53 protein-coding genes, 4 tRNA genes and 1 riboswitch (2 of these 58 running past the window's edge) are annotated in these 54837 nt (G+C 72.5%); of the genes, 33 read left to right on the plus strand and 24 right to left on the minus strand.

The features are described from left to right. The 4 genes from ACH4E8_RS28990 to ACH4E8_RS29005 all read left to right on the plus strand — a co-directional run. Positions 1-614, plus strand: partial view of an ABC transporter ATP-binding protein gene (locus ACH4E8_RS28990; protein WP_398453674.1) — the 3' portion only. Its footprint begins 187 nt before the window's first position; 614 of the gene's 801 nt are visible here — the last part of the coding sequence; the start codon falls outside the window, past its left edge; its stop codon occupies positions 612-614. A gap of 96 nt (positions 615-710) precedes the next feature. Beyond that, entirely contained in the window at positions 711-815 is a 105-nt protein-coding gene (locus ACH4E8_RS28995; protein ID WP_361962225.1) for a putative leader peptide, read from the plus strand. A 140-nt stretch (positions 816-955) separates the two neighbouring features. Next, complete coding sequence (locus ACH4E8_RS29000; protein ID WP_398453676.1) at positions 956-1243, plus strand: MoaD/ThiS family protein; 288 nt, start codon at positions 956-958, stop codon at positions 1241-1243. Between the two features lie 5 nt (positions 1244-1248). Continuing rightward, entirely contained in the window at positions 1249-2199 is a 951-nt protein-coding gene (locus tag ACH4E8_RS29005) for a PLP-dependent cysteine synthase family protein (protein ID WP_398453678.1), read from the plus strand. 488 nt (positions 2200-2687) lie between these two features. Here the strand turns inward: ACH4E8_RS29005 and ACH4E8_RS29010 are convergent, their stop codons facing one another. Next, positions 2688-3146: a type II toxin-antitoxin system PemK/MazF family toxin gene (locus tag ACH4E8_RS29010; protein ID WP_398453681.1), complete on the minus strand. Its 459-nt coding sequence runs from the start codon at positions 3144-3146 to the stop codon at positions 2688-2690. A 209-nt stretch (positions 3147-3355) separates the two neighbouring features. Here ACH4E8_RS29010 and ACH4E8_RS29015 point away from each other — a divergent pair, with 209 nt between their 5' ends. Further along, the gene (locus tag ACH4E8_RS29015) at positions 3356-4108 is read left to right on the plus strand and encodes an MBL fold metallo-hydrolase (RefSeq protein WP_398453683.1); all 753 of its coding nucleotides are present in this window, start codon (positions 3356-3358) and stop codon (positions 4106-4108) included. A gap of 71 nt (positions 4109-4179) precedes the next feature. Here the strand turns inward: ACH4E8_RS29015 and ACH4E8_RS29020 are convergent, their stop codons facing one another. Together ACH4E8_RS29020 and ACH4E8_RS29025 are read right to left on the minus strand one after the other, a co-directional pair. Continuing rightward, positions 4180-5445 carry a PTS transporter subunit EIIC gene (locus tag ACH4E8_RS29020; protein WP_398453685.1) on the minus strand — a complete coding sequence of 422 codons (1266 nt, stop codon included), beginning with the start codon at positions 5443-5445 and terminating at the stop codon, positions 4180-4182. Positions 5446-5734: 289 nt separating this feature from the next. Continuing rightward, positions 5735-7039, minus strand: a complete 1305-nt coding sequence (locus tag ACH4E8_RS29025) for a PTS transporter subunit EIIC (protein ID WP_398453688.1) — start codon at positions 7037-7039, stop codon at positions 5735-5737. 204 nt (positions 7040-7243) lie between these two features. Here ACH4E8_RS29025 and ACH4E8_RS29030 point away from each other — a divergent pair, with 204 nt between their 5' ends. The 4 genes from ACH4E8_RS29030 (at position 7244) to rdgB (ending at position 9605) form a co-directional block, all read left to right on the plus strand. Next, complete coding sequence (locus ACH4E8_RS29030) at positions 7244-7510, plus strand: glucose PTS transporter subunit EIIB (RefSeq protein WP_398453952.1); 267 nt, start codon at positions 7244-7246, stop codon at positions 7508-7510. Between the two features lie 156 nt (positions 7511-7666). Continuing rightward, entirely contained in the window at positions 7667-8398 is a 732-nt protein-coding gene (gene rph / locus ACH4E8_RS29035) for a ribonuclease PH (protein WP_398453691.1), read from the plus strand. Between the two features lie 136 nt (positions 8399-8534). Further along, a complete protein-coding gene (locus ACH4E8_RS29040) occupies positions 8535-8918 on the plus strand; it encodes a hypothetical protein (protein WP_398453693.1) in 384 nt (127 codons plus the stop codon). An 84-nt stretch (positions 8919-9002) separates the two neighbouring features. Further along, positions 9003-9605, plus strand: a complete 603-nt coding sequence (rdgB, locus tag ACH4E8_RS29045; RefSeq protein WP_398453696.1) for an RdgB/HAM1 family non-canonical purine NTP pyrophosphatase — start codon at positions 9003-9005, stop codon at positions 9603-9605. 82 nt (positions 9606-9687) lie between these two features. On the opposite strand, the gene ACH4E8_RS29050 is transcribed toward rdgB, so the two are convergent. Continuing rightward, positions 9688-9762: transfer RNA gene (locus tag ACH4E8_RS29050), tRNA-Leu, on the minus strand. A 44-nt stretch (positions 9763-9806) separates the two neighbouring features. After that, the gene (gene bcp, locus ACH4E8_RS29055) at positions 9807-10274 is read right to left on the minus strand and encodes a thioredoxin-dependent thiol peroxidase (protein ID WP_398453698.1); all 468 of its coding nucleotides are present in this window, start codon (positions 10272-10274) and stop codon (positions 9807-9809) included. 134 nt (positions 10275-10408) lie between these two features. On the opposite strand from bcp, the gene ACH4E8_RS29060 reads away from it, so the two are divergent. From ACH4E8_RS29060 to ACH4E8_RS29070, 3 genes are all read left to right on the plus strand, one after another. Then, positions 10409-10729 (plus strand): DUF3618 domain-containing protein, encoded by a 321-nt coding sequence (locus tag ACH4E8_RS29060; protein ID WP_398453701.1) that lies wholly within the window; start codon positions 10409-10411, stop codon positions 10727-10729. Between the two features lie 59 nt (positions 10730-10788). After that, positions 10789-11151 (plus strand): GroES family chaperonin, encoded by a 363-nt coding sequence (locus ACH4E8_RS29065; RefSeq protein ID WP_398453703.1) that lies wholly within the window; start codon positions 10789-10791, stop codon positions 11149-11151. Between the two features lie 382 nt (positions 11152-11533). Beyond that, positions 11534-11595: riboswitch (guanidine-III (ykkC-III) riboswitch) on the plus strand. A gap of 32 nt (positions 11596-11627) precedes the next feature. After that, positions 11628-11948 (plus strand): DMT family transporter, encoded by a 321-nt coding sequence (locus tag ACH4E8_RS29070; RefSeq protein ID WP_398453705.1) that lies wholly within the window; start codon positions 11628-11630, stop codon positions 11946-11948. A 202-nt stretch (positions 11949-12150) separates the two neighbouring features. On the opposite strand, the gene ACH4E8_RS29075 is transcribed toward ACH4E8_RS29070, so the two are convergent. Next, the gene (locus tag ACH4E8_RS29075) at positions 12151-14505 is read right to left on the minus strand and encodes a transglycosylase domain-containing protein (RefSeq protein ID WP_398453707.1); all 2355 of its coding nucleotides are present in this window, start codon (positions 14503-14505) and stop codon (positions 12151-12153) included. A gap of 155 nt (positions 14506-14660) precedes the next feature. Between ACH4E8_RS29075 and ACH4E8_RS29080 the strand changes: the two genes are divergently transcribed. The 6 genes from ACH4E8_RS29080 to ACH4E8_RS29105 all read left to right on the plus strand — a co-directional run bounded on the left by ACH4E8_RS29080 (position 14661) and on the right by ACH4E8_RS29105 (position 20454). Next, a complete protein-coding gene (locus ACH4E8_RS29080) occupies positions 14661-15461 on the plus strand; it encodes an ABC transporter permease (RefSeq protein WP_398453709.1) in 801 nt (266 codons plus the stop codon). Beyond that, positions 15454-16290: an ABC transporter permease gene (locus ACH4E8_RS29085; protein WP_398453711.1), complete on the plus strand. Its 837-nt coding sequence runs from the start codon at positions 15454-15456 to the stop codon at positions 16288-16290. Before ACH4E8_RS29080 ends, ACH4E8_RS29085 begins: the two co-directional genes overlap by 8 nt. Before the next feature lie 6 nt (positions 16291-16296). Continuing rightward, on the plus strand, positions 16297-17304 hold the full coding sequence (locus ACH4E8_RS29090; protein WP_398453713.1) for an ATP-binding cassette domain-containing protein: 1008 nt from the start codon (positions 16297-16299) through the stop codon (positions 17302-17304). 91 nt (positions 17305-17395) lie between these two features. Next, on the plus strand, positions 17396-18103 hold the full coding sequence (locus ACH4E8_RS29095) for a DUF1707 domain-containing protein (RefSeq protein ID WP_398453715.1): 708 nt from the start codon (positions 17396-17398) through the stop codon (positions 18101-18103). A gap of 133 nt (positions 18104-18236) precedes the next feature. Then, on the plus strand, positions 18237-19595 hold the full coding sequence (locus ACH4E8_RS29100; protein WP_398453717.1) for a DUF445 domain-containing protein: 1359 nt from the start codon (positions 18237-18239) through the stop codon (positions 19593-19595). 340 nt (positions 19596-19935) lie between these two features. Continuing rightward, positions 19936-20454, plus strand: a complete 519-nt coding sequence (locus tag ACH4E8_RS29105) for a hypothetical protein (RefSeq protein ID WP_398453719.1) — start codon at positions 19936-19938, stop codon at positions 20452-20454. 359 nt (positions 20455-20813) lie between these two features. On the opposite strand, the gene ACH4E8_RS29110 is transcribed toward ACH4E8_RS29105, so the two are convergent. Together ACH4E8_RS29110 and ACH4E8_RS29115 are read right to left on the minus strand one after the other, a co-directional pair. Continuing rightward, positions 20814-21245 (minus strand): Ig-like domain-containing protein, encoded by a 432-nt coding sequence (locus ACH4E8_RS29110; RefSeq protein WP_398453721.1) that lies wholly within the window; start codon positions 21243-21245, stop codon positions 20814-20816. Between the two features lie 168 nt (positions 21246-21413). Further along, positions 21414-22448, minus strand: coding sequence for an SEC-C domain-containing protein (locus tag ACH4E8_RS29115; RefSeq protein ID WP_398453723.1), 1035 nt, complete (start codon positions 22446-22448; stop codon positions 21414-21416). A gap of 116 nt (positions 22449-22564) precedes the next feature. On the opposite strand from ACH4E8_RS29115, the gene ACH4E8_RS29120 reads away from it, so the two are divergent. Beyond that, the gene (locus ACH4E8_RS29120; protein ID WP_398453953.1) at positions 22565-23404 is read left to right on the plus strand and encodes a class E sortase; all 840 of its coding nucleotides are present in this window, start codon (positions 22565-22567) and stop codon (positions 23402-23404) included. Between the two features lie 223 nt (positions 23405-23627). Beyond that, the gene (locus ACH4E8_RS29125; RefSeq protein ID WP_398453725.1) at positions 23628-24488 is read left to right on the plus strand and encodes a fumarylacetoacetate hydrolase family protein; all 861 of its coding nucleotides are present in this window, start codon (positions 23628-23630) and stop codon (positions 24486-24488) included. A 20-nt stretch (positions 24489-24508) separates the two neighbouring features. Here the strand turns inward: ACH4E8_RS29125 and ACH4E8_RS29130 are convergent, their stop codons facing one another. Both ACH4E8_RS29130 and ACH4E8_RS29135 read right to left on the minus strand, forming a co-directional pair. Continuing rightward, positions 24509-25042 carry a heme-degrading domain-containing protein gene (locus ACH4E8_RS29130; RefSeq protein WP_398453727.1) on the minus strand — a complete coding sequence of 178 codons (534 nt, stop codon included), beginning with the start codon at positions 25040-25042 and terminating at the stop codon, positions 24509-24511. Continuing rightward, the gene (locus ACH4E8_RS29135) at positions 25039-26169 is read right to left on the minus strand and encodes a Gfo/Idh/MocA family oxidoreductase (RefSeq protein WP_398453729.1); all 1131 of its coding nucleotides are present in this window, start codon (positions 26167-26169) and stop codon (positions 25039-25041) included. Before ACH4E8_RS29135 ends, ACH4E8_RS29130 begins: the two co-directional genes overlap by 4 nt. A gap of 56 nt (positions 26170-26225) precedes the next feature. Here ACH4E8_RS29135 and ACH4E8_RS29140 point away from each other — a divergent pair, with 56 nt between their 5' ends. Then, positions 26226-27392 (plus strand): ROK family protein, encoded by a 1167-nt coding sequence (locus ACH4E8_RS29140; RefSeq protein WP_398453731.1) that lies wholly within the window; start codon positions 26226-26228, stop codon positions 27390-27392. 40 nt (positions 27393-27432) lie between these two features. On the opposite strand, the gene ACH4E8_RS29145 is transcribed toward ACH4E8_RS29140, so the two are convergent. Then, the gene (locus tag ACH4E8_RS29145; RefSeq protein WP_398453733.1) at positions 27433-28209 is read right to left on the minus strand and encodes an SDR family oxidoreductase; all 777 of its coding nucleotides are present in this window, start codon (positions 28207-28209) and stop codon (positions 27433-27435) included. 256 nt (positions 28210-28465) lie between these two features. On the opposite strand from ACH4E8_RS29145, the gene ACH4E8_RS29150 reads away from it, so the two are divergent. The 5 genes from ACH4E8_RS29150 (at position 28466) to ACH4E8_RS29170 (ending at position 35277) form a co-directional block, all read left to right on the plus strand. Next, the gene (locus tag ACH4E8_RS29150) at positions 28466-31696 is read left to right on the plus strand and encodes a BTAD domain-containing putative transcriptional regulator (RefSeq protein WP_398453735.1); all 3231 of its coding nucleotides are present in this window, start codon (positions 28466-28468) and stop codon (positions 31694-31696) included. A gap of 590 nt (positions 31697-32286) precedes the next feature. Beyond that, positions 32287-33048 carry a hypothetical protein gene (locus ACH4E8_RS29155; protein WP_398453737.1) on the plus strand — a complete coding sequence of 254 codons (762 nt, stop codon included), beginning with the start codon at positions 32287-32289 and terminating at the stop codon, positions 33046-33048. Between the two features lie 138 nt (positions 33049-33186). Then, positions 33187-33966, plus strand: a complete 780-nt coding sequence (locus tag ACH4E8_RS29160; RefSeq protein ID WP_398453739.1) for an HAD-IIA family hydrolase — start codon at positions 33187-33189, stop codon at positions 33964-33966. Between the two features lie 242 nt (positions 33967-34208). Further along, positions 34209-34547, plus strand: coding sequence for a hypothetical protein (locus tag ACH4E8_RS29165; protein WP_398453741.1), 339 nt, complete (start codon positions 34209-34211; stop codon positions 34545-34547). Further along, entirely contained in the window at positions 34534-35277 is a 744-nt protein-coding gene (locus ACH4E8_RS29170; RefSeq protein ID WP_398453743.1) for a sortase domain-bontaining protein, read from the plus strand. The genes ACH4E8_RS29165 and ACH4E8_RS29170 overlap by 14 nt, the downstream gene beginning before the upstream one ends. A 298-nt stretch (positions 35278-35575) precedes the next feature. On the opposite strand, the gene ACH4E8_RS29175 is transcribed toward ACH4E8_RS29170, so the two are convergent. Then, a tRNA-Lys gene (locus ACH4E8_RS29175) sits at positions 35576-35649 on the minus strand. A gap of 210 nt (positions 35650-35859) precedes the next feature. On the opposite strand from ACH4E8_RS29175, the gene ACH4E8_RS29180 reads away from it, so the two are divergent. The 3 genes from ACH4E8_RS29180 (at position 35860) to ACH4E8_RS29190 (ending at position 39396) form a co-directional block, all read left to right on the plus strand. Then, positions 35860-37182: a peptidoglycan-binding protein gene (locus tag ACH4E8_RS29180; protein ID WP_398453745.1), complete on the plus strand. Its 1323-nt coding sequence runs from the start codon at positions 35860-35862 to the stop codon at positions 37180-37182. A gap of 54 nt (positions 37183-37236) precedes the next feature. Then, positions 37237-38442, plus strand: coding sequence for an SPFH domain-containing protein (locus ACH4E8_RS29185; RefSeq protein ID WP_398453747.1), 1206 nt, complete (start codon positions 37237-37239; stop codon positions 38440-38442). A 369-nt stretch (positions 38443-38811) separates the two neighbouring features. Continuing rightward, positions 38812-39396 (plus strand): lytic polysaccharide monooxygenase, encoded by a 585-nt coding sequence (locus tag ACH4E8_RS29190; RefSeq protein ID WP_398453749.1) that lies wholly within the window; start codon positions 38812-38814, stop codon positions 39394-39396. Positions 39397-39582: 186 nt separating this feature from the next. Here ACH4E8_RS29190 and ACH4E8_RS29195 read toward each other — a convergent pair whose 3' ends face one another. The 7 genes from ACH4E8_RS29195 to ehuB form a co-directional block, all read right to left on the minus strand. Then, positions 39583-40017, minus strand: a complete 435-nt coding sequence (locus ACH4E8_RS29195) for an ester cyclase (protein WP_398453752.1) — start codon at positions 40015-40017, stop codon at positions 39583-39585. Positions 40018-40139: 122 nt separating this feature from the next. Further along, a tRNA-Lys gene (locus ACH4E8_RS29200) sits at positions 40140-40213 on the minus strand. 600 nt (positions 40214-40813) lie between these two features. After that, positions 40814-41572 (minus strand): IclR family transcriptional regulator, encoded by a 759-nt coding sequence (locus ACH4E8_RS29205; RefSeq protein ID WP_398453754.1) that lies wholly within the window; start codon positions 41570-41572, stop codon positions 40814-40816. Between the two features lie 186 nt (positions 41573-41758). Continuing rightward, on the minus strand, positions 41759-42568 hold the full coding sequence (ehuA, locus tag ACH4E8_RS29210) for an ectoine/hydroxyectoine ABC transporter ATP-binding protein EhuA (protein ID WP_398453756.1): 810 nt from the start codon (positions 42566-42568) through the stop codon (positions 41759-41761). After that, positions 42558-43208, minus strand: coding sequence for an ectoine/hydroxyectoine ABC transporter permease subunit EhuD (gene ehuD, locus ACH4E8_RS29215; protein WP_398453758.1), 651 nt, complete (start codon positions 43206-43208; stop codon positions 42558-42560). Before ehuD ends, ehuA begins: the two co-directional genes overlap by 11 nt. Further along, complete coding sequence (gene ehuC, locus ACH4E8_RS29220) at positions 43208-43936, minus strand: ectoine/hydroxyectoine ABC transporter permease subunit EhuC (RefSeq protein ID WP_398453760.1); 729 nt, start codon at positions 43934-43936, stop codon at positions 43208-43210. Before ehuC ends, ehuD begins: the two co-directional genes overlap by 1 nt. Next, on the minus strand, positions 43933-44892 hold the full coding sequence (ehuB, locus tag ACH4E8_RS29225; RefSeq protein WP_398453763.1) for an ectoine/hydroxyectoine ABC transporter substrate-binding protein EhuB: 960 nt from the start codon (positions 44890-44892) through the stop codon (positions 43933-43935). The genes ehuC and ehuB overlap by 4 nt, the downstream gene beginning before the upstream one ends. 141 nt (positions 44893-45033) lie before the next feature. Between ehuB and ACH4E8_RS29230 the strand changes: the two genes are divergently transcribed. Together ACH4E8_RS29230 and ACH4E8_RS29235 are read left to right on the plus strand one after the other, a co-directional pair. After that, positions 45034-46143, plus strand: coding sequence for an LLM class flavin-dependent oxidoreductase (locus ACH4E8_RS29230; RefSeq protein ID WP_398453765.1), 1110 nt, complete (start codon positions 45034-45036; stop codon positions 46141-46143). A gap of 323 nt (positions 46144-46466) precedes the next feature. Then, positions 46467-48149 (plus strand): glycosyl hydrolase family 18 protein, encoded by a 1683-nt coding sequence (locus tag ACH4E8_RS29235; RefSeq protein WP_398453767.1) that lies wholly within the window; start codon positions 46467-46469, stop codon positions 48147-48149. 274 nt (positions 48150-48423) lie between these two features. Here the strand turns inward: ACH4E8_RS29235 and ACH4E8_RS29240 are convergent, their stop codons facing one another. Then, positions 48424-50169 (minus strand): putative bifunctional diguanylate cyclase/phosphodiesterase, encoded by a 1746-nt coding sequence (locus tag ACH4E8_RS29240; RefSeq protein ID WP_398453769.1) that lies wholly within the window; start codon positions 50167-50169, stop codon positions 48424-48426. Positions 50170-50706: 537 nt separating this feature from the next. On the opposite strand from ACH4E8_RS29240, the gene ACH4E8_RS29245 reads away from it, so the two are divergent. Further along, positions 50707-52179 carry a M6 family metalloprotease domain-containing protein gene (locus ACH4E8_RS29245; protein ID WP_398453772.1) on the plus strand — a complete coding sequence of 491 codons (1473 nt, stop codon included), beginning with the start codon at positions 50707-50709 and terminating at the stop codon, positions 52177-52179. A gap of 86 nt (positions 52180-52265) precedes the next feature. Here the strand turns inward: ACH4E8_RS29245 and ACH4E8_RS29250 are convergent. From ACH4E8_RS29250 to ACH4E8_RS29265, 4 genes are all read right to left on the minus strand, one after another. Beyond that, a tRNA-Lys gene (locus ACH4E8_RS29250) sits at positions 52266-52339 on the minus strand. Then, positions 52330-52995: a bifunctional DNA primase/polymerase gene (locus tag ACH4E8_RS29255; protein WP_398453774.1), complete on the minus strand. Its 666-nt coding sequence runs from the start codon at positions 52993-52995 to the stop codon at positions 52330-52332. Before ACH4E8_RS29255 ends, ACH4E8_RS29250 begins: the two co-directional genes overlap by 10 nt. 278 nt (positions 52996-53273) lie before the next feature. Then, the gene (locus tag ACH4E8_RS29260; protein ID WP_361534676.1) at positions 53274-53606 is read right to left on the minus strand and encodes a hypothetical protein; all 333 of its coding nucleotides are present in this window, start codon (positions 53604-53606) and stop codon (positions 53274-53276) included. Between the two features lie 112 nt (positions 53607-53718). Then, positions 53719-54324 carry a histidine phosphatase family protein gene (locus ACH4E8_RS29265; RefSeq protein WP_398453776.1) on the minus strand — a complete coding sequence of 202 codons (606 nt, stop codon included), beginning with the start codon at positions 54322-54324 and terminating at the stop codon, positions 53719-53721. Between the two features lie 217 nt (positions 54325-54541). Between ACH4E8_RS29265 and ACH4E8_RS29270 the strand changes: the two genes are divergently transcribed. Further along, positions 54542-54837: the start of a phosphatase PAP2 family protein gene (locus ACH4E8_RS29270; protein WP_398453778.1), read on the plus strand. Its footprint extends 769 nt past the window's final position; 296 of the gene's 1065 nt are visible here — the first part of the coding sequence; the start codon lies at positions 54542-54544; the stop codon falls past the right edge of the window.

Raw genomic sequence — 54837 nt, forward strand, 5'->3', positions numbered from 1 at the left:
CGCTGCGCCCCACCGCCGGCCGGGTCCACCTCGGCACGGACGACCTGGTCGCGCTCCCGCCCAAGGCGCGCGCCCGGCGGGTGGCGACCGTGCCGCAGGAGAGCCGGCCCGAGTTCGAGTTGACGGTGCGCGAGATCGTCCTCATGGGGCGCGCCCCGCACAAGCGCTTCTGGGCGGCGGACACCGCGGAGGACGCCCGGAGCGTGGACGGGGCGCTGGCCCGGCTCGGCATCGCGGACCTCGCCCAGCGGGCCTTCCCCTCGCTCTCCGGCGGCGAGCGGCAACGGGCCCTGGTGGCCCGCGCGCTGGTGCAGCGGCCGGAACTCCTCGTACTCGACGAACCCACCAACCACCTGGACATCCGCTATCAGTTGGACATCCTCGGGCTGATCCGGGAGTTGGACACCACCAGCGTGCTGGCCCTGCACGACCTCAACCTGGCCGCCTACTACTGCGACCGCCTGTACGTGCTCAGCGCCGGCCGGGTCGTCGCCGCCGGGCCGCCCGGCGAGGTCCTGACCCCGGGTCTGCTCGCCGAGGTCTACGGCGTGAAGGCCGAAGTCGCCGTCCATCCCAGCACCGGCGCACCCGTGGTCACCTACCTCCCCGGCTGACCGTCGCCGAGGCGGTTGTCCAGTTGGTGGGCGGAACCGGTCCGGGATGCGAGATCACATTCCGGCCCTGGGGGCGGGAATCGTTACGATGACCGCATGGTTCTCCACGACATGCGCGACAAGACGCCGGGCGGCACCGTGCTGCTCGTGGCGCGGCTGCATGTCGACCTGTGTCGCCTCGCCAGCGCGATCTGTACCTGAGCGCGTCCGCACCCCGATCGTCGGGCCAGCGCCCGCCGGCCCCACGCTCCCTGGAACGCCCGCCCCACCGCGCGGAGGACGAGCCGCGTCCGACGCCCCGCGCGCCACCGCCTCAACGACTGTCGACTGGAGTCCACACCATGGCCATCGAGGTCCGCATTCCGACCATCCTCCGCACCTACACCGACGGAGCCAAGGCCGTCGAGGGCAACGGGACCACCCTCGCCGAACTCTTCGCCGACCTCGACACCCGCCACGCGGGCATCCAGGAGCGCATCGTGGACAAGGCCAACGGCGACCAGCTCCGCCGCTTCGTGAACGTCTACCTCAACGACGAGGACGTCCGCTTCCTGGACGGCATCTCCACCAAGCTCTCCGACGGCGACAGCGTGACCATCCTGCCGGCCGTCGCCGGCGGAATGCGCTGACGGCGATGCGCTACGACTCCCCGCTCGCGGCCGTCGGCAACACCCCGCTGGTGCACCTGCCGCGGCTGTCCCCGTCCGACGAGGTCCGGATATGGGCCAAGCTGGAGGACCGCAACCCGACCGGCTCGATCAAGGACCGCCCCGCGCTGCACATGATCGAGCAGGCGGAGAAGGACGGCCGCCTCACCCCGGGCTGCACGATCCTGGAGCCCACGTCCGGGAACACCGGCATCTCGTTGGCGATGGCGGCGAAGCTCAAGGGCTACCGCATCGTCTGCGTGATGCCGGAGAACACGAGCGAGGAGCGGCGCCAGCTACTGGCCATGTGGGGCGCGGAGATCGTCCCGTCCCCCGCGGCCGGCGGGTCCAACACCGCGGTCCGGGTCGCCAAGGAGCTCGCTGAGCAGAACCCGACGTGGGTGATGCTCTACCAGTACGGCAACCCCGCGAACGCCGGTGCGCACTACGCCACCACCGGACCCGAGATCCTCGCGGACCTCCCCTCGATCACGCACTTCGTGGCGGGGCTGGGGACCACCGGCACGCTGATGGGCGTCGGCCGCTACCTGCGCGAGCAGGTGCCGGACGTGAACATCGTCGCGGCGGAGCCGCGCTACGACGACCTCGTCTACGGCCTGCGGAACCTGGAGGAGGGCTTCGTCCCCGAGCTGTACGACGCGTCCGTCCTCACCACCCGCTTCTCGGTGGGCTCCGCGGACGCGGTGGCCCGCACTCGGGAGCTCCTCCAGCAGGAGGGCATCTTCGCGGGCATCTCGACGGGCGCGGCGCTGCACGCGGCGATCGGGGTGGCGAAGAAGGCGGTGAAGGCGGGGCGGAGTGCGGACGTCGTCTTCATCGTGGCCGACGGGGGTTGGAAGTACCTGTCGACGGGCGTGTACACGGCCCCGACGACGGAGGCGGCGATCGAAACCCTCCGCGGCCAGCTCTGGGCGTAGCCCGCCCCCGTTTCCGCGCGCCCGCCGCTCCCCCGGCGGGCGCGCGCCTTCTCCCCCGCGGGAACGTGGTCCCCTGCGGCCCGCCGCGGGTTGCTCGCGCAGTTCCTCCCCCTGTGCCCTGCGGGCGTGGTGGTACCCCCGGCGCCGCTGGACATGCCCGCCGTTTCCCTCGCGGGAGCATTGGTCTCCACAGGTCCGTTGTGGCTTGTCGCGCAGTTCCCCGCGCCCCTAAAAACCCCGTGCCCTGCGGGGCCCGTTGGTCTCTGCGGCCCGTCGTGGGTTGCTCGCGCAGTTCCCCGCGCCCCCAAAACCCCACGCCCTTCGGGCGCGGGTGGATGGCCTCCGTGCCCGCAGGGCACGAGGTTTTCAGGGGCGCGGGGAACTGCGCGGCCAACCCTCCACGGGCCGCAGAGACCAACGCTCCCGAGAGGGAAACGGCGGGCATGTCCAGGGCCGCAAGGGGAGGAACCGCGCGGGCGCGCCAGGCCCTACGCGTCCAGGTGGGGGACGCGCGCCCACAAGGAGCGCGGGAGGACGCCCGCGCGGCGGCGGAACGCCGAGACGCGGACCATCCGCACCTCGTCCGTCTCCAGGAAGCTCGCGCGGCCCTGCGCGTCGGACACCGTCCCCGGCGGCAGCGGGATCACGTCCGCCCGGCCGTCCCGGCGCGTCGTGATCTTCGCGACCCGCGCCGAGCCGCCCCGTACCGACAGCACCAGACACGGGCGGTCCTTCGAGCCGGGGCCGTCCTCGTAGGGGACGTCCGCCCACCAGATCTCGCCCGGCTTCGGGCGGGCGCGGCGCAGCGGCGCGGGTCGGCCCGGCGGGCGCCGCCGGCCCGCCGGCGCGCGCCCCGACGGCGTCCGCCCGCGCGCGTCCACGAGCGCCACGACGAGCGCCAGCACCACCACCAGTCCGCCCAGGAAGAACCACCACGACGAGTTCACCCCTCGACCGTACAGACGGGCCCTTCACCCCGCACGACCTGCGTGCGCCGGCCCGTGCGAGCGCGCGCCCGCCGAATCGGTGACAGGGCAGGTGAGTTCCCCCACAACGCCCCTCCCTGGAGGAGCGGGCGCCGGTTTTGCGCTTTACGCTCAACGGACCGCACGACCCAGCCACCGCCACCCTCCCCGTCCACGGAGGTCACAGCTCCATGAAGCTCACCGTCGTCGGCTGCTCGGGGTCGTTCCCGTCCGTGGAATCGGCCTGTTCGAGCTACCTCGTCGAGGCCGACGGCTTCCGGCTGCTCCTCGACATGGGCAACGGCGCCCTGGGCGAGTTGCAGCGCCACATCGGTCTGTACGACCTCGACGCGATCTTCCTCAGCCATCTGCACGCCGACCACTGCATCGACATGTGCGGCTACTTCGTGGCCCGCTACTACCGCCACGACGGCGGCCGCTGCGACCCGCTGCCCGTCTACGGGCCGGAGGGCACCGAGCACCGGCTCACCACGGCGTACGCCGACACCCCCTCCGCGTCCTCGATGAGCGAGGTCTTCGACTTCCACACGCTCAAGCCGGGCAGCTTCGACATCGGCCCGTTCTCGGTGCGCACCGAGCGGGTGGCGCACCCGGTGGAGGCGTACGGCATCCGCCTGGAGCACGGCGGCCGGACCTTGGCGTACTCCGGGGACACCGGGGTCTGCGATCCGCTGCACGAGCTTGCGGCGGGGGCCGACCTCTTCTTGTGCGAGGCGTCCTTCACGTACGGCAAGGAGGACATCCCCGGGCTGCACCTCAACGGGCGCGAGGCCGGTGAGCACGCGCGGCGCGCCGGCGCGGGGCGGCTGGTGCTGACGCACATCCCGCCGTGGACGGACGGCGAGCGCAACGCGGCGGACGCGCGCGAAGTGTACGACGGCCCGGTGGAGCTGGCGGCGACCGGTCGGACGTACACCGTCTGACACCTACGACACGAGGCCGTGGCCCCCGGGGAGAACCCGGGGGCCACGGCCTCGTGTCATGCAGTGGCGGCCTACTTGGACTCCGCCTTCTGGAGCTCGGCCAGCTCCTCGTCCGACTCCCGGCCCGGGGTCGGCAGGTTGAACTTGGTGATCGCGAACCGGAAGACGACGTAGTACACGGCCGCGAAGCAGAGGCCGACCAGCGCCAGGCCCCACGGGTTGGACGCGATGCCCAGGTTCAGCAGGAAGTCGATCGCGCCGGCGGAGAAGCCGAAGCCGTCCCGCATGCCCAGGGCCCAGGTCAGCGCCATGGAGACACCGGTGAGCACCGCGTGGACGGCGTACAGCACCGGCGCGATGAACATGAAGGTGAACTCGATGGGCTCGGTGACGCCGGTGACGAACGAGGTCAGCGCGAGCGAGAACATCATGCCGCCGACGACCTTGCGGCGCTCGGGGCGGGCGCAGTGCACGATCGCCAGACAGGCGGCGGGCAGCGCGAACATCATGATCGGGAAGAAGCCGGTCATGAACTGTCCGGCGGTCGGGTCGCCGGCCAGGAAGCGGGCGATGTCGCCGCTCTTGCCGTCGTACTCGCCGGCCTGGAGCCACGGGAAGGAGTTCAGCAGGTGGTGCATGCCGACCGGGATCAGCGCGCGGTTGGCGACGCCGAAGATGCCCGCGCCCGCCGCGCCGGAGCCCACCAGCCACTCGCCGAAGTTGTGCAGACCGGTGCCGAGGACCGGCCAGATCAGACCGAAGACGATCGCGATGAGCAGGCCGGCGAAGGCGGCGAGGATCGGGACCAGGCGGCGGCCGCCGAAGAAGCCGGCCCAGTCGGGCAGCTTGGTGCGGTAGAAGCGCTGGTAGAGCAGGGCGACCACGATGCCCATCACCACGCCGCCGAGGACCTTGGCGTCCACCGGGGCGTCCTGCATCACTATCTTGCCGTCGATGACCTTCGCGACCTGCGGCAGGTTGTCGTCGGTGAACTGCGCGAGGACGTTCTTGAAGACCAGGTAGCCCACGACGGCGGCGAGCGCGGTCGAGCCGTCCGACTTCTTCGCGAAGCCGATGGCGATGCCCACGGCGAACAGCAGCGGCATGTTGTCGAGCAGTGCGTTGCCGCCGGCCGACATGTACCCGGCGATCTTCTGCACCAGGGTGGGGAACGACTCGCGCCCCAGCATGTCGGGCTGGCCGAACCGGACCAGCAGCGCGGCGGCCGGCAGCACGGCGACCGGGAGCATCAGGCTGCGGCCGATGCGCTGCATGACAGCCATCGCACCCGCGCCCTTCTTCTTCTGGGCCGCGGGTGCGGCGCTAGCCGTGGACATGTACTTCCTCCAGGAAGGCAGGCGTCGCCCAGGGGGACGGTCTGGGGGGAGGGCGACGTCTTGGGGATCACAGAAAGGGCCGCGCGGCGCAGCGGAGCGCCGCGTGGTCTAAACCAGTCAGTGGTGTAGACCTGTTGTAGCACGCCCGAACGGGTGAGGGATAGATAAGAAACCTTCGAATTCTGTGGCGTGGAGCATAGGTAACAATTCAGACAAGAGGGCCCTCGGGGACGTCGTCCCGAGGGCCCTCTCGTCGGCCGCGAACGCGGCCTGCGCTACGTGACGTTCGCTACTTGACGTTGTCCTCTTCCAGTCGCTCCGCCAACTCCTCCGGCTCCCGGCCGGGGGTGGGCAGGTTGAACTTGGTGATCGCGAACCGGAAGACGACGTAGTACACCACCGCGAAGCAGAGCCCGATGGGGATGATCAGCCACGGTTTGGTGGCCAGGCTCCAGTTGATGACGTAGTCGATCAGGCCGGCGGAGAAGCTGAAGCCGTCGTGCACGCCGAGGGCCCAGGTCACCGCCATCGAGGCACCCGTGAGCACCGCGTGGATCACGTACAGCGCCGGTGCCACGAAGAGGAAGGAGTACTCGATCGGCTCGGTGATCCCGGTGACGAAGGAGGTCAGCGCGACGGAGAGCATCAGCCCGCCGACCTCCTTTCGGCGGTGCGGGAAGGCGGTGTGCGTGATCGCCAGCGCGGCGGCCGGCAGCGCGAACATCATGATCGGGAAGAAGCCGCTGGTGAACTGGCCGGCGGCGGGGTCCCCCGCCAGGAACATGGTGATGTCGCCGTGCACCACGGTGCCGTCCGGCCTGGTGTAGCTGCCGAGCTGGAACCAGATCGGCACGTTCAGGAACTGGTGCAGCCCGATGACCAGCAGCGCGCGGTTCGCGAGGCCGAAGATGCCCGAGCCCCAGGCCCCGAGCCCCACCAGCCAGTCACTGAAGTGTTCGAGCCCGGTGCCGATCGGCGGCCAGATCCACAGGCACAGCGCCGCGAAGGCGATGGCGACGAACGCCATGATGATCGGCACCAGCCGGCGGCCGTTGAAGAAGCCCAGCCAGTCCACCAGCTTGGTGCGGTGGTAGCGCTGCCAGAAGAAGGCGGACAGCAGGCCCATCACGATCCCGCCGAAGACCCCCGGGTTCTGGTACATGAAGAGGGAGAACGTCCCGTCCGCGGCATGGCAGCCCGCCCCCACGTTCTTCGACCCCGGCGTGCAGTCGATCGGGAACTGTCGCAGGACGCCGTGGTAGACGAGGAAGCCCGCGACCGCGGCGAGCGCCGTCGAGCCGTCCGACTTCTTCGCCATCCCGATCGCGACCCCGACGCAGAACAGCAGCGGCAGCCCCAGCTCCGGATCCAGCAGTGCGCCGCCGGCACCCGCCATCACCTTGGCGACCGCGTCCCAGCTCAAGCCGTCGGCCCCGAAGATGTCGGGCTGGCCGAGACGGTTGAGGATGCCCGCCGCGGGCAGTACGGCGATGGGGAGCTGAAGGCTGCGCCCCATCTTCTGGAGTCCTTGGTAGAGGCGGCTCCGCCATGGCTGCGCGGGCTGCGGCCGTGCTGCGGGGTTCGCGGACGCCATCGACGCTTCCTCCCTGGCTCGGCCGGACCCCCGGCCTGGGTTTGGCAGTTGTCGCAGACTGGTGTAGACCAGTTGCACCACGGTCGCGGAGCGCCGTGATCGTCATCATTGGGCACGGGGTGACCACGCGCCCGTGAAGATGGGCCAACCGTGCGTTACCGTGACGAAGCGGCCGATCGCGGGCCGAGGCAGCACCGGGAGCCCGTGCCGGGCACCGGGCAACACCAGGGAGAAGAGATGGCCACGAAGGCTGAGAAGATCGTCGCCGGGCTGGGTGGGATCGACAACATCGAAGAGGTCGAGGGCTGCATCACCCGCCTCCGCACCGAGGTCGCCGACGCCGCCCTCGTCGACGAGGCCGCGCTCAAGGCCGCCGGCGCCCACGGCGTCGTGAAGATGGGCACCGCGATCCAGGTCGTCATCGGCACCGACGCCGACCCCATCGCCGCGGAGATCGAAGACATGATGTGAGCCCCGGCCCCAACAGGGGCTCGGGCACGCACGGAAGGGCCCCGCAGCCGGTCAGGGCGGGGCCCTTCCGCACGCCTCCGCACGCGATCCCGCACGCCCCCGGCCAGGGGCGGGCGCCGGGACGGAGCCCGCCGGGAGGACGCTAGGCTCCTGACCATGTCTCGCATCGACGGCCGCACCGCCGAACAGCTCCGCCCGGTCACCATCGAGCGCGGATGGAGCAAGCACGCCGAGGGCTCCGTCCTCGTCTCCTTCGGCGACACCCGGGTCCTCTGCACCGCGTCCGTGACCGAAGGCGTGCCGCGCTGGCGCAAGGGCAGCGGCGAGGGGTGGGTCACCGCCGAGTACTCCATGCTGCCGCGCGCCACCAACACCCGCGGCGACCGGGAGTCCGTCCGCGGCAAGATCGGCGGCCGCACCCACGAGATCAGCCGGCTCATCGGCCGTTCGCTGCGCGCCGTCGTCGACACCAAGGCGCTGGGCGAGAACACCGTCGTCCTCGACTGCGACGTCCTCCAGGCCGACGGCGGCACCCGCACCGCCGCGATCACCGGTGCGTACGTCGCCCTCGCCGACGCCGTCGCCTGGGCGCAGGGCAAGAAGCTGGTCCGCGCCGGCCGCCGCCCCCTGATCGACACGGTGAGCGCCGTCTCCGTCGGCATCGTCGACGGCACCCCGCTGCTCGACCTCTGCTACGAGGAGGACGTGCGCGCCGACACCGACATGAACGTGGTCTGCACCGGCGACGGCCGCTTCGTCGAGGTCCAGGGCACCGCCGAGGCCGAGCCCTTCGACCGCAAGGAGCTCAACGCCCTCCTCGACCTGGCCACCGCGGGCTGCACCGACCTCGCCGCGCTCCAGCGCGCCGCCCTGGAGCGCACCGAGTAGCCCCACCGCGGTACGTCCGTACGCGCGAGCAACCAATGCCGTGTGCGGCGGCGTCATCTGGAACACGGGCGCGCGGTACGAGCCGCGCGCCCGGCCAGCCGGGGACGTCCCCCGGGGACCCGGGGGAGGACCACCCATGACCGCGCGCCGCCGCATCGCCCTGACGCTCGCCGCCATTGCCCTGACCGTGCCGGTCGCCGCGGGGTGCAGCGCCATCGACAAGGCGCTCGACTGCGTCGAGACGGCCGACTCGATCGCCACCAGCGTCGACAAGCTCCAGACGGCGATCTCGTCCGCGGCGGAGGACCCCACCAAGACGCGCGAGGCGCTGGACTCCATCGAGAAGGAGCTCGACGAGCTCTCCGACAAGACGGACAACGCCGACCTCAGCGCGGCCGTCAAGGACCTGAACAGCGGCGTCGACAACATCCGCACGTCCATCGAGAACGGCGACACGAACATCGAGCTGGGTCCCGTCACCGACGCGGCCAAGGAGATCGGCAAGGTCTGCTCGCCGTGACCCGGCGGGGCACGACCGTGACCCGGCGCAGCTCGGCCGCGGCCCGGTGACGGGCCGCGGGACGGGCCGACCGATAATCGGGGCATGACCCGTATCGTCCTCGCCACCCGCAACGCCGGGAAGATCACCGAACTGAGGGCCATCCTCGCCGACGCCGACCTCCCGCACGCCCTCGTCGGCACCGACGCCTACCCCGAGGTGCCCGACGTCAAGGAGACCGGCGTCACCTTCGCGGAGAACGCCCTGTTGAAGGCGCACGCCCTGGCGCGCGCCACCGGCCTGCCCGCGATCGCCGACGACTCGGGCCTCTGCGTCGACGTGCTCGGCGGCGCCCCCGGCATCTTCTCCGCCCGCTGGGCCGGCACCCACGGCGACGACGCCGCCAACCTGGACCTGCTGCTCGCCCAGCTCTCCGACATCTCCGCGGAGCACCGCGGCGCCCACTTCTTCTGCGCCGCCGCCCTCGCCCTGCCCGACGGCACCGAACGCGTCGTCGAAGGCCGGCTGCTCGGCACCCTGCGGCACGTCCCCGCCGGCACCAACGGCTTCGGCTACGACCCGGTCCTCCAGCCCGAGGGCATGGACCGCACCTGCGCGGAGCTGACCCCGGCGGAGAAGAACGCGATCAGCCACCGCGGCAAGGCGTTCCGCGCACTGGTGCCGGTGGTGCGCGAATTGGTGTCCTGACCGCGTCCCGACCCGCCCTTCCGCGTTCCGGCGGTACGCGGAAGGGCGCGGCTCCCGCTCGGGGAGCCGCGCCCTTTCCACGTGGGCCCGGTGGGACTCGAACCCACGACACACCGGACCTAAACCGGCGCCCTCTAGCCAGCTGGGGTACGGGCCCAACGCGCCCACTCTACTGGCTGTGCGCGCCCGTTCGTTCGGACGTCAGATCCCCAGATCCTTGATGATCTTGGCGACGTGGCCGGTCGCCTTCACGTTGTACAGGGCCCGCTCCACCTTGCCCTCCTCGTCGACGACCACGGTCGAACGGATCACGCCGGTGACGGTCTTCCCGTACAGCTTCTTCTCGCCGAAGGCGCCGTACGCGGTGAGGACCTCCTTCGACGGGTCGCCGACCAGGGTGACCTTCAGGTCCTCCTGCTCGCGGAACTTCGCCAGCTTCTCCGGCTTGTCCGGGGAGACGCCGATGACGTCGTAGCCCGCGTCCGCCAGCAGCTCCAGGTTGTCCGTGAAGTCGCACGCCTGCTTGGTGCAGCCGGGGGTCAGCGCGGCGGGGTAGAAGTAGACGATGACCTTGCGGCCCCGGTGCGCCGAGAGCGAGACGTCGTTCCCGTCGGCGTCGGGCAGGGTGAAGTCGGGGGCGGTGTCGCCGGTCTGGAGGCGCTCGCTCATGGGTATCGGACTCTCCTCGGAAGGCGTGCTTGCTGTACGCCGTCGAGCGTAATGGGGGTGCCGTGGGGTGCGGGCGCCGCCGAGCTGACAGACTGTCGAGGAAGGACTACCGGAACAACCACGGAGGCGGCGCGGTGTCGGACGCCAGGACCCCTGCGCAGATCGAGGCGGACATCGTCCGCCGGCGCGAGCAGCTTGCCGAGACGCTGGACGAGATCGGCGTGCGGGTGCACCCCAAGACGATCGTCGGCGACGCCAAGGCGAAGGTCGCCTCACAGGTGGACCAGGCGAAGGGCCGGGCCCTCGACGCGGTCCAGCGGGCCGTCTGGGACGTCCGCGGAAAGTTCGTCGCGGACGACGGCTCCCCGCGGCTGGAGCGGCTGCTGCCGGTCGCCGCGGTGGTGGTGGGGCTGGTGGGGTTCCTGGCGGTCTCCTCCCGCAAGCGCAAGGGCTGAGCCGGTGCGGAGCCCGGGCGTGGCGCCACGACGGCGTCGGGGCAGGTAGGTTTCCACGCGTGAGCGCCAATAGCCATGAACAGAACACCCAGCCCCAGCACGACAAGCTGCCCATCCGGATGCTGCACGACCGCGTGCTGGTGCGCACCGACATCCCGGAGGGGGAGCGGCGCTCCACCGGCGGCATCGTGATCCCGGCGACCGCGGCGGTGGGCCGGCGGCTGGCCTGGGCGGAGGTCGTCGCGATCGGCCAGAACGTCCGGACGGTCGAGACCGGCGACCGCGTGTTGTACGACCCGGAGGACCGCGCGGAGGTCGAGGTGCGGGGCGTGGCGTACGTCCTGATGCGCGAGCGCGACCTGCACGCGGTGGCGGCGGACCGCTTCTCGGGCTCGGAAGACACCACGGGCCTCTACCTGTAGCTCCGCGGCGGGCTTGGACTCCCTCGCCGTTTCCCCTGGGGAGCGTTGGTCCCTGCGGGCAGCCCGTGGCTTGTCGCGCAGTTCCGCCCCTGCGCCCAGAGGGCGTGGTGGTACCCCCAGCGCCCCTGTTTTGCTCCCCTTCTCCGTCACCTGCGGGCGGAGGGGTTTAGGGGCGCGGGGAACTGCGCGGGCAGCCCACCACCGGGCCGCAGTGAACAACGCGCCCGCAGGGAAACGGCGGGCATGTCGGGGGCGTGAGGAACTGCGCGAGCAGGTCGTCGCAGGGGCGGCGAGATGCCGAGGCCGCGCCGAGCCGGGCGAACGGAAGCAGGCGCTGCCCGCAGGGTGGTGAGGCAGCTCACCAGGGGGAACGGCGCCATTTTGCTAGGCTGGGGCCAGCCCGACGAGACGCGCCGTACCGGGTTTACGCAAAGACGACGCACCCCCAGAAGCTCAATCGTCTCGGAGGTGCCGTCATGGCGTGGGTTCTTTTGATCGTGGCCGGAATACTCGAAGTCGGCTGGTCGATCGGCATGAAGTTCACCGAGGGCTTCACCAAGCTCTGGCCCAGCGTCTTCACCGGACTCGGCATCGTCGCGAGCATGGTGCTGCTCGCGCAGGCCACCAAGACCCTGCCCATCGGCACCGCGTACGGCGTCTGGGTCGGCATCGGCGCGGCCGGTGCGGCGATCGTCGGCATGGTGGCGCTCAACGAGCCCGTGACCGCGGCGCGGATCTTCTTCGTGTCACTGCTCCTCGTCGCCGTCGTCGGCCTGAAGGCGACCTCGGGTCACTGACCGGACGACGCTCAGGGAGTGTCTTCAAAGGAGCGTCGTCCGCCCTTTGGGCGGGCCTGGCGGGGTCTGGTGCGTGCGATTGCAAGGCGGAGCAGGAAGCCAATGCGGAGCGTTGGCGACCGACGACAACGCAGCAAGCGTGCGTACCAGGGCACGACGGGCAGACGGGACTTTGAAGACACGACCTCCCGGGGCAATACACCTAGGGCGCACCTTGTGAGGCACGGGCACTCGGCAGGAGGCCCGTGCCTCCGTCCGTCGCCCCCGGCCCGCCCCCGCCGTCGTCCCTGCGGACCCCGTCCGGCGGGCCCGGCAACTGCACCGTGCCCAGGTCGCCCAGCGGCGCATCCGTCGGCAGGTCCACCGACGGCACGGGGAGCACCGGGTCGGCCGAGCCGGCCGGGGCGGAGGTCGCGCCGGCGGACTCGTCCGCGGGCGGCGGCGCGCTCGACGGCGTCCCCGCGTCCGACGCCGTCGACGACGCCGACGGCGACTCCTCGTCCCCCGTGCTCGAACCCGGCCCCGAGCCCTCCAGGTCGAACCCCAGGATCTCCGTCCCGCCCAGCGCCTCCCCGGTGAACTGCCCCCAGATCCGCGCCGGCGCCCCGCCGCCGCTGACCCGCGGCAGCCCCATCGCCCCGTACAGCGGCTTCTGCACGCCCGACTCCGGGTCCTGGCCCATCACCGCGACCACGGTCGCCAGTTGGGGGGTGTAGCCGGCGAACCACGCCGCCTTGTCCTCCTCCGCGGTGCCCGTCTTGCCGGCCGCCGGGCGGCCCGCCGACTGCGCCGCCGTGCCCGTGCCGCCCTGCACGACGCCCTGGAGCACCGCCGTCGTGGTGTCCGCCGCGGCCCGGCTGACGACCTGTTCGACGTCCGTGGTCGGAAGCTTCACGTTGACGCCGCCGCGGGTGACCTCCGCGACGATGGTGTACGTGCCGTGCCGCCCGTGGTTGGCGAGGGTGGCGTACGCCTGCGTCACGTCCAGCACGCTCGCGGTCGCCGCGCCCAGTGCGATGGACGGCGACGAGGACAGGTCGGGGGTGCCCGCCGGCAGGCCCAGCGCGATCGCGGTGCGCTTGACGTCCGCCGGGCCGACGTCCATCGCCAACTGCGCGTACACCGCGTTCACCGACTTGTCGGTGGCGGTCTGCACGGTGATCGGGCCGTACGACTTGCCGTCCTCGTTCTCCGGGGCGTACCGCGGGCCGCTCCAGCCCTGGACGGTGCGCTCGTTCGTGCCGTCGTAGACGGTGTTCGGGGTGATGGGTCGGCCGTCCTGGGTGCGGGCGCCGGTGTCGACGGCGGTGGCGAGGACGAACGGCTTGAAGGTGGAGCCCACCTGGTAGTCGCGGCGGGTGGCGTTGTTGACGTACTGCCGGGTGTAGTCGACCCCGCCGTACATCGCGACCACCGTGCCCGTCGCCGGGTCGATGGCCGCGCCGCCGACGCGGACGTTGCGGTCGGCCTTGCGCCGGTCGGGGGAGAGCCGGGAGAGCACCTGGTCGTCCACGGCTTCGACGAACGCGTCCTGCTTCGCCCGCTGGAGGGTGGTGGTGATCCGGAAGCCGCCGGCCGCGAGGGTCTTCTCGTCCACGATTCCGTGGCTGGTCAGGTGCTCCTCGACCGCCTGCACCACGTAGCCCCGCTGCCCGGAGAGGCCGGTGGCGGGCTTCGCGCTCTGCGGGGCGGGGAAGGCCGTCGACGCCCGCTCGGCCGCGCTCAGCCAGCCCTTCTTCACCATGCCGTCGAGCGTGTACTCCCAGCGCGCCAGCGCGGCGGACCGGTTCTCCGGGTGGGTGGTGACGTCGAAGGCGCTGGGGGCGTTCAGCAGCGACGCCAGGTAGGCGCCCTGGGCGGTGGTGAGGTCGGCGGCGTCGGTGCCGTAGTACGCCTGGGCCGCGGCCTGCACCCCGTACGCGTTGCGCCCGAAGTAGCTGGTGTTCAGATAGCCCTGGAGGATCTCGCTCTTGCTCTGCTCGCGGCCCAGCTTGATCGCGATGAAGAACTCCTTCCACTTCCGCGAGATCGTCTGCTCCTGGCCCAGGTAGTAGTTCTTCACGTACTGCTGGGTGATCGTCGAGCCGGACTGCTTGCCCTTGCCGGTCAGGGTGTTCCAGGCGCCCCGGACCATCGCCTTGGGGTCGACGGCGCGGTCCGTGTAGAAGTTGCGGTCCTCGGCGGCGAGCACGGCCCGCTGGACGCTCATCGGGACCTGGGACAGCGGCACGCTCTCCCGGTTGACCTCGCCGTCCCGGGCGAGTTGGCTGCCGTCCGCGTACAGGTAGACGTTGGACTGCGCGGTGGCCATGGCGTTCGCGGGCGGGATGTGCACCAGTGCGTAGCCGGCGACGAAGCCGCCGACGACCAGCCCCGCCGCGATCAGCACCCCGCCCAGCACCGTGCGCCAGGTGGGCACCAGCCGGCGCCACCCCGTCCGCCCGGGCCGCCGGCCGGGGCCGCGGCGGCGGCTCGGGCCGCCGGCGGGGGCAGTGGCCGCCGGAGCGACCGCGGTCTCGTCCCGGGGGGTCCACCCCTGCGGCGGCTGCTCGCTCATAGGTACATACTGCACTTTTCGGTCAGACATCCCCTGGACCCTCGCGCGTCACGGCGCCGAACAAACCGATCGCGCGGGCACGGGCCTTCGTACTAAACTCCTGCGCTTTGGCGCTTCCAGGGAACAACGAGACGTGCAGGGGAGGGGAAACGGACGTGCGCCTGTACGGAGTCGTCGCAGTCGGGTGGTTCCGCCGGTACGCGACGTACCGGGTGGCGACCGCGGCGGGCGTCTTCACCAACACCGTCTTCGGCTTCATCCTGGCCTACACCTACATCGCCCTGTGGGACGAGCGGCCCCAGCTCGGCGGGTACGACGTCGCCCAGGCCCTCACCTACGTCTGGCTCGGGCAGGCGCTGCTGGCGGCCGGCGCGCTGATGGGCGGCGGCTTCGAGGACGAACTGGTCGAACGCATCCGCACCGGCGACGTCGCGATCGACCTCTACCGCCCCGCCGACCTCCAACTGTGGTGGTTCGCCGCCGACCTCGGCCGCGCCTGCTTCCAACTGCTGGGCCGCGGCGTCGTCCCGCTCGCCTGCGGTGCGCTCGTCTTCGACCTCGCGCTGCCCGCGTCCCCGCTGACCTGGCTCGCCTTCCTGCTCGCCGTGTTCTTCGGGCTCGTCGTCGGCTTCGCCGTCCGCTACGTCTTCGCCCTGCTGGCGTTCTGGCTGCTGGACGGCTCGGGCATCTTGCAGATCGCCATGCTGACGGGCCTGTTCTTCTCCGGGATGCTGCTGCCGCTGAACGTCTTTCCCGGCGCCCTCGGCGAGATCGCCCTGGCGCTGCCCTGGTCGTCCCTGCTCCAGATCCCGGCCGACGTCCTGCTCGGCGAGCGCACCGGCAGCGGAGTGCTGACGGCGTACGCGTTCCAGCTCGGCTGGGCCGCGGTGCTGCTGGTCGCCGGGCGGCTGCTCCAGTCGGCCGCGGTGCGCCGGGTGGTGGTGCAGGGTGGCTGAGCCGACCGTGCCGTACCGCGGCGCGCTGCGGGAGGGGGCGCGCTCCTACGGGCTGATCACCGCCATGTGGATCCGCTCCACCATGGCCTACCGGGCGTCGTTCGCGCTGACGCTGCTGGCGAGCCTCGCCGTCACCGGCTTCGACTTCCTCACCATCGTGCTGATGTTCTCCCACGTCGACGTGCTCGGCGGCTACGAACTCGGCGAGATCGCCTTCCTGTACGGGATCGCCTCCACCGCCTTCGGCATCAGCGACCTGCTGCTCGGCTCCGTGGAGCGGGTGGGGCGGCGGGTGCGGGACGGCACGCTGGACACCCTGCTGGTGCGGCCCGCGCCCGTGCTGGCGCAGATCGCCGCCGACCGCTTCGCGCTGCGCCGGCTCGGCCGGATCACCCAGGGCGGGCTCGTCCTCGGCTACGGCCTCTTCGCCGTCGACGTCGACTGGACGCCGGTGAAGGTGCTCATGGTGCCGATGATGCTGCTGAGCGGCGCGGTCGTCTTCGGCTGCGTCTTCGTGGCCGGCGCCGCCTTCCAGTTCGTCGCCCAGGACGCGGCCCAGGTGCAGCACGCCTTCACCTACGGCGGCAACACCCTGCTCCAGTACCCGCCGACGGTCTTCGCCCGAGACCTGGTGCGCGGGGTGACCTTCGTCGTGCCGCTCGCCTTCGTGAACTGGCTGCCCGGGCTGTACGTGCTGGGCCGGCCCTACCCGCTCGACGTGCCGCAGTGGCTCGCCTTCGCACCGCCCGTGGTCGCCGCCGGGTGCTGCGCGCTGGCCGGCGCGGCGTGGCGGGCGGGCCTCCGTACGTACCGCAGCACAGGGAGCTGACCGACCGTGACCACTGACACCGCGGCGCCGGAGGCGTCGGAACGCGTCGAGGCGCCCGACGTGATCGAGGTGGACGGCGTCGAGAAGGTCTTCGACGTCCACCGGCGGGTCGGGCTGCTGCGCCGGGAGAAGCGGCAGGTGCGCGCCGTCGACGGGCTCAGCTTCCGGGTGCGGCGCGGCGAGATGGTCGGCTACATCGGCCCGAACGGCGCCGGCAAGTCCACCACCATCAAGATGCTCACCGGCATCCTCACGCCCAGCGGCGGCCGGCTGCGGGTCGCCGGGGTGGACCCGTCCCGGGACCGGACCCGGCTGGCGCGACGCATCGGCGTGGTCTTCGGGCAGCGCACCACCCTGTGGTGGGACCTGCCGCTGGCGGACTCGTACCGGCTGATGCACCGCATGTACCGGATCCCCGACCGGCGCTACCGGGAGAACCTGGACCGCTGCGTGGACCTGTTGGAGCTGGGGGAGCTGCTGGACGTGCCGGTGCGCCAGCTCTCGCTGGGGCAGCGGATGCGCGGCGACATCGCGGCGGCGCTGCTGCACGACCCGGAGGTGCTGTACCTCGACGAGCCGACGATCGGCCTCGACGTGGTCTCCAAGGCGAAGGTGCGGGAGTTCCTGCGGGACCTGAACGCCGAGCGCGGCACCACGGTCCTGCTGACCACGCACGACCTCACCGACATCGAACAGCTCTGCCGACGGGTGATGGTCATCGACCACGGGCGGCTGATGTACGACGGGGCGCTCGCCGGGCTCCACGAGGTGGGGGCGAGCGAGCGCACCCTCGTCGTCGACCTGGACCGCGAACTGCCGCCGCTCGTGCTCGACCTGGCGCGCACGGTGAAGGTGGAGGGGCCGCGGCAGTGGCTGGCCTTCCCCGCCGGGCAGTCGGCGGCGCCGCTGGTGGCCGCGGTCGCGGAGCAGTACCCGGTGGTCGACCTGTCGGTGCGGGAGCCCGACATCGAGGCGGTCATCGCCCGGATGTACGCGGACCGGCCCGGAGCGTGACGGACGCGGAGCACGACCGGCACGGAGTACGGCCGGCACCGAACATGATCGGCACGGAGCATGATCGGGGGCGCTGACTATCCTTCCCCGTATGAGTGAACTCCCTGAGATGAGAGCCTCCGACTCCGAGCGGGAACGGATCGCCGAGCGGCTCCGCGAAGCGGTGGCGGAGGGCCGGCTCACGATGGATGAGTTCAACGACCGCCTCGACGCCACCTACCGGGCGCGCACCCACGGCGAGCTGGAGCCGCTGGTCAGCGATCTGCCCGCGCCGGGCACCACGATCGAGTCCCCGTCCGCGGCCCCGGCCGCGACCTCGGCGGACCGCCCGGTGCGCTGGGCCGACCGCATCGGGGGCCTCGCCACCTCGAAGTTCGCCGTCGCCGTGTGGGGCGGCTTCTCCCGCCGCGGCCGCTGGACGGTGCCCCGCTCCTTCAACGCGTACACGGTCATGGGCGGCGGCGAGCTGGACCTCAGGGAGGCGCACTTCGAGGACCGCGAGGTCGTCATCCGCTGCTTCGCCGTGATGGGCGGCATCGACGTGATCGTGCCGCCGGAGCTGAACGTGGAGGTCAACGGCTTCGGCTTCATGGGCGGCTTCGACGAGTCCGGCAGCGACGAGGCCCTGCCGGACCCGGCCGCGCCCCGGGTGCGCGTCACCGGCTTCGCCCTGATGGGCGGGGTCGACGTGCGCCGCAAGCGCACCAAGGCCGAGCGCCAGCGGCTGAAGGCGGAGCGCGAGCAGGCCAGGCGACACGGCCGGCTGCACAAGGGCGACGACCCGCGGGAACTGGGCTGATCTCCGGCGCCCCGGCCCCGCTGGCGAGAACTCGCCAGGTGGACGGGGGGTCGTACGGGAACTCCGGATGCGTCCCGGGAGTCCCTGAGATAGGGACAATGCGTACGGGCTGCGCGCGGACGGGTGGAGCAGGATGAACAGCACGGACCGGGATCACCCGGAAGGCACGCCCCGGGCGGGGGTGGCCGCGCCCGCCGCCGGGCCGGGCAGGACGCGGACGGGGCTGCCCTCCTTCGCGTACACGGAGGCGGACGCCGAGAAGCAGCGCGGCGTGCGCCGCATGAAGCGGTTCGCGACCGGGCTGCTGCTCTTCGTCGCGCTCGTCTTCGCCCTCGCGACCTGGGCGAAGAACGAAGGCGCCGGCCCCTGGGCGGGGTACGTGGCCGCGGCGGCGGAGGCCGGCATGGTCGGCGCCCTCGCCGACTGGTTCGCCGTCACCGCCCTCTTCCGGCACCCCCTCGGCGTCCCCATCCCGCACACCGCGATCATTCCGAACAAGAAGGACCAGCTCGGCGCCTCGCTGGGCTCCTTCGTCGGGGAGAACTTCCTCTCCGAGGACGTGGTCCGCACCCGGCTGCGCTCCCTCGGCATCGGCGCCCGGCTCGGGGCCTGGCTGGCGGAGCCCGCCCACGTCGACCGGGTGACCGCCGAGCTGTCCACCGCCCTGCGCGGTGCCCTCACGGTGCTGCGGGACGCCGATGTGCAGGCCGTCGTCGGCGAGGCCATCACCCGCCGGGCCAATGCGGTGGAGATCGCCCCCGGCGTCGGCAAGACCCTGGAGAAGGTCGTCGCCGACGGGGCCCACCACCGCGCCGTCGACCTGGTCTGCGCCCGCGCCCAGGAGTGGCTGGAGGAGCACTCGGACTCGGTGATGGACGCCATCGAGGGCGGGGCGCCGGGGTGGACCCCCAGGTTCGTGGACCGCAAGATCGGCGAGCGGGTCTACCGGGAGCTGCTGCGCTTCGTCACCGAGGTGCGCGACGTGCCGGACCACCCCGCGCGCGGCGCCATCGACCGCTTCCTCGCGGACTTCGCCGCCGACCTCCAGTCGGACACGGACACCCGCGCGCGGGTCGAGCGCATGAAGTCCGACCTGCTCGCCCGCGAGGAGGTGCAGGACGTGATCGCCTCGGCCTGGTCCTCCGTACGGGCCATGATCATCTCGGCGGCGGACGACGACCGCAGCGAGCTGCGGCTGCGGGCCCGTGCCTCCTTGCTCTCCCTCGGCGCGCGGCTGTCGACGGACGAGCGGCTCCAGTCGAAGCTGGACGGCTGGATCGAGAGCGCCGCGGTCTACGTGGTGACGACCTACCGCGGTGAGATCACCTCGCTGATCTCGGACACGGTCGCGAGCTGGGACGCGGAGCACACCTCCCGGAAGATCGAGGCGCACATCGGGCGGGACCTCCAGTTCATCCGGATCAACGGCACCGTGGTCGGCGCCCTCGCCGGTCTGGTGATCTACACCGTGGTGCACGCCTTCGGCGGCTGACCGCGGGTCGACCCAGAAGCGCGTCCGCCCGGCCTCCGTTGTGAAGGGGCCGGGTGGACGGGCGTCGGAGCGACCCCGCTGTGCTCGTCGCCGTTGGTGAACGCGGGGGCCACGCCCGGGACGCCGAGCACCACGGCGCTGGCCGGCACGGCGGGAAATCGCTTCCGCATCGTTCTGGCCCCTCCCGCGGGGCACCGGCCCCGATGGTCGGTCGTGGGATGGAACGCATCGGAGCGGCGGGCGGTCCAGCGGAAGAATCGTCACGACCGATTGAACCGTTGGTCAGTAGGGGCCGTATTACCGGGCAGACCCACACACCCATCGAGCCTGGGGACCCACCATGCGCAGCACACGGTCTGCCACCTTTGCGACGGCCGCCGGCGCGGCCGCGCTCGCCCTGCTGACCCTGACCGCGTGCGGGGGATCCGACGGGGCGCCGTCCTCCGACGGGGGGAAGGGCGCGGGAGCGATGGGCGTGGGTGCGTCGGCGAAGCCCGCGGGTGCCTCGATCGTCCAGGTCGCCGACTCGTCGCTGGGGCGGATCCTCGTCGACGAGAAGGGCCGTACGCTCTACGGATTCACCAAGGACAAGCCGGGTGCGAGCAGTTGCGACGCCGACTGCGTCGCCGTCTGGCCGGCCCTGACCTCCGCCCGCGACATCGCCGCCGGCCCGGGCGTCCAGGCGGCCCTGCTGACGGAGGCGAAGCTGGAGGAAGGTGCGGAGCAGGCGGTGTACGGGGACTGGCCGCTGTACTACTACGTCGGGGACACGGCCGCGGGGGACGTGAACGGCCAGGGCCTGGACGGCGAGTGGTTCGCGATCGCAGCGGACGGAAAGCTGGTCAAGAAGGCCGAGTGACGCGCTTCGTGGCCGAACGGAAACGAGCCGGAGCGAGCCGGGTCGAGTTCGCGCGGATCTGATTCGAGCCGAGCACGGGCGAGGAACGTGCCGCCCGTTCTCCCGGCATTCCGGTCGCGTTCCGGTCGGAATCCGGCCGTGATTTCGATGGCATTCCGACGAGGTCCGGGACATCTCTTGGCTGCGGCGTTCGGAACTGTCCCGCCGAATGCCGCGGGCGCCCGCTCCCGGTGGCCGATCACCACATCCCCCGCAGCGCGGTCACCGGGAGTGCGGCACCCCCGAGCCCCGGGCGGGGCGGGGGCGAACCCAAGGCCCGGCCCCGCCCGGGGCGACTACCGTCCCGGGCGGCCGTGGAGCTACGGGGTGACCGTGATGCGCAGCGCGGCGCTGGCGCTCATGTCGTCCTTCTCGCCCTTGAACCGCACCCGGTAGTTGATCAGGTCTTCGCCCTCGTAGTCGGCGTGCGAGGTGTAGACGATCGCGCCGTCCTTCACCTCGGCCGACCCGCTGCCGGGCCCGCTCTCCACGGTGAGCTCCACCTTCCCCTTGGCGAACGCCGCGTTCAGGTCCGTGCCGGTCCCGTCCGCGAGGGCGGCGGCGTCGTTGTCCAACACCTTCACCACCGACGCCTTGGCGGTGGTCGCGCTGACCTCGTCGTTGCGCAGCAGCAAGCTCCCCTGACCGGAGCCCGCCGCCTCGGAGGTCTGGGCGACCACGCCGGAGCTGCCCGGGCTGGCCCCTTCCTTGTCCTTCGTTTCCGATCCGCAGCCGACGGCCGTTCCCAACACGACGACGACTCCGGCAGTGGTTAGCGCGATGCGCCCACGCGCATATATCGGAGACATGTGCCCCCCAAGGCCGACAGAACCGATCTGAGTGGGCTGATCATGGCGTTCCGGACGGCGGCGCGGGGCGCCGGGGCCCCAGATGATGCCGAGTCGTGATGTGCCGGCGCGTCAGCCCCGGGTGGGAGGGGCGGTTGCGGTCGGCCCGCCGTGGCAATCCCGGTAGGTCGCGCCCGAGCCGCACCAGCACGCCGCGCCCTTCGCCGGCGGCCACGGCAGGGCCCGCCCGCGGGCCGCGAGGGTGGTGGCGTACTGGGGGAGGAGTTCGGTGGAGGCCGGGGAGGACTGCTCGGAGGCGGCGAACGCCTCGTACGAAGGGACCGTCGCCGTGACGACGCCGAGGTTGGCCGTCCCGGTGGCCGCCAGGTCGCGCAACGCGCCCTCGATCGCGGCGAGGTGCTCGACGTGCGAGGGGTACTCGACGGCGAGCTGCGGATACGCGGCCAGCAACTCGTCGAACTCCCCCTTCGGCCAGTGCAGCACCGCGACCGGGAAGGGCCGCGACAGCGCCGAACGGTAGGAGCCCAGCTCGGAGCGGAGCCGGGCGATCTCGGCGCGCAGTTCGGCGGGGTTGTCGGAGCCGAGGGCCCACAGCCGGTTCGGGTCGTGCAACTCGTCCAGCGAGATCTCCGCGTGGGCGGCGTGCACCTTGTCGGCGAGGGTGTCCCGGGCGTCGTGCGGCAGGCCCAGCAGCCGGCGGACCCGGTGGCGGCCGATCAGCAGGGCCTGGGTCTCGTACGTGACCTCGTCGTCCCCCGGCGTCAGCAGCACGGAGAGCGCCGTGGTGAAGCAGTCGTGCGACGCCTCCAGTTCGTCGTGGGACTCCAGCGTCTCGGCGATCACCTCCCAGGGGGCCGGGTCGACGGGGGCGGCGCTGCGGATGCCGGCGATCAGGGCGCGGGCCTCGGCTTCGTGGCCGTACTCCCACAGGTTGGCGGCTTGCAGCGCCTTGACGAGCAGGGGGCGGTCGGTGCCGGCGGCGAGCAGCCGGTCGTAGAGGGTGGAGGCGTATTCGCGGTCGCCGGCCAGTTCGAGGTGGGCCGCGGCCCGCAGCAGCAGGGGTTCGTGGTCCTCCGGGTACTGCGTCGCGGTGCGCAGCAGACGTTCGGCTTCGGCGACGTGGTCGGCAGGCGTGTCGGGGCGCATGGTGGACACCGTACTGCCGTACGGCCAACGGCCCGGCCCCCGCCTCCGGCGGGTGCGTCGCGGTGCGCACGGCTCTGGTGGGTTGCGGGGCGGCGGCCTATGGTGCGCGCGTGCGGATGCGGCCGGAGCGGCGCGAACGGTTGCCCGTCGTCGTTCAGGGGCGCGGGCGGCGGGGGCGTGCGCGGGTGGCCGGGGCGCTGTGGGTCGGCGCGGAGGTCGCGGTGACCCTCGGCGTCGTGGTCCTGCTGCTCGTGGTCCACCAGCTGTGGTGGACGAACCGGCAGGCCAGGGCGGGTGCGGAGCGGGCCGTGGCGGCGCTGGAGCGGGAGTGGGAGGCGCCGGACGCACCTGGTGCTTCCGAAGCGCCTGAGGTTTCCGACACGTCTGACACTTCCGGCGTGCCCGGTGCGTCGGGTGCGTCCGGGGTGTCGCGCGGTGACGGCGACGATGACGGCCGGGACGGCGGCGGTGACGCGCGGGCGGGCGCTGGGCGTACGCCCCGTTGGGACCGTGCGTACGCCGTGCTCCGCATTCCCCGCCTCGGGGTGACCGTGCCCGTCGCCGAGGGCGTCGCGAAGCGGGGCGTGCTGGACAAGGGGTACGTCGGCCAGTACCCCGGCAGCGCGCGCCCCGGGCAACCGGGGAACCTCGCGCTCGCCGGCCACCGCAACACGCACGGCGAGCCGTTCCGCTACGTGAACCGGCTGCGGCCCGGTGACGACATCCGCGTCGAGACCCGGGACGCGGTGTACGTCTACGCGGTGGACAAGACGCTTCCCCAGACCACGCCGTGGGACGTGGGCGTGATCGCCCCGGTTCCGCGGTCCCTGGTGCGGCCGGGAGCCGGCTACGCGGAGCCGGGTCGCTACGTGACGTTGACGACCTGCACGCCCGAGTTCAGCTCGAAGTACCGGTTGATCGTGTGGGGGAAGCTGCGCGGGGTGGAGAGCCGGTAGGCGGGTGGGCGGGCCGTTAGACGCCGACGTCGCCGATGCATCGCGGGGCTGCCGCGCCGTAGCGCGTCCCAGTGGGTGAACGCGGTCTTGCCGGGTGCTCAGGGGGCTTGGAGGATCGGGTGGACCTCGATCCTGCGATGATCGCCGAGATTGCCGAGATCGCGAGATCGCCGAACACCGTCCGGGCGCACGCGGAATCGGGCCGAACCAGGGGAGAGACCAGATGAAGCTGTTGCGTGTCGGCGAGCCGGGCAACGAGCGGCCGGCGTTGCTCGATCAGGACGGCGCGACACTGCGCGACCTCACGGGACTCGTCGACGACGTCGACGGCGACCTCCTCGCCGACGCCTTCGCGCTCGACCGGATCCGCGCCGCCGCCGGCGCCGGGGTGCTGCCGCTGTTGGACGTGCCCGGGGACGTGCGCGTCGGGCCGCCGCTGGCCCGGGTCGGGAAGGTCGTGTGCATCGGGCTGAACTACCACGGCCACGCCGCGGAGATCGGCGCGGCGCCGCCGGTCGAGCCGCTGGTCTTCCTGAAGGCCGCGGACACGGTCGTCGGTCCGAACGACACCGTGCTCGTGCCGCGGGGCAGCCGCCGCACCGACTGGGAGGTCGAACTCGCGGTCGTCATCGGCCGCACCGCGCGCTACGTCGGCGACGACGAGGACCCGCTGTCGTACGTCGCCGGATACGCCGTCGCGCACGACGTCTCCGAGCGCGAGTACCAGTTGGAGCGCGGCGGCACCGTGGACAAGGGCAAGAACTGCGAGACCTTCAACCCGCTCGGGCCCTGGCTGGTGACGGCGGACGAGGTGCCTGACCCGCAGGCGCTGGCGCTGCGGCTGTGGGTGAACGGCGACCTCAAGCAGGACGGCACGACCGCGGACCAGATCTTCCCCGTCGCCGACGTCGTCCGCTACGTGAGCCGCTTCATGACCCTCTACCCGGGCGACGTGATCAACACGGGGACGCCGGCGGGGGTGGCCCTCGGCAGCCCCGACCGCCAGTACTTGAAGGCGGGCGACGTGGTCGAGTTGGAAGTGACGGGCCTGGGCCGGCAGCGCCAGACCCTCCAGGACGCGTAGCCCGTCGGGCAAGACGCGCCCTAGACGCCGGACGCCGAGTGCGCCGTCGACACGAACCGTTCCAGCGCCTCCACCACCAGCGCGTGGTCGGCCAACTGCGGCAGCCCCGAGACCGTCACCGCCCCGATCACCCCGGCGCCCTCCACCGCGATCGGGAACGAGCCGCCGTGCGCGGCGTAGCGGTCCGGGGCCAGTCGGGCGGACTGCTCGAAGGTGGTGCCGCGCTCGCGGTGCCGGGTGCCGACGAGGAGCGAGCTCTCGCCGTACCGCTCCACCACCCGCCGCTTGCGGTCGATCCACGCGTCGTTGTCCGCGCTGGAGCCCGGCAGCGCGACGTGGAAGAGCTGCTGCCGTCCGCGTCGGATGTCGATCGCGACGGGCGCGTCCCGCAGCCGCGCCATCTCCACCAGCAGATTGCCGAGCGCCCAGGCGTCGGTGTGGGTGAAGCGGGGGAGCGTGAGCCGTTGCTCCTGCGCGGTCAGTTCGTCGACGGTCGGCGGGGCGGCGGCGGCTTCGGCCGCGGCGTCCGCTGCGGTCGGTGCTGCGTGGGTCATGCGGTCGACACCTCCACGGTGGTGCCCTCGCGGGCGGAACGACGTGCCGCTTCCAGGATGGCCAGGGTCGCCGCCGCCTGCTCGCCGGTGACCGGCGGCGGGGTGCCCGTGCGCAGCGCGCGGGCGACGAGGTCGTAGTACGCGGGGTAGTCCCCCGGCAGCGTCGGTACGGGCCTGCCGCCGCCGGTCGTCGGGGATTCGCCGGCGCCGATCCGGCCCCACAGGGCCTCGTCCTCCTCGCCCCACGGCTCGCCCGGCACCGGCCGCCGGCCCGCGCGCAGCTCGGCCTCCTGGGGGTCCAGGCCGTACTTCACGAAGCCGGCGCGCGAGCCCAGCACCCGGAAGCGGGGGCCCAGCTCGGCGGCGGTGGAGCTGACCCAGAGGTGGGAGCGGACGCCGTTCGCGTGGGTGAGGGCGAAGAAGGTGTCGTCGTCGGCCTCGGCGCCGGCGCGGCGCACGTCGGACTCCGCGTACACCCGGACGACCGGGCCGAAGAGCACCAGCGCCTGGTCGACGACGTGGCTGCCGAGGTCGTACAGCAGGCCGCCGATCTCCTGCGGGTCGCCGGACTCGCGCCAGCCGCCCTTGGGGCGGGGCCGCCAGCGCTCGAAGCGGGACTCGAAGCGCTGCACGACTCCGAGGTCACCGCTCTCCACCAGCCGGGCGACGGTGCGGAAGTCGTTGTCCCAGCGGCGGTTGTGGAAGACGGAGAACAGCAGGCCGCGTTCGGCCGCGAGGGCGGCGAGGTCGCGCGCCTCGGCGGCGGTGCCGGCGACCGGCTTGTCCACGACGACCGCGAGCGAGGCCCGCAGCGCGGCGGTGGCCAGGGGGACGTGGGTGCGGTTGGGGGAGGCGATGACGACGAGGTCCAGCTCGTCGGCGCGCCGCCACAGCTCGTCGGGCGCCGTGGCGATCCGTACGCCCGGGTGCTCGGCGCGCGCCTGGTCCTGGCGGGTCGCGTCGGACGTGACGACCGTGTCGAGGACGAGCCCGGGGGTGGCGGCGATCAGCGGGGCGTGGAAGACGGAGCCCGCGAGGCCGTAGCCGACGAGACCCACGGCGAGGGGGGTGCCGGCACCCGTCGTGGAGCTGGCGTCCGTCGCGGAGTCGGTCGGGGAACCACTCATGGCTTTACTTAAACAACGCTGTTGCCAAAGCGCAAGCGCGCGGCAGAATGACGCCCATGAGCGCCATGAGGAGGAGCAGCGGCCTGGGACCGGGCGTTGGCAGGGGCGGCGGTGGCGGCCGGGGCGGTGCGCAGGAGGGCGCCAATCTGCCGGTGCTGCGCGGGCACAACTCGGCACTCGTGCTGGACCTGCTGCGCCACGCGGGGGAGGACGGCCTCAGCCGGCTCGACCTCGCCGAGCGGACCGGGCTCACGCCGCAGGCCGTCAGCAAGATCGTCGCGCGGCTGCGGGCGGACGGCCTGGTCGTCGACGCGGGCCGGCGCGTCGCCACCGGCGGCAAGCCGCGGACCGTGCTGCGCCTGGTGCCGGACGCGCGCCACGCCGTCGGACTGCACCTGGACCGGGACGAGCTCACGGTGGTGCTGCTGGACCTGTACGGCACGGTGACGGCGTCCCGCACGGCCCCGCTGGACCTGGGCGCGGGCGCGGAGACGGTGGTGGAGACGGCGGCGGGCGAGGTGGAGGCGCTGCTCGCGGAGACGCTCTCCGCCCGGCTGCCGACGGGGCGCACCTGCCAGGGCGGCAGCGGCGGGAGCTGTCAGGTGCTCGGCGTCGGCGTCGGGCTGCCCGGCCCGCTCGACCACGCGGCCGGAGTGACCGGCCGGATCACCGGCTTCCCCGAGTGGGACGGCTATGCGCTCAGGGACGCCTTCGCCGCGCGGCTGACGATGCCCACCGTCCTCGACAAGGACACCAACGCCGCGGCGCTCGGCCTGCCGGCCGCGCCCGGCGAATCCTTCGCCTACCTCCACCTGGGCACCGGTCTGGGCGCCGGCCTGGTGCTGGACGGCGCGGTCCACCGGGGCGCGCGCACCGGCGCGGGCGAGTTCGGCCACCAGGTCGTCCAGCTCGACGGCCCGACCTGCGCCTGCGGCCAGCGCGGCTGCATCGAGGCGCTGTGCCTGGCGGCGGTGGCCCGCGGGGACGCCGCGGAGGCGGCCCGCGTGCTCGGCGTCGGCGCGGCCAACCTCGTCGCGCTGCTGGACATCGACCGGGTGCTGCTGGGCGGACGCACGGTCGCCGCGGCGCCGGAGCTGTTCGTACGCGAAGTGGGCGCGCGCGCCCGGATCCCCGTCGCCCTCGCGGCGGGCGGCGCGCACCTGATCGCCAGGGGCGCGGGGGAACTCGTCCTCGCACCGGTCTTCGGCGGTCGGACGGGGTAGGGACGGTCCCCGGGGCCCGGCCCCGGGGACGGGCCGTCGGTCAGTGCACGGCGCCGGTGAGGCCCTGGGCGAAGCCGCCGTCGACCGCGAGCTCGACGTTCGTCGTGAACGTCGCGTCCACCGCGAGGAACAGCGCCGCCGCGGCCACCTCCTCCACCGTGCCCATCCGGCCCAGCGGAGTCGTCTCGTTGCCCTGCTTCTCGAACGCCCGGCGCTCCTCGTCCGTCATCCCGGCCACGCCCATCGTCGGCGTCTTGATGTAGCCGGGCGCGAGCGCGTTGACCCGGATGCGGCGCGGCAGCAGCTCCGCCGCCAGGACCTGGGTGATGGCGCGCACGGCCTCCTTCGAACCGGAGTACGCGCTCAGGCCCGGGAAGATCAGGTCGTTGGCGACCGTGGTGAAGACGATCCCGCCGCCGTCGTTGAGCAGCGGCGACAGGCTCTGCACCGTGAAGAACGCGCCCTTGGCGTTGATGGCGAAGGACCGGTCCCAGGAGTCCTCGGTGACCTCCTCCAGCGGCTGCACCTCGGCTATGCCGTGGTTCACGAAGAGGTAGTCGACGCGGCCGAGTTCGCGCTGCACGGTGTCGGCGAGGGCGCGCACGTCCGCCATGCTCCCCGCGTCCGAGCGCGTGACGTACGCGGAGCCCGCCGGCAGTTCGCTGCGCGCCTCCTCGATCTTCTTCTCGTTGCGGCCGGTGAGCACGACTTCGGCGCCCCCGGCGACCAGCGCCTTGACGATGGCCAGCCCCATGCCGTGGGTACCGCCGGTGACGACGGCCTTCTTGCCTGCGTACTGGTCTGCGGCCTTGCTCATGGTCGACTCCTGGTCAGAGGTCGGGGGCGCGGATGCCCTCCCGTCCGGTTCGAACCGGCACCCGTAGCCTGCGGGCCCGCACTTGCGGTCCACTGACGACGGGCTTGCGGCCCACCGGCGGTGGCACGAACCGCGCGAACAACGTCCACGCGCCCGCAGGGACCAACGCTCCCGCCGAGCGACGGCGGCTCCGTCCGGAGGCGCGGCAGACGGGGCTCACCGCGGTGGCCCGCGGGCACGTCGTACCGTTGGCCGCATGCGTTTCGGGGTACTGGGTCCGTTGGCGGTCTGGTCGGCGGACGGCCACCTCGTGGCGGTGCCGGAGGCCAAGGTCCGCATGCTGCTCGCCGCACTGCTCACCGACCCCCGGCGGGCGATCGGCGCCGACCGCCTCGTGGACGAGCTGTGGGGGGACGCGCCGCCCGCCAACCCCACGGGCTCCCTCCAGACCCTGGTGTCCCGGCTGCGCCGGGTGCTCACCGGGGCCGGCGGCCGGGGGGTCGTCGTACGCCGCGGCCTCGGCTACGCCCTGGAGCCGGCCGACGACGACGCCGTGGACGCCACCCGCTTCACCTCGCTCACCGCACGGGCGCGGACGACCCGCGACCCCCGCGAGCGCGCCGCGATCCTCACCGGGGCGCTGGAGCTGTGGCGCGGCCCCGCGTTCGCCGACTTCGCCGACGAACCCTTCGCGCGCGCCGCCGTCGCCCGCCTGGAGGAACAGCGACTGCTGGCCGTCGAAGAACAGGCCGAGGCGCGCATCGACGCGGGCGACCACCGTCCGCTCGCCGCGGAGTTGGGCGACCTGGTGGCGCGGCACCCGCTGCGGGAGCGGCTGCGCGCCGCGCACATGCGCGCGCTGTACGGCGCCGGCCGCCCCAGCGAAGCCCTGGACGGCTTCCAGGAGCTACGGCGCCGGCTGGACGAGGAGCTGGGGCTCACGCCCGGACCCGAACTGGTCGCGTTGCAGCAGGAGATCCTCCAGCAGGACCCGGCGCTGCTCGTCGCGCCCGCCCCCGCGGCGACGGCCCGCCCGCGCACCAACCTCCCGGCGCCGGTCACCTCGCTCGTCGGTCGGGCGGACGCGGTGGACGAGGTGCGCGAACTGGTGCGGGCCGGCCGTCTGGTCACCCTGACGGGGCCGGGCGGGGTCGGCAAGACGCGGCTGGCGCTGGAGGTCGCCGCCAAACTGGGCACGGAGCCCGCCGGTTTCGGAGACGGAGTCTGGCTGGTGGAGCTGGCGGGGCACGCCTTCCCCACGCAGACCGCCCGAGCCGCGCAGACCGACCGGACTGACCGGGACCCCGGGCCCGGCGCCCCGTACGACGCACTCGCCGAGGTCGTCGCCGCGACCCTGGGCGTACGGGACGACGCCGCCCCCGCCCCCGGCGCCCGCCCCCTCGTCGACCGGCTGGTGGAAACCCTGCGCGGCCAGCGCCTGCTGCTCGTCCTGGACAACTGCGAACACGTCGTCGACGCGGCGGCCGGCCTCGCCCGGGCCCTGCTGCGGGGCGCGCCCGACGTCCACGTGCTCGCCACCAGCCAGGAGCCCCTGGACGTCGCCGGCGAACGGCTGTGGCCCGTACCGCCGCTCGACCTGCCGCCCGCGCCGTCGGCCGCCCCCGACCCCGCCGAGCTGCGGCGTTCCAGCGCGGTACGACTCTTCCTCGAACGCGCCGCGGCCCGGTCGCCCGGGTTCGTCCTCACCGACGACAACGCCCGCGCGGTCGCCGCGATCTGCCGCCGGCTCGACGGGATCCCGCTCGCCCTGGAACTGGCGTCCACCCGGATGCGGGTCCTCGGCGCCGCCGAACTCGCGGACCGGCTCGACGACCGGTTCCGCCTGCTGACCGGCGGCCGGCGCGACGCCCCCGCCCGGCAGCAGACCCTGCGCGCGATGATCGACTGGAGCTGGGAACTGTTGACGGCCTCGGAGCAGTTGGTGCTGCGCCGCATCGCCGTGCACTCCGACGGATGCGCCCTGCCCGCCGCGGAGGCCGTCTGCGCCGGCGACGGCGTACGGCCCGCGGAGGTCGTGGACCTCCTCGGCCGCCTGGTGGACCGCTCCCTCGTGCTCGTCGCCCACGAGCCGGACGGCACGGCCAGGTACCGGCTGCTGGAGTCGGTGTCGGCGTACTGCCTGGAACGCCTGCGGGACACCGAGTACGACCGGGTGCGCCGCGCCCACGCCGAGTACTACGCACGCTTCGCCGAAGAGGCGGACGCCCATCTGCGCGGGGCCGAACAACAGCGCTGGCTGCGGAGCCTGGACGCGGAGGCCGCGAACGTGCGCGCCGCGCTCGACAGCGCCTGCGCGGACGGCGACGCCGAGCTGATGCGCCGGCTGGTGCGCGCGATGGTCTGGTACTGGTTCCTGCGCGGCCGGCTGACCGAGGCCGGGCGGCAACTGCGGGCCGCGGCCGACCTGCTGGACGGCCCCTCGTACGGCGACGGCACCACCGGGTCCGCCGGCTCCGGCATCCGGGCCTGGCGCACCGGCTTCGCCCTGCTGACGGGGGCGCCCCAGGGGCCGGAGCGGCACGGCGTGGACATCCTCGCGGCGTACGAGGCCGTCACCGACCCCCACGAACGCATCCGCGCGGGCTGGTTCCTCTGCTACGCCGCCACCCGGTTCGCGGACCGCCTGGTGGGCCAGACCCTGCTGGACCGGGTCCTGACCGAGGCCCGCGAGCTGGGGGACCCCTGGGTCGTCGCCGCGGGCCTGAGCACCCGGGGCACCCAGGCGTACGTCTGCGGCGACCTCACCGCGTCCCGCCGCGAGGGGCGCGAGAGCCTGGCCCTCTTCCAACGCGCCGGCGACCGCTGGGGCCAGCTCCAGGCGACGGCCGTCCTCGGCCGCCTCGCGGAGATCCAGGGCGAGTACGGGGAGGCCGCCCGGCTGCACCGCGCCGCGCTGGGGATCGCGGAGGACCTGGGCCTGTGGACGGACGCGTCGATGCGCTGGTCCGAGCTGGGCCGGATCGCGCTGCTGACCGGCGACCACGACCGCGCCGACGAGTACCACGAGCGCGGTCGGCGGCTCGCGGTGGAGCAGGGCGACCGCCCGGCCGAGGAGTCCGCGGAGATCGGACTCGCCCTCGCCGCGCGCCGGCAGGGCCGGTTGGACGTCGCGACCGGCTACCTGCGGCGCTGGCTCGACTGGAACCGGCAGTTCGACGCGGCGAACGGCACCGCGCTGATCCTGGCGGAGCTGGGCTTCGTCGCGGAGTTGCGCGGCGACGCGGACGGTGCGCTGGCGCTCCACACGGAGGGCCTGGCCGCGGCCCGCGCGACGGGCGACCCGCGCGCGATCGCCCTCGCGACGGAGGGCCTGGCCGGGGCCCACGCCCTGGCGGGCCGCCCCGAGGAAGCGACCCGCCTCCTGTCGGAAGCGTCCGCCCTCCGCGCCTCAGTGGGCGCCCCCCTCCCCGAAGCGGAACGCTTCGACGTATCCCGCATCCAATCCACCCTCAACCCCCCGGCCTAGGGCCTGTCTTCCGGATCTTGCTGGGCTCGCGTGCCCTGGTGCCGTTCCCCCTGGGCCTTCGGCCCGGGAGGTGCCCCCTCTCCGCGTTGTCGTCGGTCACCGAAGGCCCCCTGTGCCCTGAGGGCACGGGAGGTACCCCCACCCTGTGCCCTGCGGGCACGGTGGTACCCCCACCCTGTGCCTGCGGGCACGGTGGTACCCCCACCGCGTCGGCTCCCTCCTCCGCCTTGAGATCCACGGCACCAGACCCCTCCCCCTACGCCCGAAGGGCGTGGGGGGACCCCCACTGATCCAGCCTGATCCGTAAGACAGGCCCTAGGTCCGACCCCGCCCCGGCGAGCGTTGCCCTTGCGGCCCGCGGTTCCGCCGTGCGGCGGGCTGTGTCATTGCGTCCGCGGCCCGGCGCTGGGCTTGTCGCGATGACAGGCCCTAGGCCCGACCCCGCCGCACGGCGAAACCGTGGTCGTGCCTACGCCGAAGGAGGGCAATCGCGCGGGCGATCGGCTTCACGACCGCCCCGTCGAACCGACCCCCGCCCCCTCCCGTGGCAGCGTCGGGCGCCACGTCCCGACCACCTCCAAGGGGCCCACATGCGACCGCGCACCGCTCTCCTCGCCGGCGTCGGCGGAGTCGTCGGGGCCGTCGGCGTCACGCTCGCCGCCGTCGTCCTCGGCGGCGCCGTCTCCGCCGCACCCACCGCGACCGCGGCCGACCGCCTCCCCCGCGGCTGCGGTTCCGCCGCATCCGCCGACTTCCCCATCGACACCCGCATCCACGGCGGCCCCACCGTGCACTCCCCGGGCCGCGGCTTCGAGCAGTGGTCCGTCGACCTGACCAACACCACCGACCGGGAGTGCCGCGAGGTCCACCCCGTCGTCGTGTTCGCTGCCCGCGACCGGGGGCTCACGCCCGCCCGGATGACGCTGGAGTTCTACGACGACCGCGCCGCCCGCTGGCGCACCGCGCCGCTGGAGACGACGGACGAGGACGAGGTCGTGGGCGTGCTCGGGACCCAGCGCGCGCAGGACGGCGGGTACGCCGTCGCCGCCCGCGCCACGCTCACCGTCAAGGTCAGGCTCGCGCTCACCGACGACACCCCGCCCAACCAGGTCACCGTGAACGCCGCCGTCGTGCAGCGGCGCGGCGACGACGGCGACTGGGTCGGGGCCTCCGACGACTACCGCTTCGCCGTGCTGGAGGACCGCGGCTCGGGCGCCTCCGTCTCCCCGGACGAACTCGCCACCACCGGCACCTCCGCCACCCTCCGTCTCGTCGCCGCCCTCGGCACGTTCACCGTCGTGGGCTGTGCGCTGATGCTGCTCACCCGGGCGTTCCGCAGGGCGAGACGGTGATCTCGAACCGAACGCACGCGCGCTTTCCTGATTAGGCTGTTGGCGTCGGGGTGCCACAGTGCCGTGCCTCCGGCACGACACGCACCGCACCCCGCACACCCGCACCCCGCGTACCCACGCACGGCAGGAGCACCGTTGATGGCAGAGCGCAAGCCGATCGAGTCCTGGCTGACCGACATGGACGGCGTCCTCATCCACGAGGGCGTGCCGATCCCGGGCGCCGACGCCTTCATCTCGAAGCTCCGGGACACCGGCAAGCCCTTCCTCGTCCTGACGAACAACTCCATCTACACCGCCCGCGACCTGCACGCCCGGCTCGCCCGCATGGGCCTGGACGTCCCGGTCGACAACATCTGGACCTCCGCGCTCGCCACCGCCCGCTTCCTGGACGACCAGCGGCCCGGCGGCACGGCGTACGTCATCGGCGAGGCCGGCCTCACCACCGCGCTGCACGACATCGGGTACGTGCTGACCGACCACGACCCGGACTACGTGGTCCTCGGCGAGACGCGTACGTACAGCTTCGAGGCGCTGACGAAGGCGATCCGGCTGATCAACGGCGGCGCGCGGTTCATCTGCACCAACCCGGACGAGACCGGGCCGTCCACCGAGGGCCCGTTGCCGGCCGCCGGCTCGGTCGCCGCGCTGATCACCAAGGCGACGGGGAAGGACCCGTACTTCGCGGGCAAGCCGAACCCGCTGATGATGCGGACCGGGCTGAACGCGATCGGCGCGCACTCCGAGACCAGCGCGATGATCGGCGACCGGATGGACACCGACGTGCTGGCCGGTCTGGAGGCGGGCATGGAGACCTTCCTCGTCCTCACCGGCGTCACGACCCCGCCGGACGTGGACCGTTACCCGTTCCGCCCGTCCAAGATCGTCGACTCGATCGCGGACCTCGTCGACCGCATCTGAGGCGCCTTGTCTGAGACGCCCCATAGGAGACGCCTCAGCTGAGATCCGAGTCGACCGCACCTGGGTCGACCGCACCCTGAGTCGACCGCACCCTGAGTCGACCGCATCTGAGTCGTCCTCAGCCGGTCACCCGAACACCCCGCGTCCGCGCACGTCAGCGCGGGGTGCCCGGGCCCGACCGGCCGCTGCGGATGCGGAACCGGGCGCCGCGCGTGAGCCTTGCATCAGCAGGAGGTCTTACCATGCGTCCAGCAGTGATCGCTCTCCGTACGGCAGGGGTGGCCCTCGCCGTGGCCGCCGCGCCCACCGTGCTCGTCCTCGCGCCCGCGGAGCCCGCCGCCGGCCAGGTCCACGTCCACGACATGCGCCCCCGTGCGTCCGCGCAACCGGCCGTCCCGGCGCACCCCGCGCCCACCGCCGAGGCCCTGGCCACCGAGCACCCCCGCAGCGAGAACACCGGCCCCAGCACTCCGCACACGGTCGTCGGCTTCGTCCTCGCGGGCGTCGCCGCGGTCGTCGTCGTCCTGCGGGGCGCGCGCCGCCGTCGCCGTCACGACGCCGACGGCCATGTACACCGCTGACCCCGCGGCCCCGGAAGGCCACACCGGAAGCGGCGCAGCCGCCCGTACGGAAGTCGCGGACGAGGCCGGCACGGCAGCGTCGAAGGGCGCCCGCCCGCCCCGGCGCGGCTCCGACCGGCTCGTCATGGGCGGCGCCTGGGCGCTGCTCCTGCTCGGGCTCTGGCTCTGCGCCCGCGAGGTGGCCGGCGGCCCGGTCGGCACCTCCGCGCCCACCACCGGCGACGTCGCCGCCGTCGGCCGTCCCCTCGGCGTCGAACTGCCGCCGGCGCACCCCCCGGTCCCGCCGGTGGAGCCGGTCCGGGTGGAGATCCCCTCGCTCGCGATCGCCGCGCCGGTGGCCCTGCGCGCTTCGTTCGACCGCGCCGCGGCCGGCGCCCCGCCGCGGGTCGTCGCCTGGCACGGCCCGCGCGGCCCCCGGCCGGGCGCCGAGGGCGTCTCCCTGCTGCTCGGCCCGGTGGACGCCCGGGCCGCGACGGCCGCCTTCAAGGACCTGGGCGCGGCGCGCACGGGCCAGCGGGTGCGGACGGTCCGGGCCGACGGTTCGATCGCGGAGTTCACCATCGACGACGTACGGGTCGTCCCCCGCGGGCAGTACGACGAGCGGAAGGCCGGGCAGCCGCGCCGCCCCGGCCGGGCCGAGCTGCGGCTGGTCACCTGCGGCGGCGGGGACTGCGCGTCCCGGGTGCTGGTCTCCGCGTACCTCACGGGCACGCGCCCCTCGAAGCCCTGAGGGCGCGTCCCCCCGACGCCCCGCGACCTGACCCGGCCGATGCCCCGGTGTCCCGACGCGTCGGGAGGAGCCGTCGGCCGGGCCGGTCCTCGACCGTGCGGGGCGCGGGCTGCGGGAGGAGCCCGGCACCGTACGGGAGGCGGGGGATGGTCGAGCGAGCCGGGTGCGCAGCGGGCCGGGCGGGGTGCGCCGGTCCGCCCTGTCACTGTGGGACGGACCGGGCTCCCGGTCAACCGTCGGCGATGGCCGCCCAAAGAACGAGGCCCCCTCGCCGTGGGCGAGGGGGCCTCGTGTTGCGTGCGCCGCCAGGGACTCGAACCCCGGACCCGCTGATTAAGAGTCAGCTGCTCTAACCAACTGAGCTAGCGGCGCCTGCTGACCTGGAAAACTCTACCCGACGTGGAAGGGTGCTCCGAACCAATATCCGTCCGTCCGCCCCTCCCGGCCTGTCGGATGGTCGTTTTGTCCCTTTTATGGGTCAAACTGCACTCACCTAGGACAACTGGGGCGCCCCGGAGTGCCGAGGCGTGCACGCTGCGCGCGCCCCGATCGACCGACACACACGTGCGGAGGGGACAGCCGATGACGGCGCCGGTCTTCCAGGATTACGAGCCCGCTCCCGACTGCGACTGCCCGGGGTGCGTCGAGCACCGCCGGGCGCTCGCCGCCGGGGGCCACCCCGCGGCGCACGGCTGCCGCCGTGCGCTCGTTCTGGTCACCGCGGCCGGCGTGGTGCTGGGCGGCGGCGGGGCGGGCGCCGCGAGCGCCGTCGAGGCGGCGAGCGCGCCCGGCCTGCGGCCCGAGCGGGCCCCGGAGGCCGCCGCGCGGGACGCCGGCGACCCCGCCAACGAACAGGGCGGCCCCGGCGCGCTCCACGGTCGCCCGCTGCCCGGCCCCTCGGGGACGCCGTCCGCCCCGGCCGTGCGCAAGACCACCCGCACGGAGATCATCAAGCGGGCGAAGACGTGGGTGGCGGCCAAGGTCCCGTACAGCATGTCCAAGTACTGGAAGGACGGCTACCGCCAGGACTGCTCGGGGTACGTCTCCATGGCCTGGGGGCTGACGACCAACGAATGGACCGGCAGCCTCGCCAAGTTCGCCACCAAGATCAGCCGGGCCGACCTCCAGCCGGGCGACATCCTGCTCTTCCACAACCCGGCGAACCCCACCAAGGGCTCCCACGTCACGATCTTCGGCGGCTGGAGCGACCACACCCGCACCCAGTACGTGGCGTACGAGCAGACGAAGCCGGCCACCCGCAAGAAGACCACGCCCATGGCGTACTGGAACAACTCCAGCAAGTACGTGGCCTACCGCTTCAAGGGCGTCACCGGGCAGGTGGCCACCGGGCCCACCACCGGTGACCCCTTCCCCGGCGCCCAGTACTTCGGACCCGGCAAGAGCAACAAGCACATCACGCGCCTGGGGCAGATGCTGGTCGAGCGCGGCGGGAAGAAGTACTACACCACGGGGCCGGGGCCGCGCTGGAGCGAGGCGGACCGCAAGGCCACCCAGGCGTTCCAGCGCGCGCAGGGCTGGCGCGGCTCGGCGGCCGACGGCATCCCGGGCGCCAAGACCTGGAGCCTGCTCGTCAACGGCAAGGGCAAGGACATCGCCGGCACCGACGCGACGCCGGCGCCCGCGCCGGGCTCCGACGCCGCGGTGCCGCCCTACCCGGGCCCCGGCGCCTTCCGGCCCGGCCGGTCGAGCCCGGACGTCACCCGGCTCGGCCGACAGTTGGTCAAGCGGGGCTTCGGCCGCCACTACGTCACCGGCCCCGGCCCCGCCTGGGGCGAGGCGGACCGGCGCAACGTCGAGGCGTTCCAACTCGCCCAGGGGTGGCGCGGCGCCGCCGCCGACGGCTACCCGGGCCCGGAGACCTGGCGCCGGCTCTTCGCCGGCTGACGGCCCCGGGCACACCACGGATCGGACGCACACCACAGCGGAGGCGGCACCACCATGAGCACCACCACATCGGAGCCGGAGGGGCCCGACGCACCGCGGCACACCCCCGTCATCGCCCCCGAGGCGACCTGCGAGATCCCGGTGCACCTGCTGTTCCGCGACGAATTCCCCACCGGCGCCGCCCGGTCGACCCCGCTGCGCCCCGCGGTGGTCTCCCGGCGCCAGGGCACCGGCGAGCAGCCGCGGGTGGGTGCCCGCAAGCCCCTGCCCCAGGCGCCGCCGGCCCCCGCGCCCCGGCGCGGAGCGCCGCTCGTCGACCCCCAACTGGTCGAGCGCGCCGGTCCCGTGCTGCCCGGCTGGACCGGGGTGATCGCGGGGGCGTGCGCCCTCGCCGGCACCGGCGCGGTGCTGTGGGGCACCGGCGTGCTGCCCGCGGTGCTCACCCGACTGCTGGGCACGGCGCCGGCGCCGTACGCCGGGATCGGACTCGACCTGTGGGGCCTGATCGTGCTCGGTCTGGCGCTCGCGGTCTTCACCCTCGGCGGCGTCGCGCGCGGCCGGGTCGGTTACGCGTACGTCCTCACGCTCTTCGGCGAGTACCGCGGCAGCGTCCGCCGCACCGGGCTGATGTGGCTGAGCCCGCTGCTGCTGCGCCGCCGGGTGGACGTACGGCTGCGGCACTGGCGCAGCGAGCCGATGCCCGCGGTGGACGCGGAAGGCACCGCGCTGCGCGTGGTGGTGCTGGTGGTGTGGCGGGTGGAGGACACCGCGAAGGCGCTCCTCGGCGTCGAGGACCACGAGGCTTACCTGGGCGAACAGGTGGAGTCGGCGATGGCGAGGGTGGTCTCCCGGCTGCCGGTGGACGCCCCTTCGGTCGCCCTCGCGCCCGGCGCTGGACCGCTGCGCCCGGCCGGGGCCGGGGCGCCTAGCCTGCGCGACGCGGACGCGCTCGGCGACGCGCTCACCGGGATGCTGGCGAAGGAGTGCGCCCCGGTCGGCATCCGGGTCTTCTCCGCACAGCCGACCGCGATCGAGTACGCCCCCGAGGTCGCCGCCGCCATGCAGCGCCGTCGGGTCGCGGCGATCGACGCCAAGCACCGGGACAGCGTGCTCACTTCGGTGGTGGACGCGGTCGACGACACCGTCACCCGACTGACCTCGCGCGGGCTCGTGGAGTTGGACGACTACGAGCGCAAGGCGCTCGTGAAGGACCTCACGGTCGCCTTCTACACCGGCCGGTCCACGCCCCTGGAATCATGAATTCCGCCGCTCGCGGCCGGCTCGGGGCGGGCTGGAGCGGGCCGGTTCGCCCACTTCTGCGGGGCGCACCGCGGGCGGCGGGGGAGGGGTGACGAAGGGCATCGGCGAACTTAGGCATGGCTTCCCTGGCGGGAAAGGTGATCGGCCCGATAAACGAAGGTGACGGAGTGCGGTGCCGGGGAGTCTCGGGAAGGTCTAGACATGATGAACTCTGGTCAATACATTGGGTGTTGGTCTAGACCTGAATTGGCGCAAAGGAGCGTCGTTCCCCCCACGGAATTCCCCATCACCACCCCCCACGGCCCCACCCCCCACAGCACGCGTGCAGCAAAGCCTCACCGAACTCCCCCACGTTCCCTGGAGCACAGCATGCGCAGGAAATTCGCAACCGCCGCCGTCGGCCTCCTGGTGACCGGTGCCACGGTCCTGGCCACCGGCAGCGCGAACAGCCACGGTTACACCGAGTCCCCGATCAGCCGTCAGAAGCTCTGTGCCAACGGCACGGTGAAGGGCTGCGGCGCGATCCAGTACGAGCCCCAGAGCGTCGAGGGCCTGAAGGGCTTCCCGTCCGCGGGGCCCGCCGACGGCACCATCTGCTCCGGCGGCAACGCCGGGTTCTCGCAGCTCGACGACCCGCGGGGCGGCGCCTGGCCGGCCACGAAGGTCAACTCGGGCAACTTCACGTTCAACTGGCGCTTCACGGCGCCGCACCGCACCGCCGAGTTCAAGTACTACATCACCAAGCAGGGTTGGAACACCAACTCGAAGATCACCAGGGCGAACCTGGAGTCCCAGCCGTTCCTGACGGTGCCCTACAACGGTCAGCAGCCGCCGTTCCAGTTCTCGCACACCGGCAACCTGCCGCAGCGCACCGGCAAGCACGTGATCGTCGCGGTGTGGAACATCCAGGACACCCCGAACGCGTTCTACGCCTGCTCGGACGTCCAGTTCTGACGTCCGACCGCTCGTGTCGTGCGGCGCCGGCGGAGTGACCGACGGTGACGGCTGACGGCCCGGGGCCTGGGCCCTCGGCCACCACCACCTGGTCGCCCCACCGGCGCCACGGGGCGCACTGCGCTCCTCGCGGACCTCGTGCCGCGGGGAGCGCAGCCGCACGTCCCGGGCGGTGCGCCCGGCCCTTCAGTCGTTGAGGCCGATCTGCTGCATCAGCCCGACCAGGTCGTAGAAGAGGTTCTCCTCGACGATCTGGCCGTTCACCCAGCGCGCCACGGTGCAGAAGTCCACGGCGAAGGCCCGCCCGGTCGGCGGGATCTCCCCGCCGGGCCCCTTCATGGGCCCCGTCATCGTCCCCGTGAACCGCACGACGGAGCAGGTCCACTCGCCCTGCCCGATGAGCACCCGGTACGGCCGGTTGCCCATGCGGTTGTCCGGGAACGTCTTGTAGAACTCCACCGCCTCCGCCCGGTGGTCGCTCCGTCCTCGGGTCGGCTCGCTCTGACCCGGCCAGCGGACGACCGCGTCGGGGGAGTGGTGGGCTTCGAAGGTGTCCCATTCCTGGGCGTTCCACGCGTCGTCCCGGGTCCGCATCAGCCGCATGTTCTCTTCGGCTGTCATCGTCGCCTCCGTTCCGGGGGTCGGTCCGACGAGGTGACCACCTCCAGAGAACCTCGGGGAGCGAACCCCCGCAAACGCATTCGAGGCGCCCCGGGAGAACCGGAACGCCTCGAACGGCCGTGTGCGCCGCCAGGGACTCGAACCCCGGACCCGCTGATTAAGAGTCAGCTGCTCTAACCAACTGAGCTAGCGGCGCCTGACGAGAAAAATACTACCTGCTCCAATGGAGTGCGAAGCACCAAGCCCCGAGCCCCCGGCACCCCCGCCCTTCCCCCTGCGGGTGCGCCGTGGTCGTTCCCGCATCCTCCCCCTGTGCCCTGCGGGCACGGGAGCACCCCCCGCCTACGCCCTGCGGGCACGGGAGCGCCCCCGCCTCGGCCCCGGAGGGCCTGGGGCCCTCGCGCCCCCCGGGTTGCCTTGCGGGCACGGTCCGCGCCCCTGGCCGCCCCGCCGTAGTCCTTCCGGCGCGTTGCCCCTGCGGACCGAGGGTGGCTTGTCGCGCAGTTCCGCCCCCTATGCCCAGAGGGCATGGGGGGACCCCCAGCGCCCCTAAAAGCCCCTGGCCCGAGCCTGCAGACAAGAGGCGGGGGGCAGCGAATCAGGGGCGCGAGGAACTGCGCGAACAACCGCAGCGGGCCTGCAGCGGCCCATGCGCCGGAAAGACCACGGCGGGGGCGGCCAGAGGCGCTGGGGGTCCCCCCCGTGCCCGCAGGGCGCAGGGGGAGGAACTGCGCGAACGACCACCGACCCGCAGGGGGAAGGGCAGGGCTGCCGGGGGTGCGGAGGCCCGCGGGGCTCACAAGGTGAGCGAGAGGGCCATCGGCGCCGCGCTGCGGTTCAGCGCATCCGCCGCCGACCGCAATCGATGCGCGTGCTCCACCGGCATCGACAGCGCCAGGCACCCCACCGCCGCCCCCGCGATCAGCGGCACCGCCGCGCAGACCGTGCCCACCGCGTACTCCTGGAGGTCCAGCACCGGTACGGTCGCCGGCTGGCTGTCCAGCTTCGAGAAGAGCAACTGCTCGCTGGTGATCGTCCGCGACGTGAAGCGGGTGATCTTGTGCCGCGACAGGTGGTCCCGCCGACCGTCCCGGTCGAGCTGCGTGAGCAGGCACTTCCCCACCGCACTCGCATGCGCGGCAAAGCGGAAGTCCACGTACTCGTTCACCTTGGGCGTCAGCGGCCCGTCCGCGTACTGGGTGATCCGGACCTCGCCGTCGATGTACCGGCTCACGTACACCGCCGCGCCCACCGAATCGCGCAGCTCCGTCAGCGTGGCCTGGATCTTCTCCTCGATGGCGCGCTGCTGCTCGTGGCCGGAGCCGAGCAGGACGAGGGAGTCGCCGATGCCGTAGGCGCCGTCGGTGACCTGCTCCACGTAACCCTCGCTGCGGAGCATGTCGAGCATCGGCGCGAGGTGGGCCGGCGGCAGGCCGGTCTCGCGGGCGATCTGCTCCTCGGTGACGCCGCCGCGGTGGTTGGAGATCGTCTCCAGTACGCGCAGCACGTACTGGACCGACTGGAATGACACGGTCGGCTCGGGCTTGAGCACCACGGTCTCCCCCTAGCAGGTCGTCACCGCAAGCTTCGTTTACCACGATAGCGGTCAAGAGCCGCCACAAGTACGCCCGTTGGCCAGAATGCCGATGCCCGTCACCCCCACACGCTGGGGCTCATGTGCTTGGCATATGCCAGAGGAATGGTCCAGCGGGTGGGCGGATCGGGCGTTCGTGCAGGTGTTCTACAGGATGGCGCTCAGGAACTCCCTGGTCCGATCGTGCTCCGGCTCGGTGAAGATCTTGTCGGGGTGGCCGAATTCCAGCACCCGCCCCTCGTCGAACATCATCACGCAGTCGGACACGTCCCGGGCGAAGCTCATCTCGTGGGTGACGCAGACCATCGTCACGTCCGTGCTCCGGGCGATGTCCCGCAACAGGTCCAGCACCCCGGCCACCAACTCCGGGTCGAGCGCCGAGGTCACCTCGTCCAGCAGCAGCACCTTCGGCTGCATCGCCAGCGCGCGGGCGATCGCCACCCGCTGCTGCTGACCGCCGGAGAGCCGGCTCGGGTAACTGTCCGTGTACGCGCCGAGCCCCACCAGCTCCAGCAGCTCGCGGCCGCGCTCCTCCGCCTCGTCCCGGGAGAGCCCGAGGACGTGCACCGGGGCCTCGGTGATGTTCCGCAGCACCTTCATGTGGGGGAACAGGTTGAACTGCTGGAAGACCATGCCGATGTCCTTGCGGACCTCGCGGACGTGCTTGTCGCCCGCGGGCACGAGTCTGCCGCCCCGCTCCTCGTGACACAGGTGCCGACCGCCGACCTTGATCGTGCCTTCGTCGGGTTTCAGCAGCGTCATCAACAGCCGCAGGATCGTGGTCTTGCCCGATCCGGACGGCCCGATGAGGGTGACGTGCTTGCCGGGGTGGACCGACAGGTCCAGGGAGTCCAGGACCGTGCGGGACCCGAACCGCTTGGTGACGCCGTCGAACCGGATCAGGTCCTCGACCTGCGGCGCGGCGGGGGGCTTGGCGAGGGTGCTGTCAGTGGACAAGACGACGCTCCAATGCTCGCATGAGGAGGGATGCCGGGTAGGAGATGACGATGAAGGCGACGCCCACGACCGTGAACGCCTCCACGGTCAGGAAGGTCTCGGCGGAGAACTGACGCGCCTGGCCGAGCATCTCCATCACCCCGATCACGAAGATCATCGGAGTGTCCTTGAGCATCGCGATCACGTAGTTGCCGAGCGCGGGGGCCACCCGCCGCACCGCCTGCGGCAGGATCACCGTCCCCCAGGTGCGCGAGGCCGACAAGTTGAGCGCGGTCGCCGCCTCCCACTGACCCACCGGGACGCCGTCGATGCCGGCGCGGTACACCTCGGCGGTGTACGTCGAGTAGTGCAGCCCGAGGCCCACCACTCCGGTCACCATCGCGGAGAGCGTGAGCCCCCACTCCGGCAGTACGTAGTAGAGGAAGAACAGCTGCACCAGCAGCGGGGTGTTGCGGACGAACTCCGTCACCGCCGACACCGGCCAGCGCACCGCACGGTACGGCGAGCGCTGCGCCAGCGCCCACACCAGACCCAGCGCGAACGCCAACAGCGCACCGAACACCAGGGCCTGGAGGGTGACCCACAGCCCGTCCCAGAACCGCGGCATGAAGTCGCCGACCGCGGACCAGTCCCACTCCATCAGCCCTCACCTCCGGCCGTCGCCCGCACCCGGCGGCGCGCCAGTGCGCGGGCCGCCAGGGAGGGCTGGACCTCCTTGCCGAGCCCCGCCTTGGCGTGCCGCTCCAGCGCGCGCATGCCGCGGGTGAGCACGAACGCCAGCACGAAGTACATGAGCAGGACGACCGTGTACACGGGCGCGCTGTCACCGGTCGCGTTGCGCACCAGCGACGCCCCGAACGCGATGTCGGCCACGCCCATCACCGACACCAGGGCGGTCCCCTTCAACAGCTCGACCAACAGGTTGTTGAAGGGCGGGATCATCTCCGGCCACGCCTGCGGCAGCACGACCTTGCGCAGTTGCTGCGCCGGAGTGAAGCCGAGCGCGATGCCGGCCTCCCGCTGTCCGGGGGCCACGGCCGCGACCGCGCCCCGCACGACCTCGGAGCCGTACGCCCCGTACGTCAGACCCAGCGACAGGACCGCCGCCCACATCGGGACGAGCTGCCAGCCGAATCCCATCGGGAGCACGAAGAAGATCCAGAACATCAGGATCAGCGCCGACGTGCCCCGGAAGACCTCGAAGTACGCGCCCGCGACGAAGCGGACGATCCACAGCCGGTGCGTGCGCGCCAACCCGACGGCGAGGGCGACGAGCGCGGAGAGGGCCGCACTGGCGACGGTGAGCTGGACGGTGATCCACACGCCCTTGAGCAGGAGCTCCCACAGCCCGGGAGTGATGTCGCTCACGGTGCGCACCTCTCCTTCGCCCGGATCGTGGTCATCTGCGCTTCGCCGAAGCCGAAGGGCCGCATCAGCTCCAGCAGCTCACCGCTGCGCTTCAGCTTGTGCAGCTCCCGGTTGAAGGCGTCCCGCAGGTCCGTTTCCGGGGTGCGGAAGGCGAAGCCGCCGACGTCGATCACCGGCTCGCCGTCCACGTACGGGGTGACCTCCGCGGTCGCCTCGACCCGGGAGCTGCCCTTGGCCACGTTGCGCACGGCCACGATCGTGCCGGCGAACACGTCCGCCCGGCCCTGCTCGATCGCGAGGCGGCCGGCGAGCTGGTCCGGCAGGGTCGTGATGCTCTTGATCCCCGCCTCCTTGGCGTAGTCGATCTCCGCGTACCCGACCGCGGTGGAGAACCGGGCCCCGGACTTCGCCACGTCCTCGAAGCTGCGCAGGTTCTTCGGGTTGCCCTTGGGCACCAGGAATCCGCTGACGGACTGGTACTCCGGGTCCGAGAAGATCACCTGCTCGCAGCGGACGGGCGTGATGAACATGCCGGCGCCGACGACGTCGAACTGGAGCGAGTTCAGGCCGGTGATCAGCGAGCCGAACTCGGTGGGGAAGGGCTGCACGTCCTCGACGCCCAGCTCCTTGAAGATGCGCCGGGCGACCACCGGGGCGGACCCGGTCATCTTGCCGTCGGTGCCGATGTAGCCGTACGGCTGCTCACCGGCCAGCCCGAGGCGTACGGTCCCCTTCGCCCGCAACTGCTCCAGCAGCCCGCCGCCCCCGCTCTCGCCGGCGGTGGACACCCGGCTGCACGCGGTGGTCGAGCCGAGGACCCCGAGGGTGCCGAGCGCGGCAGCGCCGGTCAGCAGCGAGCGCCGGCCTATCCGTGGGCGCTGGGGCTCCTCGTGAGCCGTGGTGCGGGTGGTGTTCCCGGTCGTGCCGTGTCTGGTTCTCTCCTGTGGTCGAGCCATGACCGCGCGGCTACCCGAAAGACATGCAGGTATGCGGACCGGCGTACGGGGAAACCGGGCCGGGACCCGGGAATAACCGGAGGGACCCTCCCGTTGTCGCCCTGATGTACGTTTCTCGTCCGCGCACGAAGGGCTGAACCGGTGGACCACACAAGGCAGGAGACCTCCGGGGGCGACCCCGTCAGGGGCACGGCGCACGGCGCCGCGCCGGTGCCGTTGTCCGTACTCGACCTGGTCACCGTAGGTGAGGGTCGCACCGCGGGCGACGCCCTGCGCACCAGCGTGTCCCTCTCCCGGCTCGCGGAGGCGCGGGGATTCCACCGGCACTGGGTGGCCGAACACCACTCCATGCCGGGCGTGGCCTCCACCTCGCCGGCGGTGATCCTCGCCCACCTCGCGGCGCACACCTCCACCATCCGGCTCGGGTCCGGCGGGGTGATGCTGCCCAATCACGCGCCGCTGGTGATCGCCGAGCAGTTCGGCACCCTGGAGGCGCTGGCGCCGGGGCGGGTCGACCTCGGGCTCGGGCGGGCGCCCGGCACGGACGGCGCGACCGCCGCGGCCCTGCGCCGCACCGCGCGGCCGGGCGAGGGCGCGGAGGACTTCCCGCAGCAGCTCGCCGAGTTGACCCGGTTCCTCGACGACGACTTCCCCGACGGACACCCGTACGCCCGGATCCACGCCGTGCCCGGTCCCGTCCAGGGGCCCACCGGCCGGCCGCCGGTCTGGCTGCTCGGCTCCTCCGGCTTCAGCGCCCGGCTCGCCGGCGCGCTCGGGCTGCCGTTCGCCTTCGCCCACCACTTCTCGGCGCAGAACACCGTCCCCGCGCTGGAGCTCTACCGGCAGTCCTTCCGGCCGTCCGCCGTGCTGGACGCGCCGTACGCGCTGATCGGCGTGGCCGCGCTGGCTTCGCAGGACGAGGCGCAGGCCCGCCGCGAGGTGCTCACGGGCGCGCTGGCGATGCTCCAACTGCGCACCGGGCGGCCGGGGCTGATGCCGACGCCGGAGCGGGCCGGGGCGCACCGCTTCACCGCCGCGGAGCAGGACTTCGTCGACGGCTGGCTGACGAACATCGTGCACGGCACGCCCGACGCGGTGCGGGACGGGCTCGACTCCCTCCAGAAGCGCACCGGCGCCGACGAGTTGATGATCACCGCGAACGTGCACGGCGACGAGGTGCGACTGCGTTCGTACGAACTGATCGCGGACGCCTACGGGTTGCCGGAAGGGCCGCTTCCGCCTCGGCCGTGAGTCGAGGGGGGCTCGTCGCGGCCGAGGGGCGCCGCTGGATGGTTCATCGCTGAACAGTCCCCGAGATCGGTTAACTCCGCCCTTAACTGATCCTTAAAACGTGGTTAAAGCACTCGTCAGTGACGGTGAGGACTTCTTCATCTTTCTCATCACAACGCTCTGACGAGGGCTTTTACCGCGAAATTGGTCTAGTCCTTCTTTGCTGGAAGTTGGTCGAGACCATTGACTGAACGCCGGCCGGATCGCTATTTCTTTCTCCCGGCCCGTGTTGCACACAGCGGGTCCGCATCCCCACCAGTTCCCCCCACACACGGAGGCAGTTCGTGCGCTCCCGCAGACCCCTGATCGCGGCGGTGACGACGGCGGCAGTCGCCGCGGGCGTCCTCGCCGGCTTCGCCGCGACGGGCAACGCCAGCACGCCCGCCCAGGCGACGGCCGCCGCGCCGGCCAGCGCCGGGGTGAAGATCGCGTACTACGACCAGTGGAGCGTGTACGGCAACGCCTTCTACCCCAAGCACCTGGACACCCGCGGCATCGCCAAGAAGCTCGACATCATCAACTACTCGTTCGGCAACATCCACCCGACCGAGCTGACCTGCTTCCAGGCCAACAAGGCGGCCGGCGACGACAACAACCCCAACGCCGGCGACGGCGCGGGCGACTCGTACGCCGACTACCAGAAGAGCTTCTCGGCCGCGGACAGCGTCGACGGCGTCGGCGACAAGTGGGACCAGCCCATCGCGGGCGTCTTCAACCAGTTCAAGAAGTTGAAGGCCAAGCACCCCCACCTGAAGATCAACATCTCGCTGGGCGGCTGGACGTACTCCAAGTACTTCCACGACGCGGCGAAGACCGACGCCAGCCGGAAGAAGCTCGTCGCCTCCTGCATCAAGCAGTACCTCACCGGCGACGTCCCCAAGGCCGACGGCTTCGGCGGCCCGGGCACCGCGGCCGGCGTCTTCGACGGCATCGACATCGACTGGGAGTACCCCGGCTCGAACGGCGGCCACCTCGGCAACCACTACGGGCCCGAGGACAAGGCCAACTTCACCCTGCTGCTCGCCGAGTTCCGCAAGCAGCTCGACGAGTACGGCGCGGCCAACGGCGGCAAGAAGTACCTGCTGACCGCGGCCATGCCGGCCGGCCAGGACAAGATCAAGCACATCGAGACGAACAAGGTGGGCGCGTACCTCGACTACGCGAACATCATGACGTACGACATGCACGGCGCCTGGAACTCCACCGGCCCGACGTACCACCAGTCGCCGCTGTACTCGCCGCCGTCCGACCCGACCAACCCGATCGCGCCGGGCACCGAGAAGTACTCGGTCGACAACGCGGTCCGCGCCTGGATCGACGGCAGCCCCGCCTACGGCATCGCCGGCGGCTTCCCGGCGAACAAGCTGACCCTCGGCTACGAGATGTACTACCGCGGCTGGAAGAACGTCCCGGCCGGCGCGAAGAACGGTCTGGCCCAGTCCGCCAACGGCGGCAGCGCCCCGCGTCCGCTCAGCCAGGCGGCCGGCATCGCCAACTACAAGGAGCTCGGCGGCATCGTCGACAACCCGGCGACCACCTTCTGGGACGACGAGGCGAAGGCCGCGTACTTCTACAAGGACGGCGAGTTCTTCACCGGGCTCGACAAGCGGGCCATCGACGCCCGTGCCGCGTACGCCAAGAGCAAGGGCCTGGGCGGGGCGATGCTGTACTCCCTCATCGGCCTGGACGAGCAGACCAAGCTGCTGAACGACGTCGTCGCCGCGGTCGGCGAGAGCGTGCGGCCCACCCCGTCGCCGACGCCGAGCAACCCCAACCCCTCGCCGAGCAACCCGAACCCGTCGCCCAGCCCCGCCTGCGGCACCCCCTGGGCGGCCGCCGACGTCTACAACGCCGGTGCCGTCGTCTCCCACAAGGGCCGTTCCTACAAGGCCCAGTGGTGGAACCAGGGCAGCGAGCCGGGCACCGGCGGCGAGTGGGGAGTCTGGCGCGACCAGGGTCCCTGCTGAACACCGGGTGCCTACGCGGTGCCCCCCACAGCTAACCACCGCGTAGGCACCGCCCCCTAGAACCACTGCATTCCCCCCACAACACCGCCCCCGCCCGGAGATTCCCCGGGCGGGGGCGGTACCCATTCCCCGGCCCCCCGCGCGGCCCCGCGTCGGAACGATCGCACCCGCAGGGACACGGCGAAGGTGTCCAAGGGTGCTGCGGGTTGCCCGAGGAGTCCCGCCAGGCGGCGCGGGCCGCAGGGGCGGCCCGCGCAAGTACCCGCGCTCCGGGCTACGCCCGAAGCGCGGGGAGGGCGATCAGCTCCGCGATCCGCTCCGGCGGCAGCGCCTTCGCGTAGTGCCACCCCTGCCCCGTGTCACAACCGATCCGCCGCAACCGCGCCGCCTGCCCCGCCGTCTCCACGCACTCCGCGGTGACCGTGAGCCCCAGCCGGTGCGCCAACTGCACCAGCGCCTCCACGATCGTCTCGTCCGCCGGGTTCGGCGGCGCCTCGTCCTGGAAGGCACGGACGAACGACCCGTCCAGCTTCAGCACCGACACCGGCAGCCGGCTGAGGTACGCGAGGTTCGAGTACCCCGTACCGAAGTCGTCGATGGCGATCCGCACCCCCATGTCGCTGAGGTTCTGCAGCGCCTGGAGCGGCCGGCCCGCCGAGCCCATCACCGCCGACTCGGTCAGCTCCAGTTGCAACAGGTGCGCCGGCAACCCCGTCTCCGCCAGGATCTCCGCCACGTCCGCCACCAGGTCCGAGTCCCAGACCTGCCGTACGGCCACGTTGACGCTCATCACCAGCGGCCGGCTCCCCGGGTGCTCCTGTCGCCACCGGCGCGCCTGCCGGCAGGCCGTCCGCAGCACGTACCGGCCCAACTGCACGATGGAGCCGTCCTCTTCGGCGATCGAGATGAACCGATTCGGCGCCAGGGTCCCGAACTGCGGGTGCTGCCAGCGCACCAGCGCCTCCACGCCGTGCACGGCCCCGTCCGCGAGTCCCACCAACGGCTGGTACTCCACCACGAACTCACCGCGCTCCACCGCCGGCCGCAGCGAGGACGACAGCGCCTGCCGGGTCAGCCGGTGCTCGTTGCGCTCCGGGTCGAACAGGGTCCACCGGGCCCCGCCGTCCTCCTTCGCCCAGTACAGCGTGGTGTCGGCGGCCTGCATCAGACCGGTCGCCGTCGTGCCGGCCGCGCCCCGCTCCACGACTCCGATCGACGCCGTCACCGAAAGCTGCTGCCCGTCCAGCTCGAACGGCCGCTGGAGCGCGGCGAGCACGCACCGCGCGAGGTCGGACAACTGCTCCGTGCCCGTCGACTCCTCCACGAGCACCGCGAATTCGTCGCCGCCGAGCCGGGCCACCAGATGGCCGCCGCCGCAGCGGGGTGGCTCGACGCGGGCCGTGCACTCGGTCAGCCGGGCGGCCACGGCGGTCAACAGCCGGTCGCCGGTGCGGTGCCCCAGCGCGTCGTTGACCGCCTTGAACCCGTCGACGTCCAGGTACAGGAGCCCGATGCGCCCGGTGGAGTTGCAGTCGTACGCGGCGGACTCCAGCGCGGTGGTGAGCCGTTCGAAGAACAGCGCGCGGTTCGGCAGCCGCGTCACCGCGTCGTGCATCTCCAGATGGCGCACCCGGGCGCGCAGTTCGCGCCGGTCGCTGACGTCCGTGACGCACAACAGCGCGGTGCGCTCGTTGCCGGACAGCGGAGCGAGGTCGACCTCCACCCACAGCACCCGCCCGTCGGGGTGCTTCAGCCGTCGCGTACAGCGCAGTCGGGGGCGCCGCCGGCGCAGCACGTCGCGGTACGCCTGCCAGATGCGGCGGTCGGACGCCAGGTCGGTGAGGTCGGCGGCGCGCGCGCCGACCGGGTCTCGACCGACGAGTCCGGCGAAGGCGGGGTTGGCGCCGACGACGTGACCGTCGGGCCCGACGACCGCCATCGGGAGGGGGGCCGCGTCGAACGCGGTCCGGTACTCCCGTCCGGGCCCTGTTCCTTCGGGGGATCCGCTCACCGCATTCACTCCCGCAGTGCAGTTGTGTCGTGGATGTGGTCGGAAAGAGTCAGAGATCGGAGATCGGATGAACCGGGAAGACCGAGAGAGCTTCAGGGAGAGCAGGGAGGCGCTGAAAGACCGAAAAAGCTGAAGAAAGCTCAGGAAACGGACCCGGGGAAAGTGTGCCGATCATAGAGGCTGGCCTGTCGGCCGTTCCACCTCCGCCACTGGGGCGTCTGTCCTCGGCGCACTTTGACAGATCGTTTCTGCGTAAGTCTGCCCGACCTGGAGCACCCTTAAGTGTCGTTCTGATCCCGCGCTGACCGGACTGCGTCTTCCTGACGCCCGACGGAGCGCCGGCGGTGCCGGTTCTCGGGTGCTCCGGTATCGGCTCGATTGCGGCCCGGTTTCGGGCCGGTCACCTGACTGGGGCAGTGGAACTGGTCGTACGCCTTGAAATCACCACAAGGTGGTCGTCGAGGTGTCCCCATTTCGCAGCCGGAGGTCGACGTGGAGCGTCAGCAGCCATCCCCGGGTCCGCCCGGGGGAGTGCAGGGCGGCCGAATGTTCGATTGTCGATACCCGGCCGATCTGGAGGGACGGGAGTTCCCCGAGCTTTCTGAGCTGCCCGAGCTTCCTGAGTACGACGCTGGGCCTCGTGGGCCCGTTGGGTCGGAGGGGTTCACCCGGGGCGGCGGAGGCGTACGGAGGGGGCGGCACGCGCCGGGCGGCCGGGCCGGCCCCGGCGGGCGCGGCGGCTCCGGCGGCGGGCCCGGTGGCCCCGGCCCCGGAAGCGGCAGCGCCGGCGGTGACGGCGGCGGAGAGCGCCGGCGCGCCCGCAGCGCCGCGGCCGCCCTCACCTCCCTCATGGCGCTCGCCGCCACTTCGCTGGTGGCCGGCCCGGCCGTGGCCAAGACGTCGTCGGCCTCCTGTGCCCTGCCGCGTACCCAGGCGCACCACTCCCTCGGCCTCGACACCTGGAACGACTCCTACCCCCGCCCCGTCGAGGACCTGGACGCGGTGATGGTGTTCCTGTCCTTCCCGGACTCCACCCCGCGCACCACCCCCGCCGAACTCGCCGCCGACCACTTCCCCTCGACCAGCGCCTACTTCGAGCGCGCCTCCTACGGCCGGTTCAGCCTGCGGGCCCATCCGGAGCGCGACTGGGTGCGGATGCCGAAGCCGTCGTCGGCGTACGACATAAGCCGTGACTGGGAGCCGGCCCTGCGGCGGGCGTACCTGCGGGACGCCCTCGACGCCGCCGACCGGCAGGTGGACTTCTCCCGGTACGACGTGGTCTACCTGGTCGCCGACCCCGACGCCCCCGGCGTGGACTCCGACGCCACCAAGGTCGTCAACTTCGAGCGCCCGCTGACCTACGACGGGACGGAGCTCAGACGCGTCGTCACGGTCTTCGAGCAGCACCCGCCGGACCGCAACGTGCTGGCCCACGAGACGGGGCACGTCTTCGACCTGCCCGACCTCTACCACCGCCCGGTGGACGGCAAGGGTGACTGGGACACCCACGTCGGGGACTGGGACGTCATGGGCAGCCAGTTCGGCATGGCCCCCGACCTCTTCGCCTGGCACAAGTGGAAGCTGGGCTGGCTGGACGACCGCGACGTGCGCTGCGTCACCCGGCCCGAGTTGATCACCCTGGAGCCGGTCGGCGCGGAGCCCGCGCCGGGCGGGGGGCTCGGCACCCGGCTGGTGGTGGTGCGCACCGGTACGGACTCGGCCCTGGCGATCGAGGCGCGCGGCGCCGTCGGCAACGACCGGACGACCTGCACGGAGGGCGTGCTGCTCTACCGGATCGACGCGGAGGCGGCGTCCGGCGGCGGCCCGGTGGAGGTCGTCGACACCCACCCGGACACCGACGCGTGCTGGGACCGCTCGGTCTACCCGCGGCTGGCCGATGCGCCGCTGGGGGTCGGCGAAACGTTCACTCTCGCCGGGGCCTCGGGGGAGCGCACCCGCATCGAGGTGGCCGACCGCACGTCGACGGGCGCGTGGACGGTGAAGGTCACGCCCGGCTGAGACCTCGGCGGTGGGACCCCGAGGGCAACACGGAGAAGCGGAACACGAAGAAGCCCCCCGCTGTCGCGAGGGGCTTCTTCCGTCTGTGCGCCGCCAGGGACTCGAACCCCGGACCCGCTGATTAAGAGTCAGCTGCTCTAACCAACTGAGCTAGCGGCGCCTGCTGACGTCGTAGACATTAGCACCCGGGTCCGCGGGACGAGAAATCGATGCCCGCAGGCCCGGGGCGACCGCGGCGCGGGCCGCGCGGACGCACGCCCACAGCAGCACGTCGGGCCCGGGCAGCCAGGGGTGCCGGGTCCCCGGGGCGACCAGCCAGCGCGGACCGCCGCCCTCCGCCGCGTCGTCCCCGGCCACGAGCGGCGGGACCGTCACCGCGTCCCCGGTCCCGTGGTAGAGCAGCGGCGGTACGGAGGCGCCCCACTCCTCCCACGCCAGCAGGGCCGGCAGTCGACAGGCGGTGCCGGGTGCGGCGAACAGCAGCATCCGGCCCCGGTGGGCGGCGACGGGCCCGGAGCCCGGCCCTTCCTCCCAGAGGCGGTCCAGCATCTGCCGTCCGAAGACGGCGGGCACGTTCACGACGTCGAAGACCGTGCCGCAGGGCAGCACCGCGGGAGCGGACGGTCGGCTCTCCCAGTGCGTGAGCAGCGAGCGCGGATACGTTCCTGCAGAGACGAGCCAGCTGGCGCCCTGCGCCGTGACCTGGGCGACGTGCTGCTTGCGCTCCTCCGCCAGGAGGGCGAACAGGTCCGTCGGGCGCTCCTCCTCGCCGACGGACAGCAGCAGGTCGTGGTCGTCTCGCAGCGATGCACTCATGGCACCTACGTCTACCGGTTGTGACCGCATGGTTCCAGAGTGTCCCCAAAGCGAGGACAACGTGGCGCGACGCGGGGTATCGTGCCGCCCCGGCATATGCCAGATGTGAAGTTCCCGGGCAGATTCGTCCGGGTGTTCGCTAGGGTGCGGCTCCACTCGCTCGTACGTTCGCGTCCGCGCGCGCCCTCGTGACGCACCCACAGGGAAACCGCGGCTGCGTCCAGAGGTGCAGGGGCGTGCGCGGGACTTTGCGGACACGGCCTCACAGGGCAATGCGCTCAGGGCGTGCCGTTGCGCAGGCCGCGCCCGAACTCGATCATCTTCTTCGCGTAGTCCTCGGTCCACCCCGCCCGCTCCGCGATGTCCGCGGGCGTCAGCCGGTCGAACCGCCGCGGGTCGGCGAGCTGCGCCGCGGCGAGCGCCTGGTACTCCACCGCCCGGTCCGTCGCCGCCCGGAACGCGAGCGTCAGCTCCGTCGCCCGCGCCAGCAGCTCCCGCGGGTCATCCATCGACTCCAGGTCGAAGAAGTGCTCCTGGTCCGCGGCCACCTCCGCAGGCTCGAACAGCAGCGCGGCGGGCCGCGGCTTGCGTGGCTGCGGGTGTTCCGTCATGGCACTTCCTTCGGTCCGGGCGGCGTGCGGGGCGCACCGCGAGGGGGCCGTGCACCGTCCCCGCTCGCGACCGCTCCATTCTCCCGCCCTCCGCAAGAGGGCCGGTCGGCGCTTACGCCTGGTCCTCCAGGTGCGCGATGTCGTTCAGGCGGACCAGCGCCGGCTCCCCGTACGCCCAGCCCAGCAGGGACAGCGACGTCGGGGCGAGGTAGATGCGCGCCGCGAACGCCGCGTCGAAGCCCAGCCAGCGGGCGCACAGCACCCGCAGCACGTGCCCGTGCGCGAAGAGGAGCACGTCCCGGTCGGCCGAGCGGGCCCACGCCACGACCTCGTCCGCCCGCGCGGTCACGTCCGCCAGCGTTTCGCCGCCCATGACGCCGTCGCGCCAGATGACCCAGTCGGGCCGCCCGTCCGCCTGGATCTGCGGGGTCGTACGGCCCTCGTACGCGCCGTAGTCCCACTCCATCAGCGCGTCCCAGGGCGTCGCCCGGTCGCCGAATCCGGCCAATTCGCAGGTCTCCGAAGCCCGGGCCAACGGGCTGGTGCGGACCTCCACGTCCGGCAGCCCCTCCCAGGGGGCCCGGCGCAGCCGCTCGCCCAGCAGCTTCGCCCCGCGCCGCCCCTCTTCCAGCAGCGGAATGTCCGTACGACCGGTGTGCTTGCCGAGTCGGGACCATTCGGTCTGACCGTGTCGGACGAGCAGGACGCGTGGTGCCATGGTGCAAAGCCCCCTGAGTTCGGTGGTGGCCTCTCATCATCGTGCACCCGACAGGTACTCGTCGTACACGTGAACGTGCGTCGACCCGGGCGCAACCTGAGGGACACTAGGGGCGTCACTCCGGAAGTCGGCACCCACCGACCGAGCGCCGCCCCTTACACCGTACGGTTGACCGGTGGCCACCGACCCACCGGAGCATGAGGGGGGAAACCTACGGATGTCGTACATCACGGCTCGCCACCGGCCACGCTGGTGGGCCGAGCTTCTGCTGATCGCGGTGGTCTACTGCGCGTACTCGGCCGGCCGGCTGGTGGCCCGCGGTGACGTCTCGACCGCGGTCGACAACGGCCTCGCCATACTCCGGGCCGAGAAGGCGCTCTATCTGGACTTCGAGACCCCGCTGAACGACCTCTTCACCGAGGTCCCCGCGATCGGCATCCCCGCGGACTTCATCTACGCCTCGCTCCACTACCTGGTCACGCCGATCATCCTCGTCTGGCTCTTCCGGCGCCG

Origin of the sequence: Streptomyces sp. NPDC017979, from assembly GCF_044328175.1 — a bacterium.
Taxonomy (GTDB): domain Bacteria; phylum Actinomycetota; class Actinomycetes; order Streptomycetales; family Streptomycetaceae; genus Streptomyces.

Excerpts from the sequence above, each read along its gene's own strand:
- ACH4E8_RS29160 (WP_398453739.1), top strand. The coding sequence starts at position 33,187 with ATGGCAGAGCGCAAGCCGATCGAGTCCTGGCTGACCGACATGGACGGC.
- ACH4E8_RS29125 (WP_398453725.1), top strand. The coding sequence starts at position 23,628 with ATGAAGCTGTTGCGTGTCGGCGAGCCGGGCAACGAGCGGCCGGCGTTG.
- ACH4E8_RS29140 (WP_398453731.1), top strand. The coding sequence starts at position 26,226 with ATGAGCGCCATGAGGAGGAGCAGCGGCCTGGGACCGGGCGTTGGCAGG.
- ACH4E8_RS29155 (WP_398453737.1), top strand. The coding sequence starts at position 32,287 with ATGCGACCGCGCACCGCTCTCCTCGCCGGCGTCGGCGGAGTCGTCGGG.
- rph (WP_398453691.1), top strand. The coding sequence starts at position 7,667 with ATGTCTCGCATCGACGGCCGCACCGCCGAACAGCTCCGCCCGGTCACC.
- ACH4E8_RS29005 (WP_398453678.1), top strand. The coding sequence starts at position 1,249 with ATGCGCTACGACTCCCCGCTCGCGGCCGTCGGCAACACCCCGCTGGTG.
- ACH4E8_RS29135 (WP_398453729.1), bottom strand. The coding sequence starts at position 26,169 with ATGAGTGGTTCCCCGACCGACTCCGCGACGGACGCCAGCTCCACGACG.
- ACH4E8_RS29255 (WP_398453774.1), bottom strand. The coding sequence starts at position 52,995 with ATGAGTGCATCGCTGCGAGACGACCACGACCTGCTGCTGTCCGTCGGC.
- ACH4E8_RS29120 (WP_398453953.1), top strand. The coding sequence starts at position 22,565 with ATGCGGCCGGAGCGGCGCGAACGGTTGCCCGTCGTCGTTCAGGGGCGC.
- ACH4E8_RS29185 (WP_398453747.1), top strand. The coding sequence starts at position 37,237 with ATGAGCACCACCACATCGGAGCCGGAGGGGCCCGACGCACCGCGGCAC.
- ehuB (WP_398453763.1), bottom strand. The coding sequence starts at position 44,892 with ATGGCTCGACCACAGGAGAGAACCAGACACGGCACGACCGGGAACACC.
- ACH4E8_RS29040 (WP_398453693.1), top strand. The coding sequence starts at position 8,535 with ATGACCGCGCGCCGCCGCATCGCCCTGACGCTCGCCGCCATTGCCCTG.
- ACH4E8_RS29000 (WP_398453676.1), top strand. The coding sequence starts at position 956 with ATGGCCATCGAGGTCCGCATTCCGACCATCCTCCGCACCTACACCGAC.
- ACH4E8_RS29020 (WP_398453685.1), bottom strand. The coding sequence starts at position 5,445 with ATGTCCACGGCTAGCGCCGCACCCGCGGCCCAGAAGAAGAAGGGCGCG.
- ACH4E8_RS29245 (WP_398453772.1), top strand. The coding sequence starts at position 50,707 with ATGTTCGATTGTCGATACCCGGCCGATCTGGAGGGACGGGAGTTCCCC.
- ACH4E8_RS29105 (WP_398453719.1), top strand. The coding sequence starts at position 19,936 with ATGCGCAGCACACGGTCTGCCACCTTTGCGACGGCCGCCGGCGCGGCC.
- ACH4E8_RS29115 (WP_398453723.1), bottom strand. The coding sequence starts at position 22,448 with ATGCGCCCCGACACGCCTGCCGACCACGTCGCCGAAGCCGAACGTCTG.
- ACH4E8_RS29075 (WP_398453707.1), bottom strand. The coding sequence starts at position 14,505 with ATGAGCGAGCAGCCGCCGCAGGGGTGGACCCCCCGGGACGAGACCGCG.
- bcp (WP_398453698.1), bottom strand. The coding sequence starts at position 10,274 with ATGAGCGAGCGCCTCCAGACCGGCGACACCGCCCCCGACTTCACCCTG.
- ACH4E8_RS29100 (WP_398453717.1), top strand. The coding sequence starts at position 18,237 with ATGAACAGCACGGACCGGGATCACCCGGAAGGCACGCCCCGGGCGGGG.
- rdgB (WP_398453696.1), top strand. The coding sequence starts at position 9,003 with ATGACCCGTATCGTCCTCGCCACCCGCAACGCCGGGAAGATCACCGAA.
- ACH4E8_RS29180 (WP_398453745.1), top strand. The coding sequence starts at position 35,860 with ATGACGGCGCCGGTCTTCCAGGATTACGAGCCCGCTCCCGACTGCGAC.
- ACH4E8_RS29145 (WP_398453733.1), bottom strand. The coding sequence starts at position 28,209 with ATGAGCAAGGCCGCAGACCAGTACGCAGGCAAGAAGGCCGTCGTCACC.
- ACH4E8_RS29095 (WP_398453715.1), top strand. The coding sequence starts at position 17,396 with ATGAGTGAACTCCCTGAGATGAGAGCCTCCGACTCCGAGCGGGAACGG.
- ACH4E8_RS29190 (WP_398453749.1), top strand. The coding sequence starts at position 38,812 with ATGCGCAGGAAATTCGCAACCGCCGCCGTCGGCCTCCTGGTGACCGGT.
- ACH4E8_RS29260 (WP_361534676.1), bottom strand. The coding sequence starts at position 53,606 with ATGACGGAACACCCGCAGCCACGCAAGCCGCGGCCCGCCGCGCTGCTG.
- ACH4E8_RS28995 (WP_361962225.1), top strand. The coding sequence starts at position 711 with ATGGTTCTCCACGACATGCGCGACAAGACGCCGGGCGGCACCGTGCTG.
- ACH4E8_RS29165 (WP_398453741.1), top strand. The coding sequence starts at position 34,209 with ATGCGTCCAGCAGTGATCGCTCTCCGTACGGCAGGGGTGGCCCTCGCC.
- ACH4E8_RS29195 (WP_398453752.1), bottom strand. The coding sequence starts at position 40,017 with ATGACAGCCGAAGAGAACATGCGGCTGATGCGGACCCGGGACGACGCG.
- ACH4E8_RS29150 (WP_398453735.1), top strand. The coding sequence starts at position 28,466 with ATGCGTTTCGGGGTACTGGGTCCGTTGGCGGTCTGGTCGGCGGACGGC.
- ACH4E8_RS29170 (WP_398453743.1), top strand. The coding sequence starts at position 34,534 with ATGTACACCGCTGACCCCGCGGCCCCGGAAGGCCACACCGGAAGCGGC.
- ACH4E8_RS29130 (WP_398453727.1), bottom strand. The coding sequence starts at position 25,042 with ATGACCCACGCAGCACCGACCGCAGCGGACGCCGCGGCCGAAGCCGCC.
- ACH4E8_RS29070 (WP_398453705.1), top strand. The coding sequence starts at position 11,628 with ATGGCGTGGGTTCTTTTGATCGTGGCCGGAATACTCGAAGTCGGCTGG.
- ACH4E8_RS29265 (WP_398453776.1), bottom strand. The coding sequence starts at position 54,324 with ATGGCACCACGCGTCCTGCTCGTCCGACACGGTCAGACCGAATGGTCC.
- ACH4E8_RS29015 (WP_398453683.1), top strand. The coding sequence starts at position 3,356 with ATGAAGCTCACCGTCGTCGGCTGCTCGGGGTCGTTCCCGTCCGTGGAA.
- ACH4E8_RS29025 (WP_398453688.1), bottom strand. The coding sequence starts at position 7,039 with ATGGCGTCCGCGAACCCCGCAGCACGGCCGCAGCCCGCGCAGCCATGG.
- ehuD (WP_398453758.1), bottom strand. The coding sequence starts at position 43,208 with ATGGAGTGGGACTGGTCCGCGGTCGGCGACTTCATGCCGCGGTTCTGG.